The sequence below is a fragment of the Streptomyces sp. AC602_WCS936 genome (assembly GCF_019049125.1).
Classification (GTDB): Bacteria; Actinomycetota; Actinomycetes; order Streptomycetales; family Streptomycetaceae; genus Streptomyces.
In genome coordinates, this window is the sequence record NZ_JAGMUF010000040.1 from 1 (window position 1) to 57,480 (window position 57,480).

General features: G+C 72.4%; 50 protein-coding genes (1 of these 50 only partly in view). 30 read left to right on the forward strand and 20 right to left on the reverse strand.

The features are described from left to right. From glgA to KUM03_RS15285, 5 genes are all read left to right on the forward strand, one after another. Window positions 1–1,087: glycogen synthase (glgA, locus tag KUM03_RS15265; RefSeq protein ID WP_217248852.1), on the forward strand; the 1,087-nt coding region annotated here is incomplete at its 5' end. A 49-nt stretch (window positions 1,088–1,136) separates the two neighbouring features. Further along, window positions 1,137–2,357, forward strand: coding sequence for a glucose-1-phosphate adenylyltransferase (glgC, locus tag KUM03_RS15270; RefSeq protein WP_217248853.1), 1,221 nt, complete (start codon window positions 1,137–1,139; stop codon window positions 2,355–2,357). Between the two features lie 181 nt (window positions 2,358–2,538). Further along, the gene (locus KUM03_RS15275; RefSeq protein WP_217248856.1) at window positions 2,539–5,151 is read left to right on the forward strand and encodes a PA14 domain-containing protein; all 2,613 of its coding nucleotides are present in this window, start codon (window positions 2,539–2,541) and stop codon (window positions 5,149–5,151) included. A 261-nt stretch (window positions 5,152–5,412) separates the two neighbouring features. Continuing rightward, complete coding sequence (locus tag KUM03_RS15280; RefSeq protein ID WP_217248857.1) at window positions 5,413–6,753, forward strand: wax ester/triacylglycerol synthase family O-acyltransferase; 1,341 nt, start codon at window positions 5,413–5,415, stop codon at window positions 6,751–6,753. 103 nt (window positions 6,754–6,856) lie between these two features. Further along, window positions 6,857–8,359 (forward strand): SDR family NAD(P)-dependent oxidoreductase, encoded by a 1,503-nt coding sequence (locus KUM03_RS15285; protein ID WP_217248858.1) that lies wholly within the window; start codon window positions 6,857–6,859, stop codon window positions 8,357–8,359. A gap of 229 nt (window positions 8,360–8,588) precedes the next feature. Here the strand turns inward: KUM03_RS15285 and KUM03_RS15290 are convergent, their stop codons facing one another. Then, a complete protein-coding gene (locus KUM03_RS15290) occupies window positions 8,589–9,032 on the reverse strand; it encodes a hypothetical protein (protein ID WP_217248859.1) in 444 nt (147 codons plus the stop codon). A 487-nt stretch (window positions 9,033–9,519) separates the two neighbouring features. On the opposite strand from KUM03_RS15290, the gene KUM03_RS15295 reads away from it, so the two are divergent. Both KUM03_RS15295 and KUM03_RS15300 read left to right on the forward strand, forming a co-directional pair. Continuing rightward, complete coding sequence (locus tag KUM03_RS15295) at window positions 9,520–9,696, forward strand: hypothetical protein (RefSeq protein WP_217248860.1); 177 nt, start codon at window positions 9,520–9,522, stop codon at window positions 9,694–9,696. A gap of 44 nt (window positions 9,697–9,740) precedes the next feature. Next, window positions 9,741–10,223: a GNAT family N-acetyltransferase gene (locus KUM03_RS15300; RefSeq protein ID WP_217248865.1), complete on the forward strand. Its 483-nt coding sequence runs from the start codon at window positions 9,741–9,743 to the stop codon at window positions 10,221–10,223. Between the two features lie 8 nt (window positions 10,224–10,231). Here KUM03_RS15300 and KUM03_RS15305 read toward each other — a convergent pair whose 3' ends face one another. Continuing rightward, window positions 10,232–11,575, reverse strand: coding sequence for an amidase (locus KUM03_RS15305; protein WP_217248867.1), 1,344 nt, complete (start codon window positions 11,573–11,575; stop codon window positions 10,232–10,234). A 107-nt stretch (window positions 11,576–11,682) separates the two neighbouring features. Continuing rightward, window positions 11,683–12,732: a LacI family DNA-binding transcriptional regulator gene (locus tag KUM03_RS15310; protein ID WP_217248868.1), complete on the reverse strand. Its 1,050-nt coding sequence runs from the start codon at window positions 12,730–12,732 to the stop codon at window positions 11,683–11,685. Window positions 12,733–12,949: 217 nt separating this feature from the next. Between KUM03_RS15310 and KUM03_RS15315 the strand changes: the two genes are divergently transcribed. Genes KUM03_RS15315 through KUM03_RS15340 form a run of 6 tightly spaced genes read left to right on the forward strand, consistent with a single transcriptional unit; the run spans window position 12,950 to window position 22,534 of the window. Continuing rightward, a complete protein-coding gene (locus KUM03_RS15315; protein WP_217248869.1) occupies window positions 12,950–14,239 on the forward strand; it encodes an extracellular solute-binding protein in 1,290 nt (429 codons plus the stop codon). Between the two features lie 5 nt (window positions 14,240–14,244). Then, window positions 14,245–15,150: a carbohydrate ABC transporter permease gene (locus KUM03_RS15320; protein ID WP_217248871.1), complete on the forward strand. Its 906-nt coding sequence runs from the start codon at window positions 14,245–14,247 to the stop codon at window positions 15,148–15,150. After that, on the forward strand, window positions 15,147–16,067 hold the full coding sequence (locus KUM03_RS15325; RefSeq protein ID WP_374225315.1) for a carbohydrate ABC transporter permease: 921 nt from the start codon (window positions 15,147–15,149) through the stop codon (window positions 16,065–16,067). The genes KUM03_RS15320 and KUM03_RS15325 overlap by 4 nt, the downstream gene beginning before the upstream one ends. A 41-nt stretch (window positions 16,068–16,108) precedes the next feature. Next, window positions 16,109–17,404: a glycosyl hydrolase gene (locus tag KUM03_RS15330; RefSeq protein WP_217248873.1), complete on the forward strand. Its 1,296-nt coding sequence runs from the start codon at window positions 16,109–16,111 to the stop codon at window positions 17,402–17,404. Next, complete coding sequence (locus KUM03_RS15335) at window positions 17,401–19,482, forward strand: endo-beta-N-acetylglucosaminidase (RefSeq protein ID WP_217248875.1); 2,082 nt, start codon at window positions 17,401–17,403, stop codon at window positions 19,480–19,482. The genes KUM03_RS15330 and KUM03_RS15335 overlap by 4 nt, the downstream gene beginning before the upstream one ends. 31 nt (window positions 19,483–19,513) lie before the next feature. Beyond that, entirely contained in the window at window positions 19,514–22,534 is a 3,021-nt protein-coding gene (locus KUM03_RS15340; RefSeq protein ID WP_217248877.1) for a glycoside hydrolase family 38 C-terminal domain-containing protein, read from the forward strand. A gap of 19 nt (window positions 22,535–22,553) precedes the next feature. Here the strand turns inward: KUM03_RS15340 and KUM03_RS15345 are convergent, their stop codons facing one another. Then, window positions 22,554–23,966, reverse strand: coding sequence for a lipase maturation factor family protein (locus KUM03_RS15345; protein ID WP_217248879.1), 1,413 nt, complete (start codon window positions 23,964–23,966; stop codon window positions 22,554–22,556). A gap of 123 nt (window positions 23,967–24,089) precedes the next feature. On the opposite strand from KUM03_RS15345, the gene KUM03_RS15350 reads away from it, so the two are divergent. Both KUM03_RS15350 and KUM03_RS15355 read left to right on the forward strand, forming a co-directional pair. Beyond that, window positions 24,090–26,180, forward strand: coding sequence for a SpoIIE family protein phosphatase (locus KUM03_RS15350; protein WP_217248881.1), 2,091 nt, complete (start codon window positions 24,090–24,092; stop codon window positions 26,178–26,180). Window positions 26,181–26,230: 50 nt separating this feature from the next. Then, window positions 26,231–27,094 carry an Fpg/Nei family DNA glycosylase gene (locus tag KUM03_RS15355; RefSeq protein ID WP_217248882.1) on the forward strand — a complete coding sequence of 288 codons (864 nt, stop codon included), beginning with the start codon at window positions 26,231–26,233 and terminating at the stop codon, window positions 27,092–27,094. 18 nt (window positions 27,095–27,112) lie between these two features. On the opposite strand, the gene KUM03_RS15360 is transcribed toward KUM03_RS15355, so the two are convergent. From KUM03_RS15360 to KUM03_RS15370, 3 genes are all read right to left on the reverse strand, one after another. Next, complete coding sequence (locus KUM03_RS15360) at window positions 27,113–27,766, reverse strand: anti-sigma factor (protein ID WP_217248883.1); 654 nt, start codon at window positions 27,764–27,766, stop codon at window positions 27,113–27,115. Between the two features lie 150 nt (window positions 27,767–27,916). Next, a complete protein-coding gene (locus tag KUM03_RS15365; protein WP_217248884.1) occupies window positions 27,917–28,432 on the reverse strand; it encodes a hypothetical protein in 516 nt (171 codons plus the stop codon). Between the two features lie 141 nt (window positions 28,433–28,573). Continuing rightward, window positions 28,574–29,128 (reverse strand): sigma-70 family RNA polymerase sigma factor, encoded by a 555-nt coding sequence (locus tag KUM03_RS15370; protein ID WP_217248885.1) that lies wholly within the window; start codon window positions 29,126–29,128, stop codon window positions 28,574–28,576. Window positions 29,129–29,360: 232 nt separating this feature from the next. Between KUM03_RS15370 and KUM03_RS15375 the strand changes: the two genes are divergently transcribed. After that, a complete protein-coding gene (locus KUM03_RS15375; RefSeq protein WP_217248886.1) occupies window positions 29,361–30,521 on the forward strand; it encodes a CapA family protein in 1,161 nt (386 codons plus the stop codon). 8 nt (window positions 30,522–30,529) lie between these two features. Here KUM03_RS15375 and KUM03_RS15380 read toward each other — a convergent pair whose 3' ends face one another. Continuing rightward, a complete protein-coding gene (locus tag KUM03_RS15380) occupies window positions 30,530–31,003 on the reverse strand; it encodes a MarR family winged helix-turn-helix transcriptional regulator (RefSeq protein WP_217248888.1) in 474 nt (157 codons plus the stop codon). Between the two features lie 58 nt (window positions 31,004–31,061). On the opposite strand from KUM03_RS15380, the gene KUM03_RS15385 reads away from it, so the two are divergent. Continuing rightward, on the forward strand, window positions 31,062–31,877 hold the full coding sequence (locus tag KUM03_RS15385) for an alpha/beta fold hydrolase (protein WP_217248890.1): 816 nt from the start codon (window positions 31,062–31,064) through the stop codon (window positions 31,875–31,877). Here KUM03_RS15385 and KUM03_RS15390 read toward each other — a convergent pair. Continuing rightward, window positions 31,874–33,289, reverse strand: coding sequence for an amino acid permease (locus KUM03_RS15390; protein WP_217248892.1), 1,416 nt, complete (start codon window positions 33,287–33,289; stop codon window positions 31,874–31,876). The genes KUM03_RS15385 and KUM03_RS15390 overlap by 4 nt on opposite strands. A gap of 101 nt (window positions 33,290–33,390) precedes the next feature. Further along, window positions 33,391–33,852, reverse strand: a complete 462-nt coding sequence (locus KUM03_RS15395) for a universal stress protein (RefSeq protein WP_217248894.1) — start codon at window positions 33,850–33,852, stop codon at window positions 33,391–33,393. A 110-nt stretch (window positions 33,853–33,962) separates the two neighbouring features. On the opposite strand from KUM03_RS15395, the gene KUM03_RS15400 reads away from it, so the two are divergent. After that, a complete protein-coding gene (locus KUM03_RS15400; RefSeq protein WP_217248896.1) occupies window positions 33,963–34,799 on the forward strand; it encodes a polysaccharide deacetylase family protein in 837 nt (278 codons plus the stop codon). Between the two features lie 30 nt (window positions 34,800–34,829). Here the strand turns inward: KUM03_RS15400 and KUM03_RS15405 are convergent, their stop codons facing one another. Next, window positions 34,830–35,495 (reverse strand): class F sortase, encoded by a 666-nt coding sequence (locus tag KUM03_RS15405; protein WP_217248897.1) that lies wholly within the window; start codon window positions 35,493–35,495, stop codon window positions 34,830–34,832. 331 nt (window positions 35,496–35,826) lie between these two features. Between KUM03_RS15405 and KUM03_RS15410 the strand changes: the two genes are divergently transcribed. Continuing rightward, window positions 35,827–36,321, forward strand: a complete 495-nt coding sequence (locus tag KUM03_RS15410) for a hypothetical protein (protein ID WP_217248901.1) — start codon at window positions 35,827–35,829, stop codon at window positions 36,319–36,321. Between the two features lie 64 nt (window positions 36,322–36,385). Here KUM03_RS15410 and KUM03_RS15415 read toward each other — a convergent pair whose 3' ends face one another. From KUM03_RS15415 to KUM03_RS15425, 3 genes are all read right to left on the reverse strand, one after another. Continuing rightward, on the reverse strand, window positions 36,386–36,898 hold the full coding sequence (locus tag KUM03_RS15415; protein WP_217248903.1) for a hypothetical protein: 513 nt from the start codon (window positions 36,896–36,898) through the stop codon (window positions 36,386–36,388). Between the two features lie 187 nt (window positions 36,899–37,085). Next, window positions 37,086–37,850, reverse strand: coding sequence for a DUF4239 domain-containing protein (locus tag KUM03_RS15420; protein WP_217248905.1), 765 nt, complete (start codon window positions 37,848–37,850; stop codon window positions 37,086–37,088). Between the two features lie 16 nt (window positions 37,851–37,866). Continuing rightward, window positions 37,867–38,424, reverse strand: coding sequence for a hypothetical protein (locus KUM03_RS15425; protein WP_308406325.1), 558 nt, complete (start codon window positions 38,422–38,424; stop codon window positions 37,867–37,869). A 261-nt stretch (window positions 38,425–38,685) separates the two neighbouring features. Here KUM03_RS15425 and KUM03_RS15430 point away from each other — a divergent pair, with 261 nt between their 5' ends. From KUM03_RS15430 to rmdA, 3 genes are all read left to right on the forward strand, one after another. Continuing rightward, window positions 38,686–39,636, forward strand: coding sequence for an SCO0930 family lipoprotein (locus KUM03_RS15430; RefSeq protein WP_217249102.1), 951 nt, complete (start codon window positions 38,686–38,688; stop codon window positions 39,634–39,636). Between the two features lie 227 nt (window positions 39,637–39,863). After that, entirely contained in the window at window positions 39,864–40,676 is an 813-nt protein-coding gene (locus tag KUM03_RS15435; protein WP_217248909.1) for an SAM-dependent methyltransferase, read from the forward strand. Then, the gene (rmdA, locus tag KUM03_RS15440) at window positions 40,673–42,820 is read left to right on the forward strand and encodes a cyclic Di-GMP phosphodiesterase RmdA (protein ID WP_217248911.1); all 2,148 of its coding nucleotides are present in this window, start codon (window positions 40,673–40,675) and stop codon (window positions 42,818–42,820) included. Before KUM03_RS15435 ends, rmdA begins: the two co-directional genes overlap by 4 nt. A 122-nt stretch (window positions 42,821–42,942) precedes the next feature. Here the strand turns inward: rmdA and KUM03_RS15445 are convergent, their stop codons facing one another. Next, window positions 42,943–43,827: a LysR family transcriptional regulator gene (locus KUM03_RS15445; RefSeq protein WP_217248913.1), complete on the reverse strand. Its 885-nt coding sequence runs from the start codon at window positions 43,825–43,827 to the stop codon at window positions 42,943–42,945. A gap of 131 nt (window positions 43,828–43,958) precedes the next feature. Between KUM03_RS15445 and KUM03_RS15450 the strand changes: the two genes are divergently transcribed. From KUM03_RS15450 to KUM03_RS15475, 6 genes are all read left to right on the forward strand, one after another. Continuing rightward, window positions 43,959–44,630 carry a succinate dehydrogenase gene (locus KUM03_RS15450; RefSeq protein WP_217249103.1) on the forward strand — a complete coding sequence of 224 codons (672 nt, stop codon included), beginning with the start codon at window positions 43,959–43,961 and terminating at the stop codon, window positions 44,628–44,630. A 1-nt stretch (window position 44,631) separates the two neighbouring features. Then, window positions 44,632–46,581 carry a fumarate reductase/succinate dehydrogenase flavoprotein subunit gene (locus tag KUM03_RS15455; protein WP_217248915.1) on the forward strand — a complete coding sequence of 650 codons (1,950 nt, stop codon included), beginning with the start codon at window positions 44,632–44,634 and terminating at the stop codon, window positions 46,579–46,581. Further along, window positions 46,578–47,324, forward strand: a complete 747-nt coding sequence (locus KUM03_RS15460) for a succinate dehydrogenase/fumarate reductase iron-sulfur subunit (protein WP_217248917.1) — start codon at window positions 46,578–46,580, stop codon at window positions 47,322–47,324. The genes KUM03_RS15455 and KUM03_RS15460 overlap by 4 nt, the downstream gene beginning before the upstream one ends. Before the next feature lie 203 nt (window positions 47,325–47,527). Continuing rightward, the gene (locus KUM03_RS15465) at window positions 47,528–48,301 is read left to right on the forward strand and encodes a GNAT family N-acetyltransferase (protein ID WP_217248918.1); all 774 of its coding nucleotides are present in this window, start codon (window positions 47,528–47,530) and stop codon (window positions 48,299–48,301) included. Further along, a complete protein-coding gene (locus tag KUM03_RS15470) occupies window positions 48,301–49,119 on the forward strand; it encodes a 1-acyl-sn-glycerol-3-phosphate acyltransferase (protein ID WP_217248919.1) in 819 nt (272 codons plus the stop codon). Before KUM03_RS15465 ends, KUM03_RS15470 begins: the two co-directional genes overlap by 1 nt. Before the next feature lie 72 nt (window positions 49,120–49,191). After that, entirely contained in the window at window positions 49,192–50,082 is an 891-nt protein-coding gene (locus tag KUM03_RS15475) for a DUF2382 domain-containing protein (protein WP_217248920.1), read from the forward strand. A gap of 45 nt (window positions 50,083–50,127) precedes the next feature. On the opposite strand, the gene KUM03_RS15480 is transcribed toward KUM03_RS15475, so the two are convergent. Continuing rightward, complete coding sequence (locus KUM03_RS15480; RefSeq protein ID WP_217248922.1) at window positions 50,128–52,473, reverse strand: excinuclease ABC subunit UvrA; 2,346 nt, start codon at window positions 52,471–52,473, stop codon at window positions 50,128–50,130. A gap of 64 nt (window positions 52,474–52,537) precedes the next feature. Further along, window positions 52,538–53,557, reverse strand: coding sequence for an LLM class flavin-dependent oxidoreductase (locus tag KUM03_RS15485; RefSeq protein WP_217248923.1), 1,020 nt, complete (start codon window positions 53,555–53,557; stop codon window positions 52,538–52,540). A gap of 59 nt (window positions 53,558–53,616) precedes the next feature. On the opposite strand from KUM03_RS15485, the gene KUM03_RS15490 reads away from it, so the two are divergent. Further along, window positions 53,617–54,108: a hypothetical protein gene (locus KUM03_RS15490; protein WP_217248924.1), complete on the forward strand. Its 492-nt coding sequence runs from the start codon at window positions 53,617–53,619 to the stop codon at window positions 54,106–54,108. 21 nt (window positions 54,109–54,129) lie between these two features. On the opposite strand, the gene KUM03_RS15495 is transcribed toward KUM03_RS15490, so the two are convergent. Next, on the reverse strand, window positions 54,130–54,345 hold the full coding sequence (locus tag KUM03_RS15495; protein ID WP_217248925.1) for a dodecin: 216 nt from the start codon (window positions 54,343–54,345) through the stop codon (window positions 54,130–54,132). A gap of 251 nt (window positions 54,346–54,596) precedes the next feature. On the opposite strand from KUM03_RS15495, the gene KUM03_RS15500 reads away from it, so the two are divergent. Then, the gene (locus KUM03_RS15500) at window positions 54,597–55,859 is read left to right on the forward strand and encodes an extracellular solute-binding protein (protein WP_217248926.1); all 1,263 of its coding nucleotides are present in this window, start codon (window positions 54,597–54,599) and stop codon (window positions 55,857–55,859) included. Between the two features lie 30 nt (window positions 55,860–55,889). Here the strand turns inward: KUM03_RS15500 and egtD are convergent, their stop codons facing one another. Then, a complete protein-coding gene (gene egtD / locus KUM03_RS15505) occupies window positions 55,890–56,861 on the reverse strand; it encodes an L-histidine N(alpha)-methyltransferase (protein WP_217248928.1) in 972 nt (323 codons plus the stop codon). Further along, window positions 56,858–57,480 carry the 3' portion of an ergothioneine biosynthesis protein EgtC gene (gene egtC / locus KUM03_RS15510; protein WP_217248929.1) on the reverse strand. 178 nt of this gene lie beyond the right edge of the window, so 623 of the gene's 801 nt are visible here — the last part of the coding sequence; the start codon falls outside the window, past its right edge; the stop codon is at window positions 56,858–56,860. Before egtC ends, egtD begins: the two co-directional genes overlap by 4 nt.

The following is a 57,480-nucleotide window of genomic DNA, read 5'->3' on the forward strand; positions in this document are numbered from 1 at the left end:
ACTCGGCCGCCTGGTCGACCTGGACGTGCACTGCTGGGGAGAGGGCCGCACCGAAAGCGTGCTGCGCCACCGCTCCTGGCCCGCGCTGGACGGCGCCAACGACGCGCTGCGCACCTTCTCCGTGGACCTCGCCATGACCGCCGCCCTCCAGGGCCGCGAGCTGGTCCACTCCCACACCTGGTACGCCAACCTCGGCGGCCACCTCGCCAAGCTGCTGTACGGCGTGCCGCATGTGGTGACCGCGCACTCGCTGGAGCCCCTGCGCCCCTGGAAGGCCGAGCAGCTGGGCGGCGGTTACGCCCTGTCGAGCTGGGCCGAGCGCACCGCGGTCGAGGCCGCCGACGCCGTGATCGCCGTCTCCGGCGCCATGCGCGAGGACGTCCTCGCCTGCTACCCGGCGATCACCGCGGACCGGGTCCACGTCGTGCACAACGGCATCGACACCGCCCTCTACCGGCCCGACCCCGCCACCGACGCCCTCGACCGGATCGGCCTCGACCGCTCCCGCCCGTATGTCCTGTTCGTCGGCCGCATCACCCGCCAGAAGGGCGTGCCCCACCTGCTGCGCGCCGCCCGCGCCATCGACCCGGCCGCGCAGGTCGTGCTGTGCGCCGGCGCCCCGGACACTCCCGAGATCGACCAGGAGTTCCGGGATCTGTTCGCCGTGCTGAGCCGGGCCCGCGAGGGCGTGCACTGGATTCCGCGCATGCTGCCGCGCCCCGACGTGATCCAGTTGCTGACCCACGCCGCCGTCTTCGTCTGCCCGTCCGTCTACGAGCCCCTGGGCATCGTGAACCTGGAGGCGATGGCCTGCGGCACGCCCGTGGTGGCCTCCCGGGTCGGCGGCATCCCCGAGGTCGTGGCGGACGGTGAGACGGGAGTGCTCGTCCCCAGGGAGGACGGCGAGGACGGGGACCGCGACTTCGAGGCGGGTCTCGTCCGGGCCCTGGACTCCGTCCTCGGCGACCCGGAGGCCGCCCGGCGGATGGGCGAGGCGGGCCGGACGCGCGCGGTGGAGGAGTTCGGCTGGGACGCGGTCGCCCGTCGCACCGTCCGGCTCTACGAGGAGATCCTCAAGCAGGCTTAGGCCGCCCCGCCCGGGGCGGCCGGGGTGAACGAGGGTGAGGGGAGCGGCCATGCGTCGTGGAGGTCCTTCGGTGCTCGGGATCGTGCTGGCGGGCGGGGAGGGCAAGCGCCTGATGCCCCTGACCGCGGACCGCGCCAAACCCGCGGTCACCTTCGGCGGCACCTACCGGCTGGTCGACTTCGTGCTGTCCAACCTGGTCAACGGCGACGTCCTGCGGATCTGCGTCCTCACCCAGTACAAGTCGCACTCCCTGGACCGGCACATCACCACCACCTGGCGGATGTCCAGCCTGCTCGGCAACTACGTCACCCCGGTCCCCGCCCAGCAGCGCCTGGGCCCGCGCTGGTACCTGGGCAGCGCCGACGCGATCCTGCAGTCCCTGAACCTGGTCCACGACGAACAGCCCGAGTACGTCGCGGTCTTCGGCGCCGACCACGTGTACCGGATGGACCCGCGCCAGATGCTCGCCCAGCACATCGAGTCCGGCGCGGGCGTGACCGTCGCCGGGATACGGGTCCCGCGCGGCGAGTCCTCGTCCTTCGGTGTGATCACCCCGGGCTCCGACGGCCGGACCGTCGCCGGTTTCCTGGAGAAGCCCGCCGACCCTCCCGGGCTGGCCGACGACCCCGAGTGCGTCTTCGCCTCGATGGGCAACTACGTCTTCACCACCAAGGCCCTCGTCGAGGCCCTGCACCGGGACGCCGAGGACGAGCGCTCCGTGCACGACATGGGCGGCTCGATCCTGCCGCGGCTCACCGACCGGGGAGAGGCCGCGCTGTACGACTTCAGTGACAACCACGTGCCGGGGGAGACCACAAGGGACCAGGGCTACTGGCGGGACGTCGGCACCCTCGCCGCCTACTACGACGCCCACATGGACCTGATCGCCGAGCGGCCCGCCTTCAACCTCTACAACCGCGACTGGCCGATCTACACGCACTCCGCTCAGCTCTCCCCGGCCCGCTTCAACGCGGGCGGCATCGCCAGTGAGTCGATCATCAGTGCCGGCTGCCTGGTGCGGGGACAGGTCACCCGGTCCGTGCTGTCGCCGGGTGTGGTGGTCGACCCCGGAGCCGTCGTGCAGGGATCGGTGCTGCACGACAACGTGCACATCGGGCGGGGCGCGGTGGTGCGCGGGGCGGTGCTGGACAAGAACGTGGACGTGCCGCCGGGCGCGACGATCGGCGTCAACCCGGAACGGGACGCCGAGCTGTACACCGTCTCCAAGGGCGGCGTGATCGCGCTGGGGAAGGGACAGCGGGTGCCGTGACGGACGGACGGTGGCCCCTGGACCTCGTGTGACGCGCGTTGAGTCCCGGGGTCGTTGTCATGTCCCTGGACGGCCAGGGGGAATCCGTGCTGTCATGCCTCTGCACCTCTGTGTTACATCGATGTATGACATCGATGTCCTGAGCCATCAGAGCCACCACCCGTTCTCGAGGAGAGGGTCCGTGCGCACCAAACGACTCAGAGACCGACTGGCGTTACTGCTCGCCGCCGCACTCGGCGTCGGCTCACTCGCCGCCGTGCCGAACGCGAGCGCGGCCGCCGACGACGCCGCCGAGATCCACGGCCTGAAGGGCGAGTACTACACCCAGTCCGCCCCCGGCGCCTTCGACTTCCACGAACTCAAGGCGACCGGTTTCGACCCGCGGCTCGACTTCGACACCCTGGAGCCGCGCCTGAGCTTCGCCACCGGGCAGTCGGACGACGTCAGCGTCCGCTGGACCGGCAAGCTGGTGCCGGAGACGACCGGCGCCCACACCTTCTCGATCATCGGCGACAACGGCTTCCGCCTCTGGATCGACGGACGCCTCGCCATCGACCACTGGGTCGACGACTGGGACCGCGAACAGTTCGCCGAACCCGTCGAGCTGACGGCGGGCCAGTCCTACGACATCAAGCTGGAGTACTTCGAGCACTACGGCGGCTCCAACCTCCACCTGCGCTGGACCGAACCCGGCGGCGACAAGGAACCCGTCCCGCAGTCCGCGTTCCGCCTGCCCGACGGCTTCGACTACGACGGCGCCACCGCGACGACCGTCCTCGGCACCGGCCGGACCCTCAAGCTCGACTTCCCCCGCCCGCTCGCGGCAGCGCCCGCCGGTCTCACCGACCACCTCGAAGCGGTGATCGGCGGCGCCCGGTGGCCGCTCGGCGAGGCGAAGGTCGACCCCGCCGACCCGACCGCCCTCCTCGTCGGCCTCGACCAGCCGGTCGTCGGCAACAAGGACGGTGACGCACCCGGCACGGCCGACGTCCGCTACGACGGCGAGGGCGGCCTCTCCGACGCCGAGGGCAACGTTGTCAGCGCCTTCTGGAGCAGCGGCGGCAACGAGTCCACCTACGAGCTGAGCACCGAGTGGGCCGACGAGGTGGGCCCGGACAACGCCCTCCCGGAGTACCCGCGCCCGCAGCTGTCCCGCGACGACTGGCAAAACCTCAACGGCCGCTGGCAGTTCGCCGCCGCCGAGGCCGGCGAGCAGCCCCCGGTCGGCAAGGACCTGAAGGAGCGCATCCTCGTCCCGTACCCGGTGGAGTCCCAGCTCTCCGGCATCCAGCGGCACGAGGACCGCATGTGGTACCGCCGCACCTTCACCGTGCCCCGCGACTGGCACATCGGCCACGGCCAGCGCCTCAGGCTCAACTTCGGCGCCGTCGACTGGCAGTCCGAGGTGTACGTCAACGGCGTCAAGGTCGCCGGCCACAAGGGCGGTTACGACAAGTTCAGCGCAGACGTCACCGACGCGCTGAAGCCCGGCCGCACCCAGGAGCTGATCGTCGGCGTCTACGACCCGACCGACGCGCGGGGCGGCGAGAATCCGCCGGTCGGCAAGCAGAGCCTGGACCCGAGCGGCATCTGGTACACGCCCAGCTCCGGCATCTGGCAGACGGTGTGGATGGAGCCGGTCGCCCGGAACCACGTCGACTCCCTGAAGCTGACGCCGGACGTCGACGCCGGCACGCTGACCGTCGAGCCGAAGGGCGTGCGGGACGGCGTACGGGTCAGGGCGACGGCGTACGCCGGACACCGCAAGGTCGCCACGGCGAGCGGACGCACCGGTGAGCCGCTGACCCTGAGGATCCACGACCCGCGCCTGTGGTCGCCCGACGACCCCTTCCTGTACGACTTGAAGGTCACCGTCGGCCGCGACCGCGTCGAGAGCTACTTCGGGATGCGTTCCATCGCCGTCGAGAAGGTGAACGGCGTTCCGCGCACGGTCCTCAACGGCGAACCGGTCTTCCTGATGGCCACCCTCGACCAGGGCTTCTGGCCGGACGGCCTGCACACCGCGCCCACCGACGAGGCACTCGCACACGACTTGAAGCTGCACAAGCAGCTCGGCTTCAACTCCGTGCGCAAACACATCAAGGTCGAGCCGGACCGCTGGTTCTACTGGGCCGACAAGCTGGGCCTGCTGGTGTGGCAGGACATGCCCTCCATGACTCCGGGGGTGAACCCGGGCGCCGCCTCCCGGGCCGAGTTCGAGCGTGAGATGAAGGAGATGATCGACGAGCACGTCAGTCACCCGTCGATCATCATGTGGGTCACCTTCAACGAGGGCTGGGGCCAGTACGACATCAAGCGCGTCGCCGAGCAGGCCAAGGCCTGGGACCCGACCCGCCTGGTCAACAACCAGTCCGGCCTGAACCTCGGGGCGGACGGCGGCGCCGGCGACATCATGGACGAGCACGGCTACCCGAGCCCCGCCCTGCCGCCCTCCCCGGACGGTGAACGCGCCCTGGTCACCGGCGAGTACGGCGGCCTCGGGCTCGCGGTGCCCGGACACGCCTGGTCGGTGCAGCAGTCGTACGTCGACGTCGATCCCGAGACGTACACCGACGACTACCTCACCAAGCTCGACGAGGTCCGGGCGCTGGTCTGCCGGGGCAGCAACGGCGCCGTCTACACCCAGATCTCCGACGTCGAGGGCGAGCTGAACGGCCTGACCACCTATGACCGCAAGGTTCTCAAGCCGGACGTCGAGCGGGTGAAGGCCGCCCACGAGGCCCTGATCCACGACGCGTCCCAGCCCACCCCCGCGGGGTGCCCGACCGCCTGAGCGGCGAGCGGAACCCGGCCGTGGACCGGCGCGCTCGGTCCACGGTCGGCCCGCAGCCGTCCGGGTGGGGAAGTTCGCGACGGGCGGCGCCACCCGCACCCGCATGAGCACAGCCGCCCCATGTGTCACCGCAGTCCCGCCCCTCACACCGGGGCGGGACTTTAATCTGCTGTTAACTGTGCGTAGCTTGATCGTACTTGACCGTAATCGGCGAAGGGCGATTGACTGCTTGTCCACCCGACGTCCTTGCGAGGCACGCCCTTGACTTCCGATCCGCTCGCTCCCCTCGACCTGGCGTTCTGGAACATCGAGTCCGCCGAGCACCCCATGCACCTCGGCGCGCTCGGGGTCTTCACGGCGCACTCGCCCACCGCGGGCGCCCACGCCGCGGACCTGCTCGCGGCCCGCGCCCCCGCGGTGCCCGGGCTGCGGATGCGGATCCGGGACACCTGGCAGCCGCCGCTCGCGCTGCGCCGCCCGTTCGCCTTCGGCGGTGCCACCCGCGAGCCCGACCCCCACTTCGACCCGCTCGACCACGTCCGGCTGCACGCCCCGACGACGGACTTCCACGCCCGCGCGGGCCGTCTCATGGAACGCCCGCTGGAACGCGGCCGGCCGCCGTGGGAGGCGCACGTGCTGCCGGGCGCGGACGGGGACCGCTTCGCCGTGCTGTTCAAGTTCCACCACGCCCTGGCCGACGGCCTGCGCGCCCTCACCCTCGCCGCCGGCGTCCTCGACCCGATGGACCTGCCCGCCCCCCGGTCCCGTCCCGAGGCGCCGCCGCGCGGCCTCCTGCCGGACGTGCGCGCCCTGCCCGAGCGGCTGCGCGGCGCCCTGTCCGACGCGGGCCGCGCCCTCGACATCGGCGCCGCCGCGGCCCTGTCCACCCTCGACGTGCGCTCCTCGCCCGCGCTCACCGCCTCCTCCTCCGGCACCCGCCGCACCGCGGGCGTCGCCGTGGACCTCGACGACGTGCACCACGTGCGCAAGACCACCGGCGGCACCGTCAACGACGTACTGATCGCGGTGGTCGCCGGCGCCCTGCGCCGCTGGCTGGACGAGCGCGGCGACGGCAGCGAGGGCGTCGCGCCCCGCGCCCTGATCCCCGTCTCCAAACGCCGCCCGCGCACCGCCCACCCACAGGGCAACCGGCTCTCCGGCTACCTGATACGGCTTCCGGTCGGCGACCCCGACCCCCTCTCCCGCCTCGGCACGGTCCGCGCGGCCATGGACCGCAACAAGGACGCCGGGCCCGGCCGGGGCGCCGGTGCCGTCGCCCTGCTCGCCGACCACGTCCCGGCGCTCGGCCACCGGCTCGGCGGGCCGCTGGTCTCGGGGGCCGCGCGGCTCTGGTTCGACATCCTGGTCACCAGCGTGCCCCTGCCCAGTCTCGGCCTGCGCCTGGGCGGCCACCCGCTCACCGAGGTCTACCCGCTGGCGCCGCTGGCCCGTGGCCACGCCCTCGCCGTGGCCGTCTCGACGTACCGGGGACAGGTCCACTACGGCCTGGTCGCCGACGCGAAGGCCGTGCCGGACCTCGACCGGTTCGCCCGGGCGCTGACCGAGGAGGTGGAGACGTTGCTCACGGCCTGCCGTCCCTGACCCCGACGGGTTTGGATCCGGGCCCGGCGCTGAATAAAATCCGCTGTTCGACAGCGGTCGCCTCCCGGAGCGCCGCGACGGTGATCAGGGAACGGCGACGGCGATGACGGTGACACAGGACGGTTCGGCGACCACGGACGAGGTGGCGGCGTCCGCGTACGGCCCCGGCATCGACCCCGAACGGCTCGCGGTCTGCCTCGACGTACTGAAGGAACTCGACGAGCTGGACGTCGACCACCCCGACGCGATCACGGTCCGCCGGGCCACCTCGCACATCTACCGCATGGTCAAGCAGCGCCGCCGCCAGGAGCGCCGGGCCGCCAAGACCGCCAACGACAAGGCGGTCACCGAGGCCACCGCCACCGGCTCCGCCCAGCGCATCGACGACGAGACCGAGGGCATCCTGCCCTCCTCCCGGACGGAGGAGGGCACGATCGCGGGGATACTCCAGCGCCCCCGCTCCTGCTACGTCTGCAAGCAGCGCTACGTCGAGGTCGACTACTTCTACCACCAGCTCTGCCAGGACTGCGCCGCCGAGAACCGGTCCCGCCGCGACGCCCGCGCCGACCTCACCGGCAAGCGCGCGCTGCTCACCGGCGGCCGGGCCAAGATCGGCATGTACATCGCGCTGCGGCTGCTGCGCGACGGCGCGCACACCACCGTCACGACCCGCTTCCCCAAGGACGCCATCCGCCGCTTCAAGGCCATGGACGACTCCGCGGAGTGGATCCACCGCCTGGAGGTCGTCGGCATCGACCTGCGCGACCCGGCCCAGGCCGTGGCCCTGGCCGACCAGGTGACCGAGCAGGGCCCGCTGGACATCCTGATCAACAACGCCACCCAGACCGTACGGCGGCTGCCCTCCGCCTACGCCGCGCTCGTCGACGGCGAGGGCGCCCCGCTGCCGGCCGGCGAACTGCCCGCCCACCACGTCATCGGCGCCTTCAACTCCGGCGCGGTGGACGGCCTGGCCGCGCTGCCCGTCGGCACCTCGGGCCTGGACGCGCAGAAGGTGGCCGACCTCGCCCTGGTCGCCGGCAACGCCAGTGTGGTCCGGCACCGCGAGGGCACCGCGATCGACGCGGGCGGCCTCGTTCCCGACGTCGTCGACACCAACACCTGGGTGCAGACCATCGAGCAGATCTCCCCGGTCGAGCTGCTCGAGACCCAGCTGTGCAACTACACCTCGCCCTTCATCCTCATCAGCAAGCTGCGCCCGGCGATGGCCGAGGCCGCGCGCCGGGCCGCCTCGGGACGCGCCTACGTCGTCAACGTCTCGGCGATGGAGGGCGTGTTCGCCCGCGGCTACAAGGGCGCCGGCCACCCGAACACCAACGCCGCCAAGGCCGCGATGAACATGGTGACGCGGACCAGCGCCCAGGAGATGTTCGACACCGACCGCATCCTGATGACCTCGGTCGACACCGGCTGGATCACCGACGAGCGACCCCACTACGACAAGCTGCGGCTGGCCGACGAGGGCTTCCACGCCCCGCTCGACCTGGTCGACGGCGCCGCCCGCGTCTACGACCCGGTCGTGCGCGGCGAGGCGGGCGAGGACCTGTACGGGGTTTTCCTGAAGGACTACGCGCCCGGCAAGTGGTGAGCGCGGCGGCGGGCGGGCGGCCGAGGTGACGGGCGGGCGGCGTCAATTGCCTGGCCCGTTCGCCCCGGCCGCGGCTACCGTGGGGCGAGCGCCGGTGTGCCCGGTGCGCCGGTCACGCGTACTTCGTGGTTCGATCCCTCACAGGCCCACTCGGGGGCCTGCGCCCGTCGGGGGCACCGCGCGGCCTCCTGGATCTCGGGCACACCGCGCGCCCGGCTCCGTGCGCGTCTCAGTCGACGGCCCTCAGCCGCGAGTTCCGCGCCGCCGTCAGCTCCAGCACCGTGCGCCAGTCCTCCAGGACCCCGGCGTCGAACACCGCCGTGCGGGCCTCGTCGTCCGCCTGGCGCAGACTGACCACGTCGTCGTCGTGGCCCCAGGCCTCCGGATGGGCACGACGGCGCAGCAGACGGGCGACGCGGGCGCCGAGCAGGGGGCGGACCACCTCGGCGGTCCGTCCGGCCGGGCTGCCGGGCCACAGCAGCCGGCCCACGGGTGAGACCAGACCGGCCACCTGGAGTTCCTTGTCGGCGGGGCGGCGTCGACGCAGCAGTGCGGCGGTGCGCAGCGCGTGCCCGTACGGGTCCACCGGCCCGCTGCCGTACCCCGCGACGGGCCGTTCGCCCCGGCAGGCGTACAGCAGGTCCATCAGCTCCTCGACGCTGCGCAGTTCCATGCCTCGGTCCTCCCACGAGACAGCCGTTGCCGACCGGCAGCAGACCATGGCGAGCTTGCGCCGCAGCCAACGGCAACTGAACTGCGCGACCCACCGCCGTCGGCATTCGAAGGTGTGGTCGCCGACGTGGGCCGAACGGGTGAGTTACCTGCGGTGCACAAGAGGGCGAAACGGGGCAGAGTCGGGCCAACTGTCCGGAGAATGAAGGGCAATGGTTCCCCCATGTTTTGAGCCCCATAGAGCGCACCCCCGCTCATTTGGTTAATCTGGAGCGGACGGGCGGCAGTACAGGGTCCTACTCACACCCGAGGCCCACACCCAAGGTCCGTCACGGGACGAGCCCGTTCACAGCGGCCCGCTCTCGCACGAGTTACCGGCGCCACCGCGTCCGAACTGCATTCGACCCACACCCGAGCGGACGCCGAGGTGCCGGACGGCAGACTGGCCGACAGGCCCCGAGGGTGACCCGACACATAAGGAGTGCGCGGTGACACCGGAGACGACGACGAGTCCAGAGCAACGCCCCGAGGAACGCGCCGAGCGCGCGGGCCGCCGGCCCGGCGAGATCGGCAGCCTCGACGTGTGGGCGAGGTCCGCCCCCATCCGCCTCGCGGGCTACGAGGAGGACCTCGCCGAGCCGCACATCCTGCCCAGCGTGGACTGACCCGCGGGGCCCGCCCCGAGCATGGGCGTGCGAGACTCACGCCCATGCTGATCAGGGAAGCGTCGGCCGGCGACTGGCCGCACATCTGGCCCTTCTGGCACCGCATCGTCGCCGCCGGCGAGACCTACGCCTGGGACCCGGACACCTCCGAGGAGGACGCCCGGGCTTTGTGGATGAACCCCGCCAAACGCGTCTACGTCACCGAGGACGACACCGGCACCGTCGTCGCCTCCGCCTACGTCACCCCCAACTACGGCGGCCCCGCCGCCCGCATCGCCAACGCCGGCTTCATGGTCGACCCCGACCGGGCCGGCCGCGGCACCGGACGCGCCCTCGCCGAGCACATCCTGACCGCCGCCGAGGCCGACGGATACCGGGGCATGGTCTTCAACGCCGTCGTCGAGACCAACCCCGCCGTCCGCCTCTGGACGTCCCTCGGCTTCACGGTCCTCGGCACCGTGCCGGACGCCTTCGAGCACCCCCGGCACGGACGGGTGGGCCTGCACATCATGTACCGGGCGCTGTAGAACGCCGGTCAGCCCACGGGCGCCGTCCGCCGCCAGGGACGCAGCGCCTCGATCCGCTCCGCCAGCTCCAGCAGCGCCGCCTCCGACCCCGGGCGCCCCACCAGTTGCACGGCCGCGGGGGCGCCCGAGGGCAGGGCGCCGACCGGCACCGCCATCGCGGGCCAGCCGGTCAGGTTCCACGGCGGAGTGAAGGGCGAGTACGCGGAGCCGGCCGCGATGTTGCGCAGCCAGCCGCGCTCGTGCCAGGGGGCGGCCCTGGGGGAGCGGCGGGCCAGCGCAGGGGTGAGCAGGACGTCGTGCTCGGCGAAGAACGGCTCCAGACGGGCGCGCAGTGCCTGCCGGGCGGCACCGGAGGCGGCGGTACGCACGAAGGGCCGCCCCAGGGCCGCGTGGACGCGCGTGCGCCGGGCCAGCAGCCGCCGGTCCAGGTCCCGCGCGTCCACGGATGTACCGGCGGTCCAGTGGGTCAGGGCGGTCATGCCCAGCGACGCCGGATAGGGCGGGTCCGCCCGCCGCACCTGGTGCCCCGTCCGCATCAGCACCCCGGCCGCCTCCCGGACGGCGTCGGCGTACGGGCGGGAGACGGTGACCCCGGCGAGCGGGCTGCGCAGGGACGCGGCGACGCGGAGGGCGCCGGCGTCCTCACGGGGCGGCAGGGGCGTGTCCGCGAGGACCGCGAGCAGCACCCGCGCGTCCTCGACCGTCGTGGCCAGCGGCCCGTTCTCGGACATGCCGAACCAGGCGCCGTCGCCGATCCCGGCCGGTACCACGCCGAGCCCCGGCTTGATGGAGACCAGGCCGCAGGTGGCCGCCGGTATGCGCAGCGAGCCCATGCCGTCGTTGCCGAGCGCGACCGGCACCATCCCGGCGGCCACCGCCGCCGCGCTGCCGCCCGAGGAACCGCCCGCCGAGCGGGCCGGGTCCCACGGATTGCGGGCGGTGCCGTGCACGCCCTCGGTGGTGCCGAACACGCACAGTTCGGGCACGTTGGTCAGCCCCACTACCACCGCGCCCGCCGCCCGCAGCCGGGCCACGGTGACGTGGTCGGCCCCGGCCGGCGTGTCCGGCGTCGCGGCCGAGCCGACCCGGACGGACTCGCCCCGCACGGTGAGGTTGTCCTTGACCGCCACCGGCACGCCGGCCAGCGGGAGTTCGCTCAGATCGCCCCGGGCGCCGACCTCGTCGGCCTCGGCGAGCGCGGCCTCGGCGCGCACCGCGCGGAAGGCGCCGACGCGGCCGTCGAGCCGCTCGATCCGGGCCAGATGCTCCGCCACCACCTCACGGGGCGTGGCCCGCTTCTCGCGTACGGCGGCGGCGATCTCGGCGGCGGTCCGGCCGGCCCAGTCGGTCACAGGGGGCTCCTCGGGGTGCGGTGGGACGGTATTACTGGCGAGTACGCAGGAGGCACTCTGCCCGCCCGGACAGCCCCGCGTCGAGAGTGCGGGAGCCGCGGTCCCGTTCAGATCCGCCGGACCGCCGGCCCCGTACTGTCCCGCTCGATCAGCCGAGGCACCGGAACCCGGACCGTCCGGGCCGGGCCGCCGTCCAGGAGGGCGGTCAGTTCCGTCGCCGCCGTACGGCCGAACTCCACGCTGTCCCGGGACAGCGCGGACAGCCACGGTTTGACCATCCGGCACAGCGCCGAGTCCTCCCAGGCCACCACCGACACGTCCGCCGGCACCGAGAAGCCGAGTTCCGCCGCCGCGGCGACCCCGGCGACGGCCATCACGTCGTTGTCGTAGACCAGGGCGGTCGGGGGAGCGACGGTCTCCAGGACACGGCGGGTGACGGCGGCGCCCTCCGCGTCGGAGTAGTCGGTGGTCACCGACTGCACCTCGGTGAGGCCCCGCCGCTCCGCCTCGGCGCGCAGGGCCCGGATCCGGCGCTCGGTGTGCGCGAGCCCCGGCAGCCCGGCGATGTGCGCGATCCGCCGGTGGCCGAGCGCGAAGAGCCCGTCCACCAGCGCGGCCATCGCGCCCGCGTCGTCCGCCCACACCGTCGACAGCCCGGGGTGGCGCTCGTCCGGGGCGCCGCCGATCACCACGGCCGGCAGCCCGAGTTCGTCGAGCAGGTCCGGACGCGGGTCGTCCGTGCGCGGGTCGACCACCAGGACGCCGTCCACGCGATGCTCGGCCCACCAGCGCCGGTAGACCCCGCACTCCTCGTCGACGTCCTCGGCCACCTGGAACAGCAGCCCCAGATGGCGCCGCGCCAGCACCTCCTGGATGCCGGAGACCAGTTGCAGGAAGAACGAGTCCACGCCGAGCGTGTGCGCGGGGCGGGCCAGCACGAAGCCGACCGTCGCCGCGCCCTCGCCGGACAGCGCGCGGGCCGCCGTACTGGGCCGCCAGCCCAGCTGCTCGGCGACCCGGCGCACCCGGTCACGGGTGATCTCGGAGACCCCCGGCCGGTCGTTCAGCGCGAAGGAGACCGCGCTTTCGGAGACCCCGGCCCGCCGTGCGATGTCCTTCATCGTCGGCCGGCGCGCGGCGGGCCGTCTGGCCGGCATGCGCGTTCCTTTCTCCAATGCGTAAGCTAAAGCGCTTGAGTGGAAAGATCCTAAAGCGCATTAGCGGACCTGGCAAGTGGCTGCCTGAACCAGCTCTGACCTGGACTGATGTCGTACTCGCCGCATTAGTTTCCGTGAATCCATTGACTTTTTCCGAACGCGGCGTGCATGGTCATCGGCATCCCACCTCCGACGTCCTCCAGGGAGACGTGTCACCGTGCCCACATCGCGCAGAAGCCTCGCTGTCGCAGCCGTAGCCGCCCTCGTCCTGCCGCTCAGCGCCTGCGGGTCGGGCGGGGACGGCGGTTCGTCCGACGCCTCCGGCAAGGTCGAGGGCGACATCACCTTCCAGACCTGGAACCTGCGGGCCAACTTCAAGGACTACTTCGAGGGCCTGATCGCCGACTTCGAGAAGAAGTACCCCGGCACCGACGTCAAGTGGGTCGACCAGCCCGCTGAGGGCTACGCCGACAAGATCAGCGCCGACGCCGCCGGCGGCACCCTGGCCGACGTCGTCAACGTCTCACCGGACCTCGCCGCCCCGCTCGCCCAGGCCGGACTCGCCCTCGATCTGGACAAGGCCGCGGGGCAGTACAAGAAGGACTATCTGGAGGCCGCCTGGGCCAGCCAGCAGATACCGGGCATGGAGGGGACCTACGCGTTCCCCTGGTACCTCAACACCGGCCCGCTGTTCTACAACAAGTCCCTGTTCGAGAAGGCCGGTCTCGACCCCGAGAAGCCCCCGACGACCTACGACGAACTCTTCGACACCGCGCTGGAGCTCGCCCGGAAGACCGACGGCGAGGTGGCCACGCTCGCCAACGTGCCCACCATCGAGGACTTCGGCCGCTACGGCGTCCCGCTCATGAACGAGGAGGGCACGGCCTTCGCCTTCAACGACGCCAAGGGCGTCGAACTCCTCACCCGCTACAAGGAGCTGTACGACGCCGGAGGCCTGGACTCGCAGGCGCTCACGGCCACCCCCGAGTCGTCCGGCAAGAAGTTCCTGACCGGCGCCGTCGCCATGAACCCCGGCAGCGCGCTCGACCTCGCCAACTTCAAGAAGCAGGCCCCGAGCCTGTACGAGAACATCGGCATCACCGACCAGATCACCAGCACCGGCCACGTCAACATGTACGTCATGGGGCTGCTGGTGAACTCCCAGAGCGACCGCAAGCCCGCCGCGGTCGCCTTCGCCCGCTTCGTCACCGACGCCGCCCACCAGATGTCGTTCGCGAAGCAGGTCGCCGTCTTCCCCAGCAGCGCCGGTTCGCTGGACGACCCGTACTTCACCAAGGAGGACGGGACCGACGAGACCCGGGTCCGGGTGGCCGCCGCCAAGTCGCTGAAGACCGCCGTCAACTACACGCCCGTGCTGTTCAGCGAGCAGATGAAGACCGAGCTGCGCAACGAGGTCGCCAAGGCGCTCCAGGGCAAGCAGAGCCCGAAGGAAGCTCTTGACAACGCTGTCAAGGCCTGTGACCGGCTCCTGAAGCAGCAGGGCTGACCGTCATGGCGAGTTCCACAGTCTCCTCCGGCCCGCGCCGGGTCCGGCGCCAACTGCCCACCAGTCCCTGGCTTTTCGCGGCACCCGGACTGCTGATCGCCGGCGCGTTCATCCTCTACCCGTTCGTCTCGACGCTGGTCAACTCCTTCACCGACCGCCGGACCCTGGTCCCGGGCGAGTTCGTGGGCCTGGCCAACTTCCGCGAGCTGCTCCACGACGACATGTTCTGGATCGGCCTGCGCAACAGCACCCTGTACGTCCTCGGCGTCGTGCCCGCCCTCGTCCTGCTGCCGCTGCTGCTCGCGCTGCTGGTGCAGAAGAGCATCCCCGGCATCACCTTCTTCCGGTCCGCCTTCTACACTCCGGTCGTCGCCTCGATCGTCGTCGTCGGGCTGATCTGGGTGTGGATGCTGGACGAACGCGGCCTCGTCAACTCGGTGCTGGAGACCATCGGCGTCGGCCGGATCGGCTTCCTCAGCGACCAGTGGCTGATCCTGCTCAGCGCCATGGCCGTCACGGTCTGGAAGGGCCTCGGCTACTACATGATCATCTACTTGGCCGCGCTGGCCAACGTGCCCCGCGAACTGCACGAGGCGGCCGCCGTGGACGGCGCGGGCCCGGTCCGCCGCTTCCTCACCGTCACCATGCCCGCCGTGCGCTCCACCATGGTCCTGGTCGCGGCCCTCGCCTCGGTCGCCGCCTTCAAGGTGTTCTCCGAGGTGTACCTGATGGCGGGCCCGGACGGCGGCCCGGCGGGCGAGGACACCACCCTCGTCATGCTCGTGCAGCGCACCGGCACCGGCCTGACCGGCCGCGTCGGCTACGCCTCGGCCATCTCCGTCGTCGTCTTCGCCGTCACCGTCGTCCTGATGCTGCTCGTGCTGCGCGCCGACCGGAAGGAGGAGTCGTGAGCGTCACGGAGAAGGTCCGGCCCGCCGCGGAGCAGCCGGCTCCGTCCCCGGCCCGCACCCGGGAACCCCGGATCACCGACGAGAACGGCCGACGGGTACGCGTCTGGGAACTCGTCCTGCGCTACCTGCTCCTGCTCGGCGTACTCGCCCTGACCATCGGCCCGTTCCTGTGGCAGCTGTCGACCTCCCTGAAGGGCCCGACGGAGGACATCTTCAGCTCCCCGCCGAAGTTCCTGCCCTCCGACCCCACCCTGCACAACTACCAGCGGGTCGCCGAGACCATCCCCGTCTGGGACTACGCGCTGAACTCGCTGAAGGTCGCCCTCGCCAACGTCGTGACCAACTGCGTCGGCGCCGCGCTCGCGGGCTACGCCCTGGCCCGGCTGCGCTACCGCGGCCGCCGCGTCGCCACCCTGGTCTTCATCCTGACCATGCTCGTCCCGGTGGAGGGCATCATCATCGCCCAGTTCACCACCATGCGGGAGCTCGGCCTCAACAACACCCTGGTCGGCGTCCTGCTGCCCGGCTGCATCAGCGCCCTCAACGTGCTGCTGATGCGCAACGCCTTCCTCAACCTGCCCTACGAGATCGAGGAAGCGGCCTTCGTCGACGGCGCCAACGTCTGGCAGCGGTTCCTCCGCATCGCCCTGCCCGCCGTGAAGGGCACCCTCGCGGTCGTCGCGATCTTCGCCTTCATGGGCGCCTGGGACGACTTCCTGTGGCCGCTGATCGTGCTGAGCGACCCGTCCAACTTCACGCTCACCATCGGCCTCAACTACCTGCACGGCACCTTCGCCAACGACGAACGCCTCGTCGCCGCGGGCACGATCATCGCCGTCGCGCCGCTGATCGTCCTCTTCGCCTGCCTCCAGCGGTACTTCTTCCGCGGGGTCGGCGAGGGCGCGGTCAAGGGCTGATCCACCCACTTCCCCCTCACAAGGACACTGAAGGACACTGCATGCCTGCTCCCGTGCGCTTCGGCGTCAACTACACCCCGAGCGTCGGGTGGTTCCACCACTGGCTCGACTTCGACCTGGACTCCGTACGCGCCGACCTCGACTCCATCGCCGCACTGGACGTGGACCACATCCGCGTCTTCCCGCTGTGGCCCTACTTCCAGCCCAACCGCTCCCTGATCCGTGAGCGGGCGGTCGAGCACCTGGTGGCGCTGGCCGACGCGGCCGGCGAACGCGGCCTCGACGTCAACGTGGACGGCCTCCAGGGCCACCTGAGCAGCTTCGACTACCTGCCGGCCTGGACCCGCACCTGGCACCGACGCAACCTCTTCACCGACCCCGACGTCATCGACGGCCAGGCCACCTACCTGCGCACCCTCGCCGCCGCCCTGGCCGGCCGGTCCAACTTCCTCGGCATGACCCTCGGCAACGAGGTCAACCAGTTCTCCGCCGGGCCCCACCCCGACCCGGACCGGGCGAGCGCCGACCAGATCGACGCCTGGCTGGAGCGAATGCTCGCCGCCTGTGAGGAGGGCGCCCCGGGCCGGATGCACCTGCACGCCGAGTACGACGCGACCTGGTACCAGGACGACCAGCCCTTCACTCCGGCCCAGGCCGCCCGGCGGGGTGCCGTGACGGCCGTGCACTCCTGGGTCTTCAACGGGACCGCCCAGCGCCACGGCCGCACCTCCGTGCCCAGCGAGCACCACGCCGCCTACCTGATCGAGCTGAGCAAGGCCTGGGCCGACGACCCGCACCGCCCGGTCTGGCTCCAGGAGGTCGGCGCCCCCGCACCCCTCGTCCCCGCCGAGCACGCCGCCGCCTTCACCGAGGCGACCATCACCAACGCGCTGGACTGCCCCGGCCTGTGGGGCGTCACCTGGTGGTGCTCGCACGACGTGTCCCGGGCGCTGGCCGACTTCCCCGAGCTGGAGTACGGGCTCGGGCTGCTGACCAACGACCGACGGCCCAAGGACACGGCCCGGGTCCTGGCCCGGGCGGCCCGTTCGGCCCGCACGACAGCCGGGGGCGCTCACCCGGCCCCCGCCCCGCGCACCACCGCGCTGGCCGTCCCGGCCGACCCCGCCGCGCGCTCGGCCTGCGCGCCCGGCGGCACCGTCTTCGACGCCTACTTCCGGCTGGTCGCCGACGGCGCCCGCCCGACCACCGTCCTCGACACGCGCGCCGCGGACACCGAGCACCTCGCGGCGCGGGGCATCACCGAGGTCGTCACCCCCGACCAGGTACTCCCCACTTCGCCCGGCCCCCACGTCCGCCCAGGAGGAACCCGCTCGTGAACCCCACCCGACGCACCGTCCTGCTCGCCGGCGCGGGCACGGCCGCCGCCCTGTGGTCCGGCCGGTCGGCGACCGCCGCGCCCGGAGGCACCGGCCGGGCTGCCGCGCCCCTCCAGCCGTACGCCTCCTACTGGTTCCCGGACTCGCTGCCCAGCGGCACCCCGGGGGACGGCATCACCTGGCGCAGCCTGAAGGAGTGGCGCGCGGCCGACGACCCCGACCTCGCCTTCAACCGGGCCTCCGTACCCCTCGCCGACCGCTTCACCCCGACGCCCGCGAACACCACGGCCCGCGTGGGACAGGCCCGCATCCAGTCCCTGGTCTCCTTCGGCACCACCGCGGGCAACCCCTCCCAGGGCTCCGCCACCGCCGACTACTACGCCCTGACCCACTGGGCGTACGTCGACGAACTCGTCTTCTGGGGCGGCTCCTCGGGCGAGGGACTGATCCTCGCCCCGAACGCGCCGGTCGTCGACGCCGCCCACCGCCACGGCGTGCCCGTCCTCGGCAACGTCTTCCTGCCGCCCGCCGCCTACGGCGGACAACTGCGCTGGACCCGCGACCTGGTGCGGAAGGACGCCGCCGGACGCTTCCCGCTCGCCGAACGGCTGGTCGCCGTCGCCGAGGCGTACGGCTTCGACGGCTGGTTCGTCAACGCGGAGACCGGGGGAGGGGACCCCGCGCTCGGCGCCGACATGCGGGGCTTCCTGCGGGCGCTGAAGTCCCTCGCCACGGCCAAGGGACAACGCGTGACCTGGTACGACTCGATGACCGTGGACGGGGCGGTGAGCTGGCAGGGCGCGCTGAACGACCGGAACCAGGCGTTCTTCGAGGCGGCCGACGACATGTTCGTCGACTTCCGCTGGACGGCCGACCGCCTCGCCGCCTCCCGCGAGCGCGCCGAACGGCTCGGCCGCAGCCGCTACGAGCTGTGGGCCGGCGTGGACGTGGAGGCGAACGGCTGGAACACGTCCGAGAACTGGGACGCGATCGTGCCGCGGGACGCCGCGCACATCACGTCGATCGGCCTGTACCGGCCCGAGTGGACCCGCAACCACCTGCCCGAGGACCGCCGGGCCCCGGGCGACTTCCACGCCGCCGACGACCGGTTCTGGACGGGAGCGTCCCTCGACCCGGCACGACCGGACGGCGGAGACGGCGGAGACAGCGGAGACGGCGCGGACGGATGGCGGGCGCCCGCCGAGTCGGTCGCCGACCGGTCGACGGTGACGTCGCTGCCGTTCGCGAGCGCGTTCAACACCGGGCACGGGCTGCGGTGGTACGAGGAGGGGAGCGTCACCTCGGACACGCCCTGGAACCACCTCGGTCTCCAGGACCGGCTGCCGTCCCGGCGATGGGTGGTCCACACGGAGGGCGAGCGCCCGGCGGTCTCCTTCGACTTCGCAGACGCCTGGCGTGGCGGCAACAGCGTGCTGGTCGAGGGTGAACTCGACCGGCCGGCGGTCCTGGACCTGTACGCGACACGGCTGCCACTGGACGTTGACACGGTTGTCGAGCTGACGCACCGCACGGACGCGGGCGCTGTGAACGTCGAACTCGCCGTCGCCACCGCCGAGGCGCGTGAACCGGGGGAGGCGCCGCCGTACCACTGGCTCCCGGTAACGGCCGCGAGGACTGTGAACCCGGTCAACGGCTGGCAGACGGCCACCGTGCCCCTCACCGGCCTCGCAGGCCCCTGCGACACCGTCCACGCGATCGGCGTACGGCTCACGGCCTCCGACGGCCGCCCGGTGCGCTGGCGGGCCGGCGGTCTCGCCGTCCGCACCGGCGCCGCGACGCCACCCGCCGCCCCCACCGCCGCCCGCGTCACCGCAGCGCACGGCGGCGACCTCCGGTTCGCCTGGAACCACCCCCACGGCGACGGCGTACGGCACTACACCCTCCACCGCGTCCTGCCCGACGGCACCCGCCGCTTCCTCGGCGGCACCTGCCAACGTGCCTGGTTCGCCGGCGGTCTGCGCCCCGAGCAGAGCGAGCGCGCCGCACGATTCGAAGTCCGCGCCGTGGGGGAGCTGTACACCACGTCGGCCCCCGTCACCGTGACCCACCCCTGGTAACCACCCGCCCCACCGACCCCGGAGCACCCGCATGCATGACGACCGCAACCTGGTCGAAGCCCGCCTCAAGCGCGTCCTCGACGAGCGCATCCGCCCCGCCCTCTACCCCGAGTCCGTGCCACTGGACGTGGCGGTCTGGAACGCGCCCGGCGAGCCCGTGCCGGTCGAGGAGGGACTCGCGGCCGACCCCGAGCCGATCGCGGTGGGCGCCCGCTGGGGCGCGCCCTGGGGCACCAGCTGGTTCCGCGTCACCGGCACCGTGCCGAAGGAGTGGGCCGGCCGGACCGTCGAGGCGATCCTCGACCTCGGCTTCGACGAGAACATGCCCGGCTTCCAGTGCGAGGGCCTGGTCTACCGCCCCGACGGCACCCCCGTGAAGGGCCTCAACCCGCGCAACCAGTGGGTGCGGATCGGCGCCCCCGCCGAGGGCGGCGAGGAGGTGTGCCTGCACGTCGAGGCGGCCTCCAACCCGGTCATCCTCGACTACCACCCCTTCGTGCCCACCCGGCTCGGCGACAAGGACACCGCGGGCAGCGAACCGCAGTACACCCTCGCCCGCATGGACCTCGCCGTCCTCGACGAGACGGTGTGGAACCTGGTGCTCGACCTGGAGGTGCTGGGCGAGCTGATGGCCGAGCTGCCCGTGGAGTCGCCGCGCCGCTGGGAGATCCTGCGCGCGGTCGACAAGGCCCTGGACGCCGTCGACCTCCAGAACGTGAACGGCACGGCGGAGCAGGCCCGTTCCCGCCTCACCGAGGTGCTGTCCGCCCCGGCCGTCCCCTCCGCGCACCGGATCAGCGCCGTCGGCCACGCGCACATCGACTCGGCGTGGCTGTGGCCGCTGCGCGAGACCGTGCGCAAGGTGGCCCGCACCACCTCCAACATGACCGCCCTCCTGGAGGACGAGCCGGACTTCGTCTTCGCCATGTCGCAGGCCCAGCAGTGGGCGTGGGTGCGCGACCACCGGCCCGAGGTGTGGGCGCGGGTGAAGAAGGCCGTGGCGGACGGGCGGTTCGTGCCCACCGGCGGCATGTGGGTCGAGTCGGACACCAACATGCCCGGCTCGGAGGCGATGGCCCGGCAGTTCGTGCACGGCAAGCGGTTCTTCCTCGACGAGTTCGGCGTCGAGAACGACGAGGCGTGGCTGCCGGACACGTTCGGCTTCGCGGCCGGACTCCCGCAGATCATCAAGGCGGCCGGCGCCAAGTACCTGCTGACGCAGAAGATCTCCTGGTCGCAGACGAACAAGTTCCCGCACCACACCTTCCGCTGGGAGGGCATCGACGGCACCCGGATCTTCACCCACTTCCCGCCCGTCGACACCTACAACTGCTCGATGAAGGGCAGCGAGATCGCCCACGCGGCGAGGAACTTCAAGGACAAGGGCGTCGCCCGGCACTCCCTCGCCCCCACCGGCTGGGGCGACGGAGGCGGCGGCACCACCCGCGAGATGGTCGCCAAGGCGGCCAGGATGCGCGACCTCGAAGGCTCGGCGACGGTCGAGTGGGAGACCCCGCACGCCTTCTTCGAGAAGGCCGAGGCCGAGAACCCGCAGCCGCCCGTCTGGGTCGGCGAGCTCTACCTCGAACTGCACCGCGCCACCCTCACCAGCCAGGCCAAGACCAAGCAGGGCAACCGCCGCAGCGAACACCTCCTGCGCGAGGCCGAACTGTGGGCGGCGACGGCAGCCGTCCGCGCCGGGTTCCCCTACCCGTACGACGACCTGGACCGCATCTGGAAGACGGTGCTGCTGCACCAGTTCCACGACATCCTGCCCGGCTCCTCCATCGCCTGGGTGCACCGCGAGGCCCGCGCCACCTACGACAAGGTCGCCGACGAGCTGAACACCATCATCGACGCAGCCCAGCGCGCCCTGGCCGGCGAGGGCGACACCCCGCTGGTCTTCAACTCGGCCCCGCACACCCGGGCCGGCGTCCGGGCGGGCGCCGCCGCCGCTCCCGCCACCGACGGCCGTACCGACCTGACCCCGCGCCCGGGCGGCGGGCACGTCCTCGACAACGGCCTGCTCCGCGTCGAGGTCGACGGACGCGGCCTGGTCGTGTCGGCGTACGACCTCGCCGCCGACCGCGAGACCATCGCCCCCGGCGCGGCGGGCAACCTGCTCCAGCTCCACCCCGACTTCCCGAACATGTGGGACGCCTGGGACGTCGACGAGTTCTACCGCAACACGGTCACCGACCTCACCGACGCCGACGAGGTCGCCCCCGGCGACGACGGTGCCTCGGTGCGGATCACCCGCTCCTTCGGCTCCTCCCGCGTCACCCAGGTGCTGACGCTGGCGCCCGGGGAGCGGCGGCTGGAGGTGGACACCGAGGTCGACTGGCACGAGACGGAGAAGTTCCTCAAGCTCGCCTTCCCGCTCGACGTGCACGCCGAGCGGTACGCGTCGGAGACCCAGTTCGGGCACTTCCACCGGCCCACGCACACCAACACCAGCTGGGAGGCGGCGAAGTTCGAGGCCTGCAACCACCGCTTCCTGCACCTGGAGGAGCCCGGCTGGGGCGTGGCCGTCGTCAACGACTCGACGTACGGCCACGACGTGACCCGTACCGTCCGCGGCGAGGGCGACCAGGGCACGACGACCACCGTGCGGGTCTCCCTCCTGCGCGCCCCGCGCTTCCCCGACCCCGAGACCGACCAGGGCGTGCACTGCTTCCGGCACGCGCTGGTGCCGGGCGCGGGCATCGGCGACGCCGTGCGCGAGGGCTGGCGGATCAACCTGCCGGAGCGGCGCGTGACGGGCGCCGGGGAGGTCGCGCCGCTGGTCTCCGCCGACCGGGACGCGGTCGTGATCACCGCCGTCAAGCTCGCCGACGACGGCAGCGGCGACGTCGTGGTCCGCTTCCACGAGGCCCACGGCGGCCGGGCCCGCGCCACGCTCACCACCGGCTTCGCGGTCACGGACGTGCAGGTGACCGACCTGCTGGAACGCCCGATCGCGGACGCGGAGGCCCCCCGGCCGGACGGCGACCGGATCGCCGTAAGCCTGCGTCCGTTCCAGCTGATGACCCTGCGGCTGAAGCGCGCCTAGCGCTTCCGACGGGCCCGGCTCACTGGGACGGGGTGAGCCGGGTCGGCGGCAGGTACTCCCGCACGTACGTCCGCTCCCAGCAGGCGCCCGTCTCCCGCAGCTCGCGCCACGTCGTGTACCGGTAGCGGTACAGCCGGGCGCGCACGAAGCGCGGCGGCGCGTCCGAGGGGAACGGGGAGCGGCGCAGCAGCCTCAGCGTCGCGCGGTCGTTCTCCAGCAGCCGCTCCACGAAGGTGCCGAACCACGCACCGGCGTACGCGGGCGACAGCGCGGCGAACCACATCAGCCAGTCCAGCCGCAGGTGGTACGGGGCGAACTGGCGCGGCCAGCGGCGTGGATCACCGGGTTTGCCCTTGAACTCGTACTCCCGCCAGTCCCCGTCCTCGCGGGCCACCTCGTCGGCGGTGCCCTCGATCACCACCTCGTAGCGCACCCGGCTGACCGAGCCGAAGGCGCCGTAGGTGTTGACCAGGTGGAGGGAGTCGAAGGAGCGGTTCATCACCTGGCTGCGGGAGATCATGTTGCGGACCGGGCGGTGGCTGAGGAAGAGCAGCAGCGCCGCCACCGCCGGCACCACGACCTCGTACCAGAGCGGAGCGGCCGCCACGGACGGCGGATCGGCCGGGAACCGCACCGCCGACAGGGCCAGCACGATGGTGATCCAGTTCAGCCAGGAGAAGTTGCCGGAGAGCACCAGCCACAGCTGGGTGACGATCATCAGGGCCGCGGCTGCCGAGGCGACGGGCTGCGGGGTGAACAGCAGGAAGGGCACCACGAGCTGCGTGACGTGGTTCGCGGCCACCTCGGCGCGGTGCAGCGGCCGGGGGAGGTGGTGGAAGAACCAGCTCAGCGGGCCCGGCATCGGCTGGGTCTCGTGATGGTGGTCGAGGCACGTCAGCTTCCGCCAGCACTCGTCGCCCCGCATCTTGATCAGCCCCGCCCCGAACTCCACCCGGAACAGCAGCCAGCGCAGCAGAAAGAGGACCACGATCGGCGGGGCCACCTCGTCGTTGCCCAGGAACACGGCGACGAACCCCGTCTCCAGCAGCAGCGACTCCCAGCCGAACGAGTACCAGGTCTGCCCGACGTTGACGATCGACAGGTACAGCACCCACGGCACCAGCCACAGCAGCATCGCGCCCCACAGCGGCAGCAGCGAGTCCAGCCCCGCCACCAGCGCCGCCGACACCGCGCAGCCCGCCCACGCCACGACCGCGAAGAGACCGTCCGAGTAGCTCAGCTGGAACAGGCTCGGCGCCCGCTTGAACGGCACCCGCTCCACGAAGCGCGGCACCGGCGTCAGACCGCGTTCGCCCAGCAGCGGGCGGAACTGGAGGGCCGCCGTCAGGAACGCGACGAGGTACATGACCGCCAGGCCCCGCTGGAAGACCAGTCGGGCCGTCCAGTAGTCGGGTGCGGTGAACCACTCCACGGCCGCGCTCCTCTCGTACGGTCACGCCCTGTGTACCCCGGTCGGCCCCGGGTCCCCGGCCCGACGCCCCGGGAGGCGGAACAGGAGTCGAAGAATCGGGCGAATCCTGGCAAGGTAGGGCCCATGGCTGATCGGGGAGCGAGTGCCCCGTCACTCCCGGAGGACTGGCCCGCCCACCCGGACCCGATCCTGGCGCTCAACCGCATGGGCAGCTTCGACTGGGACCTGGACACGGGACTGTTCCACATGGACGCCCAGGCCCACGAGGTGTTCGACCTGCGCCCCGACGAGTACGACGGGCGGCCCGAGTCGCTGTCGGTGCGCGTTCCCGCGGCCGAGGGCAGCCGCCTGGACGCCATCGTCGCCCGGGCCATGAAGGACGGCAGCGAGAACTACGGCACCTACTTCCGCCTGCGCCGCCGCGACGGCACCCTGCGCTGGACCCGCACCCAGGGCTACATCCGCCGGGACGAGAGCGGCCGCCCCCGCCGGATCATCGGCATCGTCCGCGACGCCACCCAGGAGGTCGCCGACATCGAGGCCCGCCGCGAGCAGGCCGCCCAGGACGAGGCCCGACGCAGGCTCACCAACGTCGTCCAGCTCGCCACGGCCGCCCTCGCGCACGCCCGCACGGTGGACGAGGTCATCGAGGTGCTCCGCGACACCCACGGCCTCACCCGGCTGGGCGCCACCAGCCTCGTCATGGGCCTGGTCGAGGCCGGCCGCATCCGGCTGGTCGCCGACGGCCCCGACAACAGCTTCGTCCCCGGCACCCGCGTCACCCGGATCGACGAGCCCTACCCGATGAGCGAGGCGGTACGGACCCTCAGCCCCCGCTTCATCGAGTCGCCTCAGGAGTTCGCCGAGCGTTACCCCCTGCTCTGGCAGAGCATCACCCACCTGAACATCACCGCGGCCGCCTACCTGCCGCTGATCGCCCAGGCCCGGCCGATCGGCGCGATCGGGCTGCTCTACAGCGACCGGCACGGCTTCTCCCCGGAGGACCGCAACGTCCTCGTCGCGCTCGGCAGCGGCATCGCGCAGAGCCTGCAACGGGCCATGCTCTACGAGCAGGAGATGGACCTCGCCGAGGGCCTGCAGCAGGCGATGCTGCCGCGCACCATCCCCAGCGTGCCCGGCTGCGACGTCGCCGTCCGCTACCGCGCGGCTTCCATCGGCGGCGCCCTCGGCCGTGACATCGGCGGCGACTGGTACGACCTGATCCCGCTGCCCGGCGGCCGGGTCGGCGCCGTCATCGGCGACGTCCAGGGGCACGACACGCACGCCGCCGCCGTCATGGGCCAGCTCCGCATCGTGCTGCGCGCCTACGCCGCCGAGGGCCACCCCCCGGCCACCGTGATGGCGCGGGCCTCCGTCTTCCTCCACGAACTCGACACCGACCGCTTCGCGACCTGCCTGTACGCGGAGGCTGACCTGGCCACCGGAGTGGTGCAGGTGGTCCGCGCCGGGCACATCGACCCGCTGCTGCGCTCCGGCGACGGAAGCTGCCGCCGCGTCCCGGTCGAGGGCGGGCTGCCGCTCGGCCTGTCCGCCGAGTTCGGTCGCCTCGCCTACCCGGTCTCCACCGTGGAGCTGGACCCGGGCAACACCCTGCTGCTGTGCACCGACGGCCTGGTCGAGCAGCCCGGCGCCGACCTCGACGAGGGCGTCCAGGTCCTGACCGCGCTGGTCGCCTCCGGCCCGCAGGACGTACGGGACCTGGCGGACCGGCTCATCGACGTGGCCGACGAGCGCCGCGGCGACGACGACGTGGCGCTGCTCCTGCTGCGCCGCCACGGTACCGGCGCCCCGAGAACCTTCGGCCGGCTCCAGCAGCACGTGTCGCCGGGCGACCCCGAGGCGCTGACGGAGGCCCGGCACATGATCCGCGCCGCCGTCCGTGCCTGGGGCGCTTCAGGCCAGAGCGACGAGATCGAATTGGTCGCCGACGAACTGGTCACCAACGCCCTCATGCACACCGAGGGCTCCGCGATCGTCACCCTGCGGCTGCTCACCGGCACGGACCGCAAGCTGCGGGTCGAGGTCGAGGACTCCTCCAGCGCGCTGCCGCGCCGCCGCGAGGCCGGGGACGACGGCGTCTCCGGACGCGGACTGCTCCTGGTCGAGACGCTCGCCGACGTGTGGGGTGTGGAGGCCCGGGGCGGCGGCAAGTGCGTGTGGTCCGAGTTCCTGGTCTCCCACCGCACGGGCTGAGTCCCGGCCGCCCCACTGGCACTGTCGGACCCCGGTGGCACTCTGGACGTATGCCAGAACTGCCCGAGGTCGAGGCGCTCAGGGACTTCCTGACCGAACACCTGACCGGCCGCGAGATCGTCCGGGTACTGCCGGTGGCGATCAGCGTCCTGAAGACGTACGACCCGCCGCTCACCGCCCTGGAGGGCCACCAGGTGGCCGCCGTGCACCGCCACGGCAAGTTCCTCGACGTCGAGACCGCCGACGGCCCGCATCTGGTGACCCACCTGGCCCGCGCGGGATGGCTGCACTGGAAGGACAGCCTGCCCAGCGGTCTGCTCCGGCCCGGCAAGGGCCCCCTTGCGCTGCGCGTCGCCCTGGAGACGGGCGCCGGCTTCGACCTGACGGAGGCGGGCACGCAGAAGCGGCTCGCCGTGTATGTCGTGGCCGACCCGCGGGAAGTACCGGGCGTGGCCCGGCTCGGTCCCGACCCGCTCGCCGACGGATTCGACGAGGCGCGCTTCGCCGCCCTCCTCCGGGGCGAGCGGCGGCAGGTCAAGGGCGCCCTGCGCGACCAGAGCCTGATCGCGGGCGTGGGCAACGCGTACAGCGACGAGATCCTGCACGCGGCGAGGATGTCCCCGTTCAAACTGGCCGCCTCGCTCACCGACGAGGAGACCGCACGGCTGTACGCGGCCCTGCGCACCACGCTCACCGGGGCCGTCGAGCGCTCCCGGGGCGTCGCGGCGGGCCGGCTGAAGTCCGAGAAGAAGAGCGGGCTGCGTGTCCACGGCCGCACCGGCGAACCCTGCCCGGTGTGCGGCGACACCGTCCGCGAGGTGTCCTTCAGCGACTCCTCGCTCCAGTACTGCCCGACCTGCCAGACCGGCGGCAAGCCACTGGCCGACCGGAGGATGTCCCGGCTGCTGAAGTGACCGTCACCCGGCGCGACGTCACCCGGCGGGCAGCGTCACCAGACGCTCCCCGTCCGCGGTCCGCACCTCGTAGCGGGCGATCTGGTCGGGGTGCAGGGCGGCCCCGCCGCGCATGGTGTTCGGCCGGGCGTCGTGCCCGGGGACCATCCAGCTGGTGACCGTCTGCTCGGTGCCGTCGCGGCCGACGGCGACCAGCCGGCAGGGCCGCGGGCCCGCCGCGTCCTTGACCGTGAGTTCCACTCCGGTGCCCCAGGCCCGGTCCTCGGCCGAGACCTGCGCCCACACTCCGGACCGTTCGTCGGTCGCGGTGAGCCGTACCGCGGGCGCGTCCGCCGGGCCCGCGTAGAGGACGGCGCCGGGACCGGCCACGGCGCACACGACCGCGGCGGCCACGGCGTACAGCACCCGCCTGCGGCCCGACCGGCGGAGCGCGGCGACCTCGGTCAGCAGCCGGTCCAGCAGGCGCGGACCGGGCCTGGTCACGGGGTGGACGGGACGGGGCGTCGCCTGCCGGTACAGCATCAACTGGCGTGTGGCGGGAGCGAATTCGGTCACCTGCGTCGCGCACCGCGGGCATTCCATGAGGTGGTCCTCGAAGCGGAACGCGTCCGCCTCGTCCAGCACGCCGAGCGCGTAGGCGCCGACGTCACGATGCCTTTCCAGGGACCTCATGCCGAATCCTCGTGCCGTTGGGTGCGGGTGGGGTTACTCCGTGCTCCCACCCGTACGCACCGGACAGCCGAATCACTCAAGCCACGTACAGAATCGCAACCAAGGGGTTCGGAGCGGCGGAGTCGGCGGATTGGTCCGTGCCCGAAGAAATCAGAAGAGGTGGATGGCGAGGTGGCCGAGCGGCAGACCCAGCTGCCAGGCCGGCGTCCACACCTTCGGTCCCTCGTCCTCGCCGGTCACCGGCGCCCCGCCGGGCACCGCGTTCAGGTCCGGGGCGAGCAGTTCGGTCTCCTCGAGCCACCGCCAGGCCGCCCGGGCCATGTCCAGGTCCGGCGAGTGCCGGCCGGCGGCGACGGCGTCGGCCGTGACCTCGGCGAGGCGCACGCGCACCCACTCCTGCCACGGCTGGTCGTAGGCGGTCAGCGACAGCCAGGTCTCCAGCCGGGTGATGACCCGGATGCCGCTCAGCTCGTCCTCGGTGTCGGACAGGAAGACGGTCAGCGCCAGCGCGTCGCGTCCGGCGCGGAACTCGAAGGACGTCGGCGGCATCAGGTCGCCGGTCCGCAGCAGCTCGTCGGCGATGTACTCGGCGTACAACCACGCCATGGGGACGCTCAGTTCGCCCCCACCGGTGCCGTCCGTGCTCTCTTGACCTCTGTGCAGCATCCCTTCCTGCCTTCCTCCGGTGCGTGCGCGTCGCCCGACCCGGGTCATGGGCCCCCGTCCGGAACACGGATGAGGACAGCCGATTACTCAACCGGGGTCCTGGGCAAGGCGCTTTACGGAGGTTTGACCATACGGTCGGTTTCACCGCAGGTCGGCGGCGTATCCCGGTAGCACCCTGCGCAGGGCGCGCAGCGCGTAGTACGCGCGGGACTTCACGGTACCGGGTGGGATGCCGAGGGCTGCCGCGGCTTCCGCCACACTCGCCCCCTGGAAGTACACCAGCACCAGGACTTCACGGTGCTCGGGGGTGAGAGTCTTCACAGCCTCGCGCACGTCCAGGGCGGCGGCGGCCCGTTCGGCGTGATCGGCGCAGACCCGCGCGTTCTCCAGCACGGCGTCGCCGACCTCGGCGGGGCGCGCCTGCCGGGCCCGGCGCGCGTCGATCGCCAGGCGCCTGCCCACGGTGAGCAGCCAGGGCCGTACGGAGTCGAAGTCGTCGGCGCGCAGTGCCTCGGGGTGCTGCCAGGCGCGCACCAGGGTCTCCTGCACGAGGTCCTCGGCGCGTTGCCGGTCCCCGTCGCTGAGCCGCAGCAGCAGCGCGAAGAGCGGCCGGCCGTGCTCGCGCTGCAGTGCGGCGAGCTCGTGCTCGGCGGTCGTCTCGCTGGTCCTGTCCATCAGGGTGATTCCGGCCGTCATGGCCGTATGGCACCGCAGGGGGCCGTCGGGGGACAGGGCGCGCGCACGGGTGTGCGACGGACGGTCGATCGCGTCGACGAACGGTTCGACGAACGGTCGGCGCACCCCGTTCGCGCACGCCGGACGGGCTAATGAGCGTGTCGGAGCCGCCCGGGACCACAGGAGAGCCATTACCTGTTTGTACGTAAATGTGACTTTTCCTCGGTGTGTGCGACCTCAGCGGAGTGAACGGATGATCACACGCAGTCGGCAGGTGGCCCTGGCCCTGACCGCCCTCCTCACCGTGGGCGCGGCCTGCCAGGCCCGCGACCACGAACCGCCGAAGCCGAAACCGCCGGCCCCGGCCCCGTCCGCCGCCGACAACGGCGCCTTCACCCTGGTCGCCTCCGGCGACGTGCTGCCGCACGACTCGATCATCGACCGGGCCCGCTTCGACGCGGGCGGCACGGGCTACGACTTCCGCCCCATGCTGGCGGGCGCCCGGCCCGTGGTCTCCGGCGCCGACCTCGCCCTGTGCCACATGGAGACCGTGTACGGCGCGAACGGCGACTACAGCGGCTATCCCCTGTTCAAGTCCCCGCCGGAAGTGGCCAAGGCGCTGGCCGCCACCGGCTACGACGGTTGCTCCACCGCCTCCAACCACAGCGTCGACGACGGCGCCGACGGCATCCGCCGCACCCTGGACGCCCTGGACCGCGCCGGCGTGCGGCACGCCGGAACCGCGCGCTCCGAGGCCGAGGCGCGCACCACGACCGTCCTGCGCGCGGGCCGGGCCGAGGTCGCCCACCTCGCCTACACCCTCCACACCAACGGCCACCCGCTGCCCGACGGGCAGCCCTGGGCGGTGGACCTGATCGACGAGGGGCAGATCGTCGCGGACTCCCGGGCCGCCCGGGAGGACGGCGCGGACGTCGTCGTCGTGTCCCTGCACTGGGGGACCGAATGGCAGGACGAGCCCGACCAGGACCAGTTGACGCTGGCCCGGAGCCTGACCGCCGCCCGCGCCGGCGACCGCCCCGCCATCGACCTGATCCTCGGCACCCACGCCCATGTGCCCCAGGCGTACGAGAAGGTCAACGGTACCTGGGTGGTCTACGGGATGGGCGACCAGATCGCGGGCGAGATGATCAACGGCGACAGCGAACGCGACCCGCGCGGCAACCAGTCGTCCATCGGCCGCTTCACCTTCGCCCCGCCCGACCGGCCCGGCGAGCGCTGGCGGGTGACGAAGGCCGAGTTCGTCCCGCAGCTGTTCGACGTCGACGCCGGCCGGGTGGTGAACCTCAACCGCGCACTGGAGAAGGGCGCCGAGGTGAAGGCCGTACGCGACCGCATCCGCGACGTCGTGCTCAGCCGCGGCGCGGCCGAGGACGGGCTGGTGATGGGGAAGTAGCGCGGAGGTCAGGCGTCGTCCACATGGTCCAGGGCCGTCAGCATCGCCCCGAGCACCCGCAGGCAGGTGGCGACGTCGGTGTCGGTGAGGCCGCCGCCGACGTCGCGCAGCAGCCGGTGCTCCCGGTCCAGTACGGCGGTGACGGCGTCCTGGCCCGGCCCGGTCAGCCGGATCAGCGACGACCGCCGGTGCGCCGGGTTCGGGATGCTCTCGACCAGGTCCTGCGCGGCCGCTTCGTTGACCATGCGCTGCACGAACTGCCGGCTGATCGCCTGGGCCCGGCCCATCTGCGGCACGGTCATCGGCCCGTTGCGGTGCAGCAGCGTCAGCACGGCGCGAACGCCGACGGACAGGCCGTGGGCGGCCAGGCCCTGCTCGACGCTGCGCTGCGCACGCCGGTAGAGGGGGCCGACCAGGTCGTAGACCTCGGTGAGCCGCCTGGCCAGCGCGCCCGGCGGGAGAGGTGTGTCGGTGTCCTTCACTCCGCCATGATGACACCCGGGTTGCCAAAATGGGCGGCAAGATGACACCTTGGTTGTCATGAAGGCTGCTTCGGACATGCGTTTCTTCGCCTCCTCGGACGGTGACCTCGCCTACCGCGACACCGGGACCGGGGACCCGGTCGTCCTGCTGCACTCCGGGTTCGTCGACCACCGGGTCTTCGACGCCCAGATCCCGGCCCTGGCCGCCGGACACCGGGTGATCGCGCCGGACGTCCGCGGTCACGGCGCCTCGGCCAACGCCACCCGGCCGTTCCGCTGGGCCGACGACCTCGCCGCCCTGCTGCGCCACCTCGACGCCGGGCCCGCGGTGCTCGTCGGTGTCTCCATGGGCGGGGCCATCGCCACCGACACGGTGCTGGAGTACCCGGAGCTGGTCCGCGCGGTGGTGGTCTCGGGCGCGGCCACCAGTGAGTTCGAGTACACCGACCCCTGGGTGCGGCAGGTGCAGGCCGACCAGGCCCGCGCCCTCGGTGCGGGCGACGTCGAGGGCTGGCTCGCCGCGTTCCTGCGCTTCGTGCCCGGCGAGCACCGCACCCTCGACGACGTCGACCCAGCCGTCCTGGCACGGCTGCGGGAGATGGCCCTCGGCACCCTCGCCAAGCACACCCCGGACGAGGAGAACCACCACGTGCCGATGACCGGCACCTGGTCCCGCGTCCCGAAGATCGACGTACCGGTCCTCACGGTCAACGGCGCCCTGGACGCGCCCGACCTGATCGCCGAGGCGGAACGGCTCGCCCGTACGGTCCCGGACGGCCGTTCCGTCGTCGTCGAGGGCACGGCCCACTACCCCAACATGGAGCGGCCGGAAGCCTTCAACGAGATCGTCTCCGGCTACCTGGACACCCTCTAACCCCGCCGCGCCAGCTCCGACTTCCGGTACGAGTACCCGAAGTAGATCACCAGGCCGAGCGCGAACCACACGGCGAACCGCGCCCACGTCTGCCACTGCAGGAACGTGATCAGCCAGATCGAGAAGACGATGCCCAGCGCCGGCACGAACGGCATGAACGGCGTCCGGAAGGTGCGCGGCAGGTCCGGCTGCCGGTAGCGCAGCACGATCACCGCCGCGCACACCACCACGAACGCCAGCAGGATGCCGATGTTGGTCAGCTCGGCCGCCTCGCCGATCGGCAGGAACCCGGCGATCAGCGCCGACGCGACACCGACGATCCAGGTCACCCGGGTCGGCACGTGCCGCGTCGGATGCGTCTTGGCGAACCACTTGGGCAGCAGTCCGTCACGCGACATGGAGAACCACACCCGGGTCACGCCCAGCATGAACGTGAACATCACGGTCAGGATGCCGATGATCGCGCCCACCGCGATCACGTCGGCCAGACCGCTCAGGCCCACCGACTTGAAGGCCGTCGAGAAGCCGCTCTCCGGGTCGATGTCCGGGTAGTTCTGCATGCCGGTCAGCACCAAGCAGGCCGCCACGTACAGCACCATCGAGATGATCAGCGAGTAGATGATCGCCTTCGGCATGTGCCGCTGGGCGTCCTTGGACTCCTCGGCGGCCGTCGACATGGCGTCGTAGCCGAAGACCGCGAAGAAGACCGTCGCCGCGCCGGTGAACGCCCCGCCGACCCCGTACGGGAAGAACGGGTTGTAGTTCGAGGTGTCGATGTGGAAGACGCCGACCGCGATCACCAGCAGCACCACCAGCACCTTCAGGACCACCACGACCATCTCGAACCGGGCCGCGTTCTTGATGCCCAGGTTCAGCAGGTACGCGATGAGCAGGCACAGCAGCGCGGCGAACAGGTCGACCCGGTGGCCGTCGCCGGTACCGGGCGCGCCCAGCATCCAGTTCGGGATGTCGGCGCCCATCTCCCCGACCAGGAAGCTGAAGTAGCCGGAGATGCCGATCGCGACCACCGCCACGATCGCCGTGTACTCCAGCAGCAGGTCCCAGCCGATGAACCAGCCCGCCAGCTCACCGAGGACCGCGTACCCGTAGGTGTAGGCGGAGCCCGCCTTCGGGATCATGCCGGCGAACTCGGCGTACGACAGGGCCGCCGCCGCGCTCGCGACGCCCGCGATGAGGAAGGAGACGAGGACCGCCGGGCCCGCCGTGCCGTTGGCCACCGTGCCGGCCAGGGTGAAGATCCCCGCCCCGATGATGCCGCCCACACCGATCGCGGTCAGCTGCCACAGCCCCAGCGTCCGCTGAAGGCCGGCGCCCTCGCCGCCCTCCGTGTCCTCGATCTGCTCGATGGGTTTGCGACGGAGAACGCCTTCGCCCATACGGAACCCGGCCATGCGCCTCACCTCTTTGTGAACGGCAAACGGCTGACGGTGGATCATGATGACTCACACACGCCCGCGACGGAAGCACGACGCACACGCCACGAAGACCGGCGCTACGGCACCACGGTCACCGGCCAGCGCCCCGCCTTCACCAGCCGCACCGCGACCGACCCCACGATCCGGTGCCCGGCCTGCTCGGACGCGCCGACGACGACGGCGTCGGCCTTCAGCTCGTCGGCCGCCTTCACCAGACCGTTGTACGGATCACCGCGGAAGGTGTGGAACTCCCAGCGCACGTCGAATATCCCCTTGGACCGCTCGGTCGCCTCTCGGATCTGGGCCACCAGGTCCTCTGCGATCTCGTCGGTCGTCTCCGCCACCGGAGCCCCGAGCGCCGCACCCGCCGCCAGCACCGGCTGCACGTACACCACGGCGAGCAGCGCGCGCTGCCGCCGGGCCAGGCCGCCGGCGTAGGCCGCCGCCCGCAGCGAGGAGTCGGAGCCGTCCACCCCGACGACGATGACCTTGGGCCCGTCCGTGCCCCGCTCGAACTGCTGGGCGTGCTGTTCCGTCACGCGGCGAGGCTATCGGAGTGGCTCCCGATCCTGCTCCGTGCGGGTGGTTCCGTGCCGCCGCCCCGGTGTTTCTCAGGTGCGCCGGACCGCTGCCGGGCGACTGATGAGTCATGCAGAAGGATCAGTTGCTCACCCGGCGCCGCGCACTGCTGGCCGGCGCCGCGGCCGTCGGAGCGGCCGGCACCGCCGGCGTACTGGCGGTGGGCCCGGGCGGCGGATCGGCCCCGCCGACCGCGCCCGCCCCGGGCCCCGCGGCACGCCGCCCGCTCAAGCCCTCCGCCTACCGCCTCCAGCCCCTGACCGGATACGGCGCGCCCGGGGACGCGCCCCGGCAGCCCCCGGTGCGCAGCGAGCCGATCCTGCGGGTGTCGGGCCGGGGCCGGATCATGATGCTCACCTTCGACGACGGACCCGACCCCCGCTACACCCCGGACATCCTGGACACGCTGGCCGAGTACGACGTGCGCGCGACGTTCTTCGTCTGCGGGGAGATGGCCGACTACAACCGGGACCTGCTGACCCGGATGGCCGACGAGGGGCACGTCGTCGGCAACCACACCTGGTCGCACCCGCTGCTGACCCGGCTGACCCGGCGCCGCATCCGCTCCGAGATGGAGCGCACGAGCGAGGTCGTCGAGCAGGCCTACGGGGAGCCGCCCCGCTGGTTCCGGGCCCCCTACGGGGCGTGGAACCGCGCCGCCTTCCAGCTCGGCGCGGAGCTGGGCATGGAACCGCTCGCCTGGACCGTGGACACCCTCGACTGGACCACCCCCGGCACCGGCACCATCGTCGAGCGGGTCGAGGAGGGCGCCGCCCCCGGCGTCGTGGTGCTCTCGCACGACGCCGGAGGCGACCGCTCACAGAGCGTCCGGGCCCTGCGCAGGTACCTTCCCGAGCTGCTGGACTCCGGCTACCACCTCACCGTCCCCCGCCGCCGGTTCGTCTGACGCCCGCCGCGCCCGCGGACCGGGGCCCGCTCAGCGGACCTCGGTCATGCGGGCGAATGCGACGACGTTCCCCTCGTAACCGTTCTGCTTGGAGAAGCCCCCGCCGCAGGTGATGACCCGCAGTTCGGGGCTTCCCTTGGACGCGTACACCCGGTCGCCGGGGAAGTCGTCCTTCGCGAACACCTCGATGCCGTAGATCTCGAAGACCGCCGTCTTCCCGTCCTGGCGGTGCACCTCGACCGTGTTCCCCTTCTTGAGGGCACCGAGTCCGTAGAAGACGGCGGGGCCCTGCTGGTTGTCGACGTGGCCGACCACGACCGCCGTGCCCTTCTCGCCCGGGGTGACCGCGCCGGTGAACCAGCCGGCCAGGTTCGGGTCCTCGGGGGGCGGCGCGTCGACCCAGCCCTCGGCGTCGAGGCCGACCGGCATGACGGGCGCGTCGACCTGGATGGCGGGGATGCCGACCCGGTCGGGCACCGAGTACGACAGTGGGGCGAGACCCTTGGCGGCTGCGGCCTCGTCCGCGGCGCGGGTGTCGGAGGCGGCCGCCGACGCAGGCTGCGGCGGGCCCTGCTCGAACTCCCCCGAACCGTTCCGGATGAGCGCGAGCCCGGTCAGCAGCACCAGCGCTATCACGCCCCAGGGAGCTCGCTTCCTGCGCCGCTCCTCCTCTTCGGCCCACTCGGACGCGTCCATTGGCCTTCCCCTCTCGACCCGGCCGTCGCCGTGTCGTTCGCGCATACGGGCACGCTAAGCGCCGCGCGGGCGACCGGCGACGGGGCGGTGGCGAACGGGTGGCGGGGCCGTCCCCCGGTGAGCCATCCGGGATGCGGCCGAACGGAATTGTCTGACGGTCCGTGACCTGCGGCGATATCGGCCGGCGCGGTTCCGGCCCGGTACGCCCCTCACCAGGACGGACCATTCCCGAAATGCGGCCCCGGGCAGGGCAACTGAGGGTCTTTCTGGGAGACGCTTTCTCGCCGATCGACCGGGGACGGGTCCCGGGGCGTCTTTCGCGGAGGATCACATGCGCAACACTCGTGCCCTCGCGGCCGCCGGCGCCGCGGTCGCTGTCCTCGGGCTGGCCGCCCCCACGGCCACCGCGGGCGGCGATCACAAACAGCCGAGCAACATCGTCGCCCTGCCCAGTGTGATCGCCCGCGGCGGCCAGATGACCGTCACGGTCGACGGCTGCCCCCAGGGCGGCACGATGACCTCGGACGCCTTCCGGACGACCCACCTCACCCCGGTCAAGGGCGCCAACGAGACGTCCAAGGGCACCGCCACCATCAAGGAGGACGCCCGCCCGGGCTCGTACGACATCACCGTCAACTGCTCGGGCCGGCGCCTGACCCGTCCGGCCGCCTTCACCGTCATCGGCGGTGTCCGCGGCGGCATCGGCGGCAGCAGCACCAGCGGGGCCACCCCGACCGACATCGCGATCGGCGGCGGCCTCGTCGCCGCGGCCCTCGCCGGTGGCGGCCTGTTCTGGATGCGCCGCCGCGCCGAGCGCCGCTACTGAGCCGACACAGGAGTTCGCCCCGGACCGCGAAGGGTCCGGGGCGAACTCCTGTGTCAGCGCGGGCTCAGGCCGCGTCCTCGCCGGAGCGGCGGCGCGAGAGGTGCCAAGCGGCGCCGACCGAGCCCGCGACGAGCAGGGCGCCGAGCCCGATCTCCGTCACGTCGAACCCGGCGACGCTGCCCCCCTCGCCGGCGTGGACGCCCTTGTCGGGGTGGCGGGGCTGGTGCGTGGGGTGGCCGGAGTGACCGCCCGCGATGGTCAGGTCCAGGGTCTCGGTCCTGCCCTCGCAGGCGAACTTCACCTCGTAGACCGCCCCGCGTCTGGCGTCCCGGTCGACCTCCGCCGTCGCCGAGTGCTCGCGCCGCGGGATGGTGACCGTGTCGAACACCGCCGACGAGACGGTGACGCGGCCCTTGCAGCCGCCTGCCCCGCGGCCCACCCCCAGCGTCACCTCCCCGCCGGGCGCGACGGTGGCGGGGCTGAGGGTGAAGCCGAACGTCGAACCGTGGGCCGGTACACAGGCGGAGAGGGCGGCGACGCCCAGCAGTGCGACCGAGGCGGCGGGTATCGCGCGCATGTGAATCCTCCGGGTCCCGAGGAGCAGCGGGCGGACCTGTTCCGCTCGCGCCAGGAATGCACCTCGATGTCCGAAACGCTAGGAACCCGGAGAGTCCGCCGCGATCGCAGTCGTGCGAATGGGGCAGCCGTGTGGGCCGCTCAGGGGACGCCGACGGCGTGTCGGGCGCCCCCTGGCGCGGGGAACCTCAGTCCCGTGCTCCGGGGAACAGGTTCAGGAACGGGTCCGTCGACGCCGCCACACCGCGGCTGAACGGTGCGTCGAAGTCCCAGATGAGGAAGAGCAGGAAGGCGATCAGCGCCGAGAACAGCCCGGCCAGGATCAGTTCGCGTGCCGTGCGCCGGATCTGCAGGGCGAAGACCATCCCGACCGTGACGACACCGCCCGTGATGAGGCCGAACCACACCACGCCCGGCATCGTCGCGCCGGTCGACTCCGCGCGGGCGATGCGGGCCTGGTCCGCGGCGGTCACCTGGTCGACGAGCGGCTGGTACGCCTGGGCCTCGAAGTCCGTCCTCGGCTCGTAGTCCGTGACGTCCGCGCGGACGCGGTCGAGGAGCTCGGTGCCGCGCTCGGTCACCTCGCCCCGGTCGGCCATCACGTCCCACTCGGTGGTGACGACGTGTCCGACATAGGCGTTGACATCCTCCCGGATGCGGTCACGGACGTCGGGCGGGTAGACGCGGACGCGTTCCGAGATCTCGTGCAGCGCGACCGCCTCCGCCTGGACGTGGTCCTGGGCGGCGCTGCGCGCCTCCCAGACACCCGCGATGGCCAGGCCCAGGACGATGGCGTACACCACACCGATCCACATCGTCATGTACTCGATGACGTCCGGGGTCTCGGTGATGTCCTCGTCGTCGGACGCCCTGCGGTGCCGCACGAAGGTGATGATGACCACCACGACACCGGCGGCCACCATCGCGAGGGTGAGAACAAGCCATTCCGGCAAGACAGGCTCCAGAGGGTCAGCGCGCACGGAGCGCGGCGACGGCGACCACCGCGGGCACCGTGATGAGCAGGACGAAGACGAGCGGCGAGGTGGCCCCGCGCGAGGACCGCTGCTGCGGACGGGCGGCGCGGTAGCGCGGGTAGTGCACCGGACTCAGCGACGGCCGGGGCGTGGACGTGACGGACGGGGAGGGCGCGGGAGGCGCCGGCCGGTCCGGTACGGGGGTGGGTGGGGGAGGGGTCGGGGTCGGCGTGGGCCGCTCCGGTGCCGGTCGCGGGGGCGGCGGGGGAGGCGGCGGCTCGGGTCTCGGGGCGGGCGGCGCCGGTGGTTCCGGTTCGGGTTCCGGCTCGGGCGGTGGCGGGGGAGTGGGCTTCGGCGGTGGTGGCGCGGGCGTCGGCGGCGGGGCGGGCGGAGGCGTCGGTGAGGGCTCGGGGCACGCCGGGAAGGCGGGCCAGGTGCCGCTCCCGGCGACCGCCACGGCGTCGATGCCGTCCGGTCCCGTCGAGGCGTACGCGCAGGCGTCCGCCCGCGCCGGGCCGACCGGTGCGCCGACGAGCGTGAACGTCAGCGTCACCAGGGCCAACACCCGTCCGGCACAGGCGGATCGGGTCGGTTCGGGTCCATGCACGAGCAGATCATGAAGGCCGCGCGAGCCGGGACAGTCCCGATTACCGGACGATTGGCCCGAAAGGGGTACGCGGGACGGTCACCCGCTTGACCGGGCCCGGAAGAAAACCGCGCCCCGATTGAACACGACCGGCACCCGCGTGCGTACCCAGTGTCGTGCGGCGGCGCGCAGCCGCCCCGGAACCTTCGTGACGATCGGGGATTGACGATGAAGACCTCCTGGCGGAGCGCCTCACTCGTGGCGGGCGCTGCGGTGGTGCTGGCGCTGACGACGGCGTGCGGCCAGGACGGCGGCGGCGCCACCGGCAGCCAGAACGTGGGCGCCACGGCCGCGCCCGGAGACGTCGGCGACATCGGCGCCGGAGCCGGCGAGGGACTCGGCACCGGCACCGGCGCGAACGCGCAGGCGTCGGCGAACGCGCCGGAGCCCGCGGGCAAGCTGTCGGTCTCCACGAACGCCGAGATCGGCGAACTGGTGACCGACGGAGCGGGCCGCACCCTCTACCGCTTCGACGCGGACACCGCCAAGCCGCCCAAGACGACCTGCGAGAACGACTGCGCCACCGCCTGGCCGCCCGTGGCCGCCGACGACGCGCTGGCCGGCGAGGGCATCGACGAGAAGCTGCTCGGCGAGGTCACCCGGCCCGACGGCACCAAGCAGCTCACCATCGGCGGCTGGCCGGCCTACCGCTATGCCAAGGACACCGCCGCGGGCGACGTCAAGGGCCAGGGTGTGGGCGGCAAGTGGTACGCGCTCGCCGCCGACGGCAAGAAGGCCGAGGCGGCCGACCAGCCCGGACTGTCCACCCGCGACGACCCGAAGCTCGGCGAGATCGTCGTCGACGAGAACGGGATGACCGTCTACCGCTTCATGAAGGACGAGGCCTGGCCGAAGCCCGTGTCGGCGTGCACCGGGGAGTGCCTGGAGAAGTGGCCCGTCGTGGCGCCCGTGGAACCGAACGACACCGAGGGCGTCGTGAAGAAGGACCTGATGACCTTCACCCGGCCCGACGGAGCCGAGCAGCAGACGGTCGACTGCTGGCCGATCTACACCTTCGCCGGTGACAAGAAGCCCGGCGACACCAACGGTCAGGGCGTCGGCGGCACCTGGTACGCCGTCTCGCCCGACGGAAAGCCGGTCGGCGCGCCGAAGAAGTAGCGGCCTCCCGCCCGCCACCTCCGGCGCGCGTGACCCGAGGGCCGTCCCCTCCGCACCCAGGCGGAGGGGACGGCCCCGTTCGCGTGCTTCCGCGTGCCTTGTCGCGTGGCACGTGCCGCAGGCAGTGACCGGGAACGGACGGTCAATTTCCGGTTGGGCTCGCCCGTTTGGCGGGCGATCAGTAGCCTCTGCTCGAACACCGGATCGCCTATGCCTTGGAGAGCTAGATGGAGCGTCCCGCCTGGGCCCCCCGCAGCATCGACATCTCGGTGCCCAGCGTGTCCCGGATCTACGACTTCTACCTGGGCGGTTCGCACAACTTCGAGGTCGACCGGGAAGCGGCCCGCAAGGCCATGGAGTTCATGCCGGGACTCTCCAAGATCATGCAGGCGAACCGGGCGTTCATGCGCCGCGCCGTGCGTTTCGCGGCCGCGGAGGGCATCGACCAGTTCCTGGACATCGGCTCCGGCATCCCCACCTTCGGCAACGTCCACGAGGTGGCCGCGAAGAGCCGCCCCGGCTCCCGCGTCGTCTACGTCGACCACGACCCGGTGGCGGTCGCGCACAGCGAGGCGGTCCTGGCGGGCAACGACGACGCGGGCGTCGTCGCCGCCGACCTCCTCAAGCCGCGGGAGATCCTCGCCGGCCCCCAGGTGGAGCGGCTGATCGACCTGAATCGGCCGGTGGCCCTGCTGCTGGTTGCCATACTGCACTTCGTGGAAGACGCGGACGACCCCTACGGCGCGGTGGCCGAGTTGAGCGACGCGCTCGCGCCGGGCAGCATGCTCGTCCTCACGCATGCCTCGTACGAGGGAATCCCGCTGCCCGCCGAGCGGGCCGGGGGCGCGGTGGACGTGTACAAGGACATCCGCAATCCACTGATCATGCGCTCGCGCGACGAGATCGCGCGGTTCTTCGAGGGGTACGACATGGTGGAACCCGGACTGGTGCCGATGCCGCGCTGGCGGCCGGAGGGGGCACCGGAGGACGAGGACCCGTACGCCTTCTCCGGGTTCGCCGGCGTGGGGCGTACGGCGTGACGGCACAGCCGGGCGGGCCGGAGGACAGACTGCGCCGGTTCGCGACGATCTGGAGCCGGGCCGTCTTCCCGGTGACCTCGACGTCGTCGACCCGGCCGGAGTTCGAGGAGCAACTGCTGCCGCTGGCCCGCAGGCTGTGCGGGGTGCTGCGGGCCCGGAGCTTCGACGCCGACGAGGCCAGGGCGGTCGGCGCCGCGCTCGTCGACGCGCACTGCACCGACCCCGAGGCGCTGACCCGGACCCTGGACTGCGTGGACGCCTACCTGGTGCTCTACTGCGGCGAGGACGGCGACCCCGAGGACCTGCGGGCCCGTTCGGCCCGGCTCCAGCACGCCATGGCGGCCGGGTTCGCCGGGGCCCTGCGCGCCAGGACCCTGGCCGAGCAGGAGGCCATCGCGCAGGCCGCCCTGAAGGCGCAGGGCGTGGTCGCCGAGGCCCTGCACGCCAGCGAGGCCCGCTTCCGCGCGGTCTTCGAGGGCGCCGCCATAGGCATCGGCATCGCCGACCTGGACGGCAACGTCCTCCAGGTCAACGGGGCGCTGATGCGCATGTTCGGCATCACCGACCGCACGATGCGCGGCCGCAGGGTCCGCGAGTGGTCGCACCCCGACGACGCGCCCCAGACCTGGCGGCTCTACGACGAGCTGGTGCGCGGCGAGCGCGAGCACTACCACGTGGAGAAGGCCTTCTACCGGCCCGACGGCACCGTCCTGTGGACCAACCTCACGGTCTCCCTCCTGCGCGACGCCGACGGCACCCCGCAGTACCAGCTCGCGCTGATGGAGGACACCACCGAGCGCCGGCTGCTCAACCTCCGGCTGCGCTACGAGGCCACGCACGACGCGCTGACCGGCCTGCCCAACCGCAGCTTCTTCTTCGAACGCCTGGAGAAGGCCCTGAACGCGGGCCCCGGACAGCGCTTCGGCCTGTGCTACCTCGACCTCGACGGCTTCAAGACCGTCAACGACAGCCTCGGTCACGCGGCCGGCGACCGCCTCCTCGTGGAGGTGGCCGACCGGTTGCAGGCCTGCGCCACCGCGCCCGGCGAGATGGTCGCCCGGCTCGGCGGCGACGAGTTCGTGGCGCTGACCACCGGCCCCGACACCCCGCACGAGGTCGACGAACTCGCCGGGCGCATCATGAACGCGCTGCTCGCCCCGATCAGCGTCGACGGCCGCGAACTGACCGTGCGCGGCAGCATCGGCGTCGTCGAGGGCCCGGCGGGCGAGCGCAGCCCGGCCGAGGTGCTGCGCAGCGCCGACATCACCATGTACCGGGCCAAGTCGGCGGGCGGCAACCGCTTCGAGCTGGCCGACCCGGAGGCCGACGCCCGGGTCATCACCCGGCACGGTCTGACGACCGCGCTGCCCGCGGCCCTGGAGCGCGGCGAGTTCTTCATCGAGTACCAGCCGCTGGTCCACCTCGGCGACGGCAGCGTGCAGGGGGCCGAGGCACTGGTGCGCTGGCTGCACCCGCAGCACGGCGTCCTCGGCCCGGACCGCTTCATCCCGCTCGCCGAGCACACCGGGCTGATCGTGCCGCTGGGCCGTTGGGTGCTGGAGCAGTCCGTCCGGCAGGCCCGCGCCTGGCGGGAGCGGTACGGCGCGACGACCTCCGCCGGCCCGCTGCGCATCAACGTCAACCTCTCGCCCTGCCAGCTCACCCACCCCGGCCTGGTCCAGGACACCGTCGACATCCTGGAGCGCACGGGCGTCACCCCGGACGCGCTCTGTCTGGAGGTGACGGAGTCGGCCCTCATCGGCGCCGACGACGACCTCCTGAAGCCGCTGCGCCGGCTGGCCGAGCTGGGTGTGGACATCGCCCTGGACGACTTCGGCACCGGCTATTCCAACCTCGCCAACCTGCGCCGGCTCCCGGTGAGCGTCCTCAAGCTGGACCGCTCTTTCACCCAGAGCATGCAGCGGTTCCCGGCCGACCCCGTCGACCTCAAGATCGTCGAGGGCATCGTCGCCCTGGCCCACAGCCTCGACCTCAAGGTCACCGTCGAGGGCGTCGAGACCGGCGCCCAGGCCGAGCAACTCCGCATACTCGGCTGCGACACGGCCCAGGGCTGGTACTACGCCCGGCCGGGGCCACCGGAGCGGCTGCACGACTTGACGCTGGTGGATGCAGCAGGCCTCTAGGGGCGCGGGGCTGTTTCAATGAGCGGCTCCGCCGCGTGGGCGCGACCAGCCACGGCGAACCCGCACCCCCGGACGGCGCTGATCTGCAGCGGCGTCACCGGGGCTGTGCGCCGAAGGCGCCGCTACCGTTCCAACAACATCCGCTGCAACTCCCGCGCAGCCCGAGGCGGAGCCACATCACTGCGGTGCGCCAGCGCGATCGTGCGGTACAACCCCGGCCGAGCCAACGGAGTGACCCGCAGACCACGCCCCGACCGCGCCGCCACCATCCGGGGCACCACCGCCATCCCCAGCCCCGCCCGCACGAACCCCAGCACCGCGTCCATCTCGCCGCCCTCCACGGCGAAGTCCGGCTCGAAGCCCTCCGCACGGCACGCCGCCACCGTCAGTTCCCGCAGGTCGTAGCCGTGCCGGAACATCACGAGGCGCTCGCCCTCCAGGTCGGCGATGCGGACGGCGCGCCGCCCGCCGCCCGGCCGGGGCGCCTCCGGGGACGACACCACCACCAGGTCCTCCCGCAGCAGCTCGACCGTCGTCAGCGCCGGCGACGCGGTGGGCAGCGGAAGCACCACCAGCGCCAGGTCCAGCGCGCCCCGCGCCAGCTCCCGCACCAGGTCGTGCGAGCCGCCCTCCTCGATCATGAGCCGGATGCCGGGGTACCGGTCGTGGAAGGCGCGCAGCACGTCCGGCAGCAGCCCGGTGCACAGGCTCGGCGTGGCGCCCAGCCGCACCCGCCCGCGCCGCAGCTGCGCCAGCTCCAGCACCTCGTGCCGGGCGGTGTCCGCGTCGGCGAGGATGCGCCGGGCCAGCGGGAGCAGGGCCTCCCCGGCGTCGGTGAGCGTGATGTTGCCCCGCGCGCGCTGGAACAGATCGGCGCCCAGCTCCCGCTCCAGCGCCTTGATCTGCTGCGACAGCGAGGGCTGCGCCACGTGGACCGTCTCGGCGGCCCGGGTGAAGTGCCGGGTCTCGGCGACCGCCACGAAGTACTGGAGCTGCTGCAACTGCATGCGACCACCATACGTCCGTGATAGCCACAGCCTATGGAAACGAGGCGGACCATGTCTTGGACCGATGGCACCTCGCCCCCGTAGCGTCTTGTGACATGGCTCTGGCAACGCGGACGGACCGACGGCCGTCCATGGCGCGCACCGTGTGGGACTCGACCGTCGGCAAGAAGACAGTGATGGCGGTCAGCGGTCTCGTCATGCTGCTCTACCTGGTCGCCCACATGATCGGTAACCTGAAGATCTTCTTCGGGACGAGCGAGTTCAACGAGTACGCCCACTGGCTGCGCACGGTCGGCGAGCCGTTCATGCACTACGAGTGGACGCTGTGGCTGATCCGCGTGGTGCTGGTCGTCGCCGTCGTCGCCCACGCCGTCTCCGCGTACCAGCTCAGCCGCCGCGACATCAAGGCGCGGCCCAGCAATTACGTGCACAAGAAGAAGCGGGCCAGCTACGCGACGCGCACCATGCGCTGGGGCGGGATCATCCTCGCCCTGTTCATCGTCTGGCACATCCTCGACCTGACCACCGGCACCGTGCATCCCGGCGGCTTCGAGACGGGCAAGCCCTACCAGAACGTCGTGGACACCTTCTCCACCTGGTACGGCAACGTCATCTACATCGTCGCCGTGCTCGCCGTCGGCATGCACATCCGGCACGGCTTCTGGTCCGCCGCGCAGACCCTCGGCGCCGGCAGCCGCACCCGCGACCGCGCCCTGAAGACCGTCGCGAACGTCCTCGCGCTGCTGCTCACGGTCGGCTTCGTCGCCGTACCCGTGGGCGTCATGACCGGAGTGGTGAGCTGACATGACAACCTACGCCGACTACCCGACCGGTGAGCCGGTCGCCGACACCAAGGCCCCCGCCGGACCTGTCAACGAGCGCTGGGACACCCGCCGTTTCGAGGCCAAGCTGGTCAACCCCGCCAACCGGCGCAAGCAGACCGTCATCGTCGTCGGCACCGGTCTCGCGGGCGGTTCGGCCGGCGCGACCCTCGCCGAACAGGGCTACCGCGTCGTCCAGTTCTGCTACCAGGACTCCCCGCGCCGGGCCCACTCCATCGCCGCGCAGGGCGGCATCAACGCCGCGAAGAACTACCGCAACGACGGCGACTCGATCCACCGGCTCTTCTACGACACCGTCAAGGGCGGCGACTTCCGCTCCCGCGAGTCCAACGTGCACCGCCTCGCGCAGATCTCCGTCGAGATCATCGACCAGTGCGTGGCCCAGGGCGTGCCCTTCGCCCGCGAGTACGGCGGCCTGCTCGACACCCGCTCCTTCGGCGGCGTCCAGGTCTCCCGCACCTTCTACGCCCGGGGCCAGACGGGCCAGCAGCTGCTGCTCGGCGCCTACCAGGCGCTCAGCAGGCAGATCGCGGCCGGCAACATCGAGATGCACCCGCGCACCGAGATGCTCGACCTGATCGTCGTGGACGGCCGGGCGCGCGGCATCGTCGCCCGGGACCTGATCACCGGGAAGATCGACACGTACTTCGCGGACGCGGTGGTCCTGGCGAGCGGTGGTTACGGCAACGTCTTCTACCTCTCCACCAACGCCATGAACTCCAACGCGACCGCCGTGTGGCGGGCGCACCGGCGCGGCGCGTACTTCGCCAACCCCTGCTTCACGCAGATCCACCCGACCTGCATCCCGCGCACCGGCGACCACCAGTCCAAGCTGACGCTGATGAGTGAGTCGCTGCGCAACGACGGCCGGATCTGGGTGCCGAAGGCCAAGGGCGACGACCGGCCGCCGAACAAGATCCCCGAGGACGAGCGCGACTACTACCTGGAGCGCGTCTACCCGTCCTTCGGCAACCTGGTCCCGCGTGACATCGCCTCCCGCGCCGCGAAGAACGTCTGCGACGAGGGCAGGGGAGTGGGGCCCGGCGGGCAGGGCGTCTACCTGGACTTCGCCGACGCCATCAAGCGGATGGGACGGAAGGCGGTCGAGGCCAAGTACGGCAACCTCTTCGACATGTACCAGCGGATCACCGACGAGGATCCGTACCAGGTGCCGATGCGGATCTATCCCGCCGTGCACTACACGATGGGCGGCCTGTGGGTCGACTACGACCTCCAGACCACCGTCCCCGGCCTGTTCGCGATCGGCGAGGCCAACTTCTCCGACCACGGAGCCAACCGGCTCGGCGCCTCCGCCCTGATGCAGGGCCTGGCCGACGGCTACTTCGTCCTGCCGGCCACCATCAATGACTACCTCGCCCGCAACCCCCACAAGGACGAGGTCGACGACGGTCACCCGGTGGTGCAGGAGGTGCTGGCCGAGACCGAGGACCGGCTCAATCTGCTCCTCTCCGTCGACGGCGACCGTACCCCGGACTCCTTCCACCGCGAACTCGGCGAGCTGATGTGGGAGTTCTGCGGCATGGCCCGCACCGACTCCGGGCTGCGCAAGGCCCTGGAGCGCATCCCGCAGATCCGTGAGGAGTTCTGGCGGCGCATCAAGGTCCCGGGTACCGGCGAGGAGTTCAACCAGTCCCTGGAGAAGGCCAACCGCATCGTCGACTACCTGGAGCTCGCCGAGCTGATGTGCCTCGACGCGCTGCACCGCGCCGAGTCCTGCGGCGGCCACTTCCGCGAGGAGTCCCAGACCCCGGACGGCGAGGCGGCCCGCAAGGACGACGAGTTCGGCTACGCGGCGGCCTGGGAGTTCACCGCGACCGGCGAGGCCCCCACCCTGCACAAGGAAGACCTGGTCTTCGAGTACGTCCACCCCACTCAGCGGAGCTACGCATGAAGCTCACCCTGCGCGTCTGGCGGCAGAAGAACGCCGACGCCGAAGGCGCCATGTCCACGTACGAGGTGGACGGCATCTCGCCCGACATGTCCTTCCTGGAGATGCTCGACACCCTCAACGAGGAGCTGATCCTGGGCGGCGAGGAGCCGGTCGCCTTCGACCACGACTGCCGCGAGGGAATCTGCGGCGCCTGCTCGCTCGTCATCAACGGCGACGCCCACGGACCCGAGCGCACCACCACCTGCCAGCTGCACATGCGGTCCTTCCAGGACGGCGACACCATCGACGTCGAGCCGTGGCGGGCCGCCGCGTTCCCGGTCGTGAAGGACCTGGTCGTCGACCGCTCGGCCTTCGACCGGATCATCCAGGCCGGCGGCTACATCACCGCGCCGACCGGTGCGGCCCCCGAGGCTCACGCCGCGCCGGTGCCGAAGCCGGACGCGGACTTCGCCTTCGAGCACGCCGAGTGCATCGGCTGCGGCGCGTGCGTAGCCGCCTGCCCGAACGGCGCGGCGATGCTCTTCACGTCCGCGAAGGTCAACCACCTGAACGTGCTGCCGCAGGGTGCGCCCGAGCGGGAGACGCGGGTGCTGGACATGGTGGCGCAGATGGACGACGAGGGCTTCGGCGGCTGCACACTGGCCGGCGAATGCGCGACCGCTTGCCCGAAGGGCATCCCGCTCGTCTCCATCACCAGCATGAACAAGGAGTGGCTGCGGGCCGCACGGAAGGTGGCGAAGTAGCCCCACGGACGTTCGCCGGAAGGTGCGGACGGGCGGGGCCGGGAGAGGTGCTCATCCCGGCCCCGTCTCGCTTGCGTGCCCGGCATTCAGCAAGCGCACACCCGCTCTCCCGGCACTGGTCACGCGCAGTACAGCCGGCGTCGGAAGAACTGTGGCGGACCGCCCGCGTCCAGCGGACCCGCCCCGCGACCAGGAGAGCACCCATGACCGGCGTACTGACCGCAGACCGCCCCCCGAAGCCCGCCGCGCCCCACCGCTACACCGTCAGCCTCGCCCGGGACGAGGAGGACGTGCGGGCCGCGCAGCGGCTGCGGCACGACGTCTTCGCCGGGGAGATGGGCGCCCTGCTGGCGAGCCCGCAGCCCGGACACGACATCGACCCCTTCGACGCGTACTGCGACCACCTGCTGGTGCGCGAGGAGACGACCGGGCAGGTCGTCGGCACCTACCGGCTGCTGCCGCCCGAGCGCGCCGCCGTCGCCGGACGGCTCTACGCGGAGAGCGAGTTCGACCTCACGGCGCTGGACGCCGTCCGGCCCGGCCTGGTCGAGGTCGGCCGCTCCTGCGTGCACCCCGGCCACCGCGACGGCGCCGTCGTCGGGCTCATCTGGGCCGGCATAGCCCGCTACATGACCGAACGGGGCCACGAGTGGCTGGCGGGCTGCTGTTCCATCCCGCTCGCCGACGGCGGCGCCCTCGCCGCCGCTACCTGGGACCGGGTGCGGGCCAAGCACCTGGCGCCCGAGGAGTACCGGGTGCGGCCGCTCCTCCCCTGGGTCCCGCGCACCTCGGCGGCGCCGGCCGGCCGCACCGAGCTCCCGGCGCTGCTGCGCGGCTACCTCCGCCTCGGCGCCTGGGTCTGCGGCGAGCCCGCGCACGACGTGGACTTCGGCGTCGCCGACCTGTACGTGCTGCTGCCGATGAACCGGGTCGACCCGCGCTACCTGCGGCACTTCCTCTCGCTCGTCCCGGCCTGATGAGCGCCTGGCTGCCCACCGCGCCCTGCACCCCGGGGGCCTGCGTGGAGCCGCTCCCGGCCGGGCGGGCCCTGCCGCGTGCCGTACTGCGGCTCACGGCGGTCGCCGTGCTGCTCCTCGCCGGCGTCGCGGTCGTATGCACGCCGCTGCGCACCCGCGTCCCGGCCGTCCTGGTGCGGTGCTGGTGCCGCTGGATCGTGCGGGCGGCCGGTGTCCGGGTGCGCGTCTCGGGCGCCGCTCCGCCCGAGGGCGGGCTGCTCCTCGTCGCCAACCACGTCTCCTGGCTCGACGTCCCGCTCCTCGCCGCCGTGCGGCCCGCCCGGATGCTGGCCAAGAGCGAGGTGCGGCGCTGGCCGGTGGCGGGCCCGCTGGCCGCGCGTGCGGGCGTGCTGTTCCTGGAACGGGACCGGCTGCGGGCCCTGCCCGGCACGGTCGCCGTGATCGCGCGGGAGCTGCGCGCGGGCGCCGCGGTCGCCGTCTACCCCGAGGGCAGCACCTGGTGCGGACGCGCCCGGGGCCGTTTCCGCAGGGCCGTGTTCCAGGCCGCGCTGGACGCGGGGGTGCCGGTCCAGCCGGTCCGCATCCGCTACCTCAGCGGGGAGCGGGCGGTGGGTACGGCCGCCGCGTTCGTGGGCGAGGACACCCTGCTCGCCTCCCTGTGGCGGGTGGCGTCGGCGCGGGGGCTGACCGCCGAGGTCGAGGTGCGCCCCGTGCTCCCGCCCGGCCGCCACCACGACCGTCGCGCCCTCGCCGCGGCCGCCGAGCCGGAACACGGCCACCCCGGGAAAGCACATTCGAAAAGTATGCGCACTTTGTGACGTATGTGCCGTTTTCGTACGGCTGATGCGGACATCCGGAAGGCAGGCACTCCGGAAGGAGGGTGATGCCAGATGATCACCCGTGAAGAGATCGCCAACGTCCTGGACCATCCGGTCTACGACGGGGACGGCAACAAGATCGGCGACGCCAAGCACGTCTTCTTCGACGACATGACCGGGCGCCCCGAGTGGGTGAGCGTCAAGACGGGGATGTTCGGCTCCAGCGAGTCCTTCATACCCATCCGCGACGCCGCCGTGGTGCAGGACCACCTCGAGGTGCCCTACCTCAAGGACCAGGTCAAGGACGCACCCAATGTCGACGTCGATGCGGGCGGCCATCTGTCCGAGTCGGAGGAGCACCGGCTCTACGACTACTACGGCATCAACTGGGACAGCGTGCTCTCGGAGGCGGAGCGCACCGACGACGGCCGCTTCGCCGCCGGCCCGGGACCGGCGGGCACCGCCGGAGCGGCGGGGGCCGCGGGCGCGGCCGGCATGGCGGGTACCGCCGGCACGGCGGGCGGCATGGCCGGCCGTCAGGCGGGCATGGACCGCACCGGCATGCGCGACGACGACGCCATGACCCGCTCCGAGGAGCAGATGCACGTCGGCGTCGAACGGCGTGAGTCGGGCCGGGCCAGGCTGCGCAAGTACGTGGTCACGGAGGAGGTCCAGCAGACCGTTCCGGTGAGCCACGAGGAAGTCCGGGTGGAGCGCGAACCGATCACCGAGGCCAACCGCGGTGACGCGCTGGCCGGACCGGAGATCAGTGAGGCCGAGCACGAGGTCACGCTGCACGAGGAACGCCCCGTCGTGGAGACGGAGACGGTACCGGTGGAGCGCGTCCGGATGACCACGGAGGAGCACACCGAGGACGAGATCGTGCGCGGCCGGGTGCGCAAGGAGCGGATCGAGGCCGAGACGGAGCGCTTCGACGACGAGACGCGGCCGGGCCGCGAGTAGTCCTCCGCGCCCCTCAGCGCGGGGCGGGGCGTCGGTGACCCGGTTTCACCGGCGCCCCGCGCCGTGCAGCGCCTCGGCCAGATACCGCGCCGTGGCGCTTCCGTCAGCCCGTGCCACGTCGGCCGGCGACCCCTCGGCCACGATCCGGCCGCCCGCGTCGCCGCCGCCCGGCCCCAGGTCGATCACGTGGTCGGCGCCCGCCACCACGGCCATGTCGTGCTCGACGACGACCACCGTGTGCCCGGCGTCCACCAACCCGTGCAGCTGGCGCATCAGCACCTCGACGTCGGCCGGGTGCAGACCGGTCGTCGGCTCGTCGAGGAGGTACAGGGTGTGGCCGCGCCGCCCCCGCTGCAGTTCGCTCGCCAGCTTGATGCGCTGCGCCTCCCCGCCGGACAGCTCGGTCGCCGGCTGACCGAGCCGGAGGTAGCCGAGCCCCACGTCGAGCAGCGCGGCGAGACTGCGGGCCACCGCGGGCGTGTCCGCGAAGAACTCCGCGGCGCCCTCCACCGTCAGGTCCAGCACTTCGGCGATGTTCCGCCCCCGGTACGTCACTTCGAGCGTCTCCGGGTTGTACCGCGCCCCGCCGCAGTCCGGGCAGGGCGCGTACGTGCTGGGCAGAAACAGCAGCTCCACGCTGACGAACCCCTCGCCCTGGCAGGTCTCGCAGCGCCCGCCGGACACGTTGAAGGAGAAGCGGCCGACGCCGTAACCCCGTTCCCGCGCCTGGCCGGTGGCCGCGAAGACCTTGCGCACCACGTCGAACAGGCCCGTGTAGGTGGCCAGGTTGGAACGCGGGGTCCGTCCGATCGGCCGCTGGTCGACGGAGACCAGCCGACGCACCCCCGGCAGCTCCTCGGTGATCTCGCCGATCAGCGTCGACTTCCCCGAGCCGGACACACCCGTCACCGCGGTGAGCGCGCCCAGCGGGAACCGGGCGGTCACCTCGCGCAGGTTGTGCCGGCTGACCGGGCCGACCGTCACCGAGCCGCGCGGCGCGCGCGGCGTACGGGCGGGCGCGGGCGAGCGGTCGAAGAGGTGACGGGCCGTCGCGGACTCGCCGACACCGGCCAGCCCGTCCACCGGACCGCTGTACAGCACCCGCCCGCCGTGCTCGCCCGCCCGGGGGCCGACGTCCACGATCCAGTCGGCGCCGCGCATCACGCCGAGGTGGTGCTCCACCACGAACACCGAGTTGCCCGTCGTCTTCAGCCGCTCCAGCACCGTCAGCAGTGCCTCGGTGTCCGCCGGGTGCAGCCCCGCCGACGGCTCGTCCAGGACGTAGACGACCCCGAACAGCCCCGACCGCAGCTGCGTCGCCAGCCGCAGCCGCTGCAGCTCGCCCGCCGACAGCGTGGGCGTCGCGCGGTCCAGGCTCAGGTAGCCGAGGCCCAGTTCGACGACGGGCGCGATACGCGAGGCGAGGTCACCGGTGAGCACGCGGGCCGTCTCGCCGTCCGTGGGCAGCGCCACGGCGAGTTCCGTGAGCGGCAGCGCGGCCAGCTCGGCGATGGTGTGCCCGCCCACGGTCACCGCCAGGGCCTCGGGCCGCAGCCGCCCGCCGCCGCAGACGGGACAGGGCGCACTGGTGAGGAAGCGTTCCGCCTTCGCCCGCAAGGTGGCGCTCTTCGTGTCCGAGAAGGTCTTCATCACGTACCGCCGGGCGCTCATGTACGTGCCCTGGTACGGCCGCTGGATGCGGCCGGCGTCCCGTACCGGGTGCACGGTGACCACCGGCTGCTCGTCCGTGAACAGGATCCACTCCCGCTGCTCGGCGGGCAGCTCGCGCCAGGGCCGGTCCACGTCGTGGCCGAGCGCGTCGAGGACGTCCCGCAGGTTCTTGCCCTGCCAGGCGCCGGGCCACGCGGCGATCGCGCCGTCCCGGATCGACAGCGAGGGGTCCGGGACCAGCAGCTCCTCCGTCGTACGGTGCACCCGCCCGAGGCCGTGGCACTGCGGGCACGCCCCGGCCGCCGTGTTCGGCGAAAAGGCGTCCGAGTCGAGCCGCGGCGCGCCCGGCGGATAGTCGCCGGCGCGGGAGAACAGCATCCGCAGGGAGTTGGAGAGGTTGGTGACCGTGCCGACCGAGGAACGGGACGTCGGCCCCGTACGGCGCTGCTGGAGCGACACGGCGGGCGGGAGCCCGGTGATCTCGCCGACCTTCGGGGCGCCGACCTGGTGGATCAGTCGGCGGGCGTACGGCGCGACCGACTCGAAGTAGCGCCGCTGCGCCTCCGCGTACACCGTCCCGAAGGCCAGCGACGACTTCCCCGACCCCGAGACCCCGGTGAACACGGCCACCACGTCCCGGGGGACGTCCACGTCCACGCCCTTGAGGTTGTGCTCACGGGCGCCGCGCACCCGGACGTACGGGTCGTGGGGGCTGTGCATCGTGGGGAACTCCGTACGGTCTTCGGCCCGGTCGCTTCCGGGGAGGGGGACAAACCCTGCGATTCTACGCCGCGGCGGTGACCGCTCCCCTGCCGGTGACGCGGGCGAGCCGCCGGTAGGAGTCCAGCAGGGCCTCGCGGTCGTACGTGCTCGTGGTGACCAGCACCTCCTGCGCGCCCGTGTCCTCGACCAGCGACTCCAGCTCCTCGGCGACCTGCTCCTCGGTGCCGGCGAGGTGCCCGGAGAGACCTGACTCGTACAGGTCGCGCTCCTTGGCGGTCATCGTCCGGGCCGCGGCCTCCTCGGCCGGGGGCAGGGGCGGGAAGGACCCGCGAGTGCGGGCCTGCGCCATGGACCAGGCCTCCGGGACCAGCAGCCGCCGGGCCGCCTCGGGGCTGCCGGCCACGGCGATCGTGCCGGACACGACGACGTACGGCTCACTGCCCCACTCGGAGGGACGGAACCCGGCGCGGTAGCGGTCGATGCCGCGCAGCATCCGGTCGCGGTCGCGCAGGTCGCCGATGACCATCGGCAGCCCGGCCCGGGCGGCGACGGCCGCGCCCTCGCCCATGGCCAGCACGAACGGCGGCACCGTCAGTCCCTCCGCCGGACGGGCGTGCACCCCGGTCGGGGACGTGCCCCGGAACCAGCCCAGCAGCTCGGCCAGTTGCGCGTCGAAGTCGTCCGCGTCGTCCTTGTCCCGGCCCAGCGCCCTGCGTACGCCGTCGGTGAAGCCCACCGAGCGGCCCAGCCCCATGTCGATCCGCCCGGGGAACAGCGACTCCAGCACGCCGAACTGCTCGGCGACGACCAGGGGCCGGTGGTTGGGCAGCATCACGCCGCCGGTGCCGACCCGGATGCGGCGCGTGGCACCGGCGACGGCGGCGGTCAGCACGGTCGGCGCCGAGCCCGCCACGCCGGGCACGCCGTGGTGCTCCGCCACCCAGAACCGGTGGTAGCCCAGCCGCTCCACCTCCCGCGCCAGCGCCACGGTGTCGCGCAGCGCCTCGGCGGCGGTGTGCCCCTCGCGGATGCGGGAGCGGTCGAGTACGGAGAAACGGGTGGACGCGATCACTGAGCTCACACCGGGTTCAACGCTCAGGCGGCGCCAGGATTCCCGGCAGCGCGTTCTAGGGTGGGCGGGTGACCGACAGCGAGAAGCCCCCGGTGGCCGTGTTCGACCTGGACAACACCCTCGCCGACACCGCGCACCGCCAGCGGTTCCTGGAGCGCCGGCCCCGCGACTGGGACGCCTTCTTCGCCGCCGCGCCGCACGACGCGCCGCTCGCGGAGGGCATCGCGCTGGTGCGGGAGAGCGCCGAGGAGTGCGAGATCGTCTATCTGACCGGGCGCCCCGAGCGCTGCCGGCGCGACACGCTCGACTGGCTGGCCGCGCACGGCCTGCCCGAGGGGCCCGTGCACATGCGGGGCAACGCCGACCGGCGGCCCGCCCGGCGCACCAAGCTGGAGATCCTCCGGCGACTCGCCCGGACCCGCGACGTCAGGGTCCTGGTGGACGACGACGAACTGGTCTGCGACGACGCCGAACGGGCCGGGTTCACCGTCGTCCGGGCCCGCTGGGCGGCGCGGTCGGCCGAACTGCGGGTGGCGCAGGAGCGCGAGGGCCGCACCTGACCGTCAGGGCTCCCGGCCCGCTCAGTCCGTCTCCTCCAGGCGGAAGCCGAGCTTCAGGCCGACCTGCCAGTGCGCGACCTGCCCTTCCTCGATCTGGCCGCGCACCTGGGTCACCTCGAACCAGTCCAGGTTGCGCACGGTCTGCGAGGCACGGGCGATGCCGTTGCGGACGGCCTGGTCGACGCCGTCGGGCGAGGTGCCGACGATCTCGGTGACCCGGTAGGTGTGGTTCGACATGCGGGTGCTCCCTTCCGCGGGCGGCGGTGTGCCGTGTCACTCCACCGTGCCCCAAGCCGGGACGTGGCGCGAGGCGTCGGGACCCCGGCGGAGCAACCGACCGTCACCCCTTGACCTCGGCATTGGTCCATACCAACATGGCAGCCACCCGTTCGAGCTCCGGGCTCGTCCCCCACGTCGGGTCTCCCTTCGCATGCGCAGGACTTCCCCGTCCGCGCCCGCACCCTGTTCGTCAGACAGAAGGACCCTCCGTGAGACGTCGCCTCCTCGCCCTTGTTTGCGTGTCCGCCTCCCTGCTCAGCGGCTGCGGCCTGATGTCACAGGACGGCCAGGGCGAGCGACGTACGGTGACCGTCTGGCTGATGAAGGGCAGCGCCTCCGACGACTTCCTCAAGCGGTTCACCGAGGGGTTCGAGCGCGAACACCCCGACCTGGACCTCGACGTGAAGACGCAGGAGTGGACCGGGATCGGCGACAAGGTGCAGACGGCCCTGAAGGCCGACGGCACCGACGGGCCCGACGTCATCGAGGTGGGCAACACCCAGGTCCCGCAGTACGCGGAGGGCGGCCGGCTCCAGGACCTGACGCTGGAGTCGATGCGGGACTGGGGCCTCGAGGACTGGCTGCCGGGCCTCGCCGAACCGGGGCAGTGGATGTCCCAGCAGTACGGCATCCCCTGGTACGCCGCCAACCGCGTGGTCGTCTACCGCAAGGACCTGTTCGAACAGGCCGGCATCAGCGAGCCGCCCCCCACCCGCGAGGAGTGGCTCACCGCCACCGAGAAGCTCGACTCCGGCGGCCACCAGGGCATCTACCTGGCCGGGCAGGACTGGTACACGCTCTCCGGCTTCATCTGGGACGAGGGCGGCGAACTGGCCGTGGAGGAGGGCGGGACCTGGCGGGGCGCCCTGGACTCCGAGGCCGCCCTGCGCGGCATGGACTTCTACCGCGAGCTGCAGGCCCTGGGCGACGGCCCGGTCGACGCCGACGAGGAACACCCGCCGCAGGCCGGTGTGTTCGCCAAGGGGGACGTCGCGCAGATCGTCGCCGTGCCGGCGGTCGCCCAGAGCATTCTGCGGGACAACCCCGACCTCAAGGGCAAGCTGGGCTTCTTCCCTGTGCCCGGCAAGACCGCCGACAAGCCCGGCGCCGTCTTCACCGGCGGCTCCGACCTCGTCGTACCGAAGAACACCGACCAGCACGAGGGCGCCCTCGCCGTCGTCGAGGCGCTGGTCGGCACCAAGTGGAACACCGACCTGGCCCGCACCATGCACTACGTCCCGAACAAGAAGTCCCTCGCCGACGCCGTCGCGGGCGAGGAAGCGGTCGCCGCCATGGCGGCCGGTGCCGCACAGGGCCGGGCGACCCCCGGCACCCCCCGGTGGGGCGCGGTGGAGGCGGACAACCCGATCAAGGAGTACATGACGAAGGTGCTCACCGGGGGCGACGCGGAGTCGGAGGCCCGCAAGGCCTCCGACCGCATCACCGAACTCCTGGACCTGGACGCGCGCTGACCCGCGCGGCCCGGGCCGGGGCGCCCCGGATCAGCGCACCACGCTCAGCGACAGCGCGAACCGGTCCTCGCCGTCCGTCCACCAGTGGGCCAGCTCCAGCCCGGCCCCCGCCAGTTCGGCGCGCACACCGTCCCGCCGGAACTTCGCGGACACCTCGGTGCGCAGTTCCTCCCCGGCCGCGAAGTCCACGGCCAGGTCGAGCGCCTGCACCTTGACCGTCTGCGCGGTGCGCGAGCGCAGCCGCATCTCGATCCACTCCCGTTCGGCGTTCCACAGCGCCACGTGCTCGAAGGCGGCGGGCTCGAAGTCGGCCGCCAGCTCCCGGTTGATCACGGACAGCACGTTCTTGTTGAACGCGGCCGTCACCCCGGCCGCGTCGTCGTACGCCCGCACCAGCACCCGCTCGTCCTTCACCAGGTCCGTGCCCAGCAGCAGGGCGTCGCCGGGGGAGAGCAGGTCCCGCACGGCGGTCAGGAACGCGGCGCGCTCCTCGGGCAGCAGGTTGCCGATCGTGCCGCCGAGGAACGCCACCAGCCGGGGGCCCGGCGTTTCGGGCAGGGTCAGCCCCGAGGTGAAGTCGGCGATCAGCGCGTGCACCTGGAGGTCCGGCCGCTCGGCGACGAGCGCCTGCCCGGCCTGGGTGAGGGCGCTCTCGCTGACGTCGACCGGCACATAGCCGCGCAGCCCGGTCCGTTCCGTCAGCGCGTCGAGCAGGACGCGTGTCTTCTCCGACGAGCCGGAACCCAGCTCCACCAGGGTGCGGGCGCCGGTCGCCGCGGCGATCTCGCCGGCCCGGTCGACGAGGATCTCCCGCTCGGCGCGGGTCGGGTAGTACTCGGGCAGCGCGGTGATCTCCTCGAACAGCTCGCTGCCGCGCGCGTCGTAGAACCACTTCGGCGGCAGCCACTTCGGTGCGCTCGTCAGCCCCGCCAGGACGTCGTCGCGCAGGGCGGCGTCCGTGGCGTCCTCGGGCAGCGTGCGGGTGAGACGGAACTGGCTCACGTGCGGGGCTCCTTAGGGGAGACGAAAGCGTCTGCGAGGGCGGCGCCGCCCGGGTCCTTCAGCGGAGTGAGCAGCACGTCCGTGCCGCTCGCCGCGAGCAGCGTGCGGTCGGGGACCTCCTGCCAGTGCGGATCGTCGTCGTACGGCTCGGAGGCGACGACCGTGCCGCCGCCGGGCGGGGCCAGGTACCACAGGGTGTCGCCCCAGGTGGTGGCCGTGACGGTGGCGCCGTCGGTCAGCAGCAGGTTGAGCCGGGAGGCCGGGGCCGCGTCGGCGACCTCCGTCACCGTCTCAGCAAGGGCCCGGCCCGCGTCGTCGCCGGCGCGCAGCCGGGCCAGCACCAGCGCCCACACGAGCGCCGAGTCGTTGCGGGCCTCCAGCGCCAGCAGGTCCTCGGATGGCAGCGTCGCGGCCACCTCGGCCAGCGAGCCGGGCCAGCCCGCCACGGCGCCGTTGTGGCTGAACAGCCAGGTCCCGGCGGCGAACGGGGCGGCGGCGGCCTCCGCGTCGGCCCCGGAGAGCGTCGCGTCCCGCACGGCGGCCAGCAGCGCGCCGGTGCGCACCACCCGGGCCAGGTCGGCGAAGGACTGGTCCGCCCAGATCGGCCCGGCGCGGCGGT

Coding starts and splice junctions, on each gene's coding strand:
- KUM03_RS15350 (WP_217248881.1), top strand. CDS start 24,090: ATGGCTGATCGGGGAGCGAGTGCCCCGTCACTCCCGGAGGACTGGCCC.
- KUM03_RS15460 (WP_217248917.1), top strand. CDS start 46,578: ATGAAGCTCACCCTGCGCGTCTGGCGGCAGAAGAACGCCGACGCCGAA.
- KUM03_RS15290 (WP_217248859.1), bottom strand. CDS start 9,032: ATGGAACTGCGCAGCGTCGAGGAGCTGATGGACCTGCTGTACGCCTGC.
- KUM03_RS15340 (WP_217248877.1), top strand. CDS start 19,514: ATGCATGACGACCGCAACCTGGTCGAAGCCCGCCTCAAGCGCGTCCTC.
- KUM03_RS15430 (WP_217249102.1), top strand. CDS start 38,686: ATGAAGACCTCCTGGCGGAGCGCCTCACTCGTGGCGGGCGCTGCGGTG.
- KUM03_RS15475 (WP_217248920.1), top strand. CDS start 49,192: ATGATCACCCGTGAAGAGATCGCCAACGTCCTGGACCATCCGGTCTAC.
- KUM03_RS15445 (WP_217248913.1), bottom strand. CDS start 43,827: ATGCAGTTGCAGCAGCTCCAGTACTTCGTGGCGGTCGCCGAGACCCGG.
- KUM03_RS15435 (WP_217248909.1), top strand. CDS start 39,864: ATGGAGCGTCCCGCCTGGGCCCCCCGCAGCATCGACATCTCGGTGCCC.
- KUM03_RS15390 (WP_217248892.1), bottom strand. CDS start 33,289: ATGGCCGGGTTCCGTATGGGCGAAGGCGTTCTCCGTCGCAAACCCATC.
- KUM03_RS15465 (WP_217248918.1), top strand. CDS start 47,528: ATGACCGGCGTACTGACCGCAGACCGCCCCCCGAAGCCCGCCGCGCCC.
- KUM03_RS15470 (WP_217248919.1), top strand. CDS start 48,301: ATGAGCGCCTGGCTGCCCACCGCGCCCTGCACCCCGGGGGCCTGCGTG.
- KUM03_RS15375 (WP_217248886.1), top strand. CDS start 29,361: ATGATCACACGCAGTCGGCAGGTGGCCCTGGCCCTGACCGCCCTCCTC.
- KUM03_RS15300 (WP_217248865.1), top strand. CDS start 9,741: ATGCTGATCAGGGAAGCGTCGGCCGGCGACTGGCCGCACATCTGGCCC.
- KUM03_RS15480 (WP_217248922.1), bottom strand. CDS start 52,473: ATGCACAGCCCCCACGACCCGTACGTCCGGGTGCGCGGCGCCCGTGAG.
- KUM03_RS15360 (WP_217248883.1), bottom strand. CDS start 27,766: ATGAGGTCCCTGGAAAGGCATCGTGACGTCGGCGCCTACGCGCTCGGC.
- KUM03_RS15285 (WP_217248858.1), top strand. CDS start 6,857: ATGACGGTGACACAGGACGGTTCGGCGACCACGGACGAGGTGGCGGCG.
- KUM03_RS15385 (WP_217248890.1), top strand. CDS start 31,062: ATGAAGGCTGCTTCGGACATGCGTTTCTTCGCCTCCTCGGACGGTGAC.
- KUM03_RS15455 (WP_217248915.1), top strand. CDS start 44,632: ATGACAACCTACGCCGACTACCCGACCGGTGAGCCGGTCGCCGACACC.
- KUM03_RS15320 (WP_217248871.1), top strand. CDS start 14,245: ATGGCGAGTTCCACAGTCTCCTCCGGCCCGCGCCGGGTCCGGCGCCAA.
- KUM03_RS15405 (WP_217248897.1), bottom strand. CDS start 35,495: ATGGACGCGTCCGAGTGGGCCGAAGAGGAGGAGCGGCGCAGGAAGCGA.
- KUM03_RS15415 (WP_217248903.1), bottom strand. CDS start 36,898: ATGCGCGCGATACCCGCCGCCTCGGTCGCACTGCTGGGCGTCGCCGCC.
- KUM03_RS15310 (WP_217248868.1), bottom strand. CDS start 12,732: ATGCCGGCCAGACGGCCCGCCGCGCGCCGGCCGACGATGAAGGACATC.
- KUM03_RS15365 (WP_217248884.1), bottom strand. CDS start 28,432: ATGCTGCACAGAGGTCAAGAGAGCACGGACGGCACCGGTGGGGGCGAA.
- KUM03_RS15370 (WP_217248885.1), bottom strand. CDS start 29,128: ATGACGGCCGGAATCACCCTGATGGACAGGACCAGCGAGACGACCGCC.
- glgC (WP_217248853.1), top strand. CDS start 1,137: ATGCGTCGTGGAGGTCCTTCGGTGCTCGGGATCGTGCTGGCGGGCGGG.
- KUM03_RS15400 (WP_217248896.1), top strand. CDS start 33,963: ATGCAGAAGGATCAGTTGCTCACCCGGCGCCGCGCACTGCTGGCCGGC.
- KUM03_RS15450 (WP_217249103.1), top strand. CDS start 43,959: ATGGCGCGCACCGTGTGGGACTCGACCGTCGGCAAGAAGACAGTGATG.
- KUM03_RS15355 (WP_217248882.1), top strand. CDS start 26,231: ATGCCAGAACTGCCCGAGGTCGAGGCGCTCAGGGACTTCCTGACCGAA.
- KUM03_RS15330 (WP_217248873.1), top strand. CDS start 16,109: ATGCCTGCTCCCGTGCGCTTCGGCGTCAACTACACCCCGAGCGTCGGG.
- KUM03_RS15410 (WP_217248901.1), top strand. CDS start 35,827: ATGCGCAACACTCGTGCCCTCGCGGCCGCCGGCGCCGCGGTCGCTGTC.
- KUM03_RS15495 (WP_217248925.1), bottom strand. CDS start 54,345: ATGTCGAACCACACCTACCGGGTCACCGAGATCGTCGGCACCTCGCCC.